This is a genomic window from Arthrobacter sp. 05T444 (assembly GCF_056395905.1).
This window is the reverse complement of record NZ_JBFTKK010000007.1, coordinates 1-56,129: the sequence shown is the minus strand read 5'-3', so window position 1 is coordinate 56,129 and position 56,129 is coordinate 1. Positions and strand designations below refer to the sequence as shown.

General features: G+C 64.5%; 53 protein-coding genes, 1 tRNA gene, 2 pseudogenes and 1 riboswitch (1 of these 57 running past the window's edge). Of the genes and pseudogenes, 28 read left to right on the top strand and 28 right to left on the bottom strand.

Features of this window, described 5'->3' with window-relative positions; all coding sequences use genetic code 11:
* Positions 1-185, bottom strand: the 5' portion of a protein-coding gene (locus tag AC1DD3_RS08830; RefSeq protein ID WP_476881459.1) for a HesB/IscA family protein. 199 nt of this gene lie to the left of the window's left edge; the window shows 185 of its 384 coding nt (coding positions 1-185); its start codon is at positions 183-185; the stop codon falls past the left edge of the window.
* A 1,074-nt stretch (positions 186-1,259) separates the two neighbouring features.
* Between AC1DD3_RS08830 and AC1DD3_RS08825 the strand changes: the two genes are divergently transcribed.
* Together AC1DD3_RS08825 and AC1DD3_RS08820 are read left to right on the top strand one after the other, a co-directional pair.
* Positions 1,260-1,850 (top strand): HIRAN domain-containing protein, encoded by a 591-nt coding sequence (locus AC1DD3_RS08825; protein WP_476881458.1) that lies wholly within the window; start codon positions 1,260-1,262, stop codon positions 1,848-1,850.
* Positions 1,851-2,026: 176 nt separating this feature from the next.
* Positions 2,027-2,353 carry a histone-like nucleoid-structuring protein Lsr2 gene (locus AC1DD3_RS08820; protein WP_476881457.1) on the top strand — a complete coding sequence of 109 codons (327 nt, stop codon included), beginning with the start codon at positions 2,027-2,029 and terminating at the stop codon, positions 2,351-2,353.
* Positions 2,354-2,456: 103 nt separating this feature from the next.
* Here AC1DD3_RS08820 and AC1DD3_RS08815 read toward each other — a convergent pair whose 3' ends face one another.
* The 3 genes from AC1DD3_RS08815 to AC1DD3_RS08805 form a co-directional block, all read right to left on the bottom strand.
* Entirely contained in the window at positions 2,457-3,059 is a 603-nt protein-coding gene (locus tag AC1DD3_RS08815; RefSeq protein ID WP_476881456.1) for a recombinase family protein, read from the bottom strand.
* 167 nt (positions 3,060-3,226) lie between these two features.
* Positions 3,227-4,150: a hypothetical protein gene (locus tag AC1DD3_RS08810; RefSeq protein WP_476881455.1), complete on the bottom strand. Its 924-nt coding sequence runs from the start codon at positions 4,148-4,150 to the stop codon at positions 3,227-3,229.
* A gap of 25 nt (positions 4,151-4,175) precedes the next feature.
* Positions 4,176-4,691, bottom strand: coding sequence for a hypothetical protein (locus tag AC1DD3_RS08805; protein ID WP_476881454.1), 516 nt, complete (start codon positions 4,689-4,691; stop codon positions 4,176-4,178).
* 607 nt (positions 4,692-5,298) lie between these two features.
* On the opposite strand from AC1DD3_RS08805, the gene AC1DD3_RS08800 reads away from it, so the two are divergent.
* Positions 5,299-5,823 (top strand): hypothetical protein, encoded by a 525-nt coding sequence (locus AC1DD3_RS08800; RefSeq protein WP_476881453.1) that lies wholly within the window; start codon positions 5,299-5,301, stop codon positions 5,821-5,823.
* 100 nt (positions 5,824-5,923) lie between these two features.
* On the opposite strand, the gene AC1DD3_RS08795 is transcribed toward AC1DD3_RS08800, so the two are convergent.
* Positions 5,924-7,039 carry a tyrosine-type recombinase/integrase gene (locus AC1DD3_RS08795; RefSeq protein ID WP_476881452.1) on the bottom strand — a complete coding sequence of 372 codons (1,116 nt, stop codon included), beginning with the start codon at positions 7,037-7,039 and terminating at the stop codon, positions 5,924-5,926.
* Positions 7,040-7,795: 756 nt separating this feature from the next.
* Between AC1DD3_RS08795 and AC1DD3_RS08790 the strand changes: the two genes are divergently transcribed.
* The 9 genes and pseudogenes from AC1DD3_RS08790 to AC1DD3_RS08750 all read left to right on the top strand — a co-directional run bounded on the left by AC1DD3_RS08790 (position 7,796) and on the right by AC1DD3_RS08750 (position 14,265).
* The gene (locus AC1DD3_RS08790; RefSeq protein WP_476881451.1) at positions 7,796-8,092 is read left to right on the top strand and encodes a helix-turn-helix transcriptional regulator; all 297 of its coding nucleotides are present in this window, start codon (positions 7,796-7,798) and stop codon (positions 8,090-8,092) included.
* Complete coding sequence (locus AC1DD3_RS08785; protein WP_476881450.1) at positions 8,092-8,955, top strand: Rep family protein; 864 nt, start codon at positions 8,092-8,094, stop codon at positions 8,953-8,955. Before AC1DD3_RS08790 ends, AC1DD3_RS08785 begins: the two co-directional genes overlap by 1 nt.
* Positions 8,956-9,011: 56 nt before the next feature.
* Entirely contained in the window at positions 9,012-9,317 is a 306-nt protein-coding gene (locus AC1DD3_RS08780) for a hypothetical protein (RefSeq protein ID WP_476881449.1), read from the top strand.
* A gap of 217 nt (positions 9,318-9,534) precedes the next feature.
* Entirely contained in the window at positions 9,535-9,942 is a 408-nt protein-coding gene (locus AC1DD3_RS08775; RefSeq protein ID WP_476881448.1) for a hypothetical protein, read from the top strand.
* Positions 9,943-10,100: 158 nt separating this feature from the next.
* A pseudogene (locus AC1DD3_RS08770) lies at positions 10,101-10,406 on the top strand (relaxase/mobilization nuclease domain-containing protein); the annotation flags it as partial.
* A 406-nt stretch (positions 10,407-10,812) separates the two neighbouring features.
* Positions 10,813-11,748, top strand: a complete 936-nt coding sequence (locus AC1DD3_RS08765; protein WP_476881501.1) for a hypothetical protein — start codon at positions 10,813-10,815, stop codon at positions 11,746-11,748.
* Between the two features lie 354 nt (positions 11,749-12,102).
* Positions 12,103-12,984: a zinc finger domain-containing protein gene (locus tag AC1DD3_RS08760; protein WP_476881447.1), complete on the top strand. Its 882-nt coding sequence runs from the start codon at positions 12,103-12,105 to the stop codon at positions 12,982-12,984.
* Between the two features lie 129 nt (positions 12,985-13,113).
* A complete protein-coding gene (locus AC1DD3_RS08755) occupies positions 13,114-13,464 on the top strand; it encodes a hypothetical protein (protein WP_476881446.1) in 351 nt (116 codons plus the stop codon).
* Positions 13,465-13,506: 42 nt separating this feature from the next.
* Positions 13,507-14,265 (top strand): hypothetical protein, encoded by a 759-nt coding sequence (locus AC1DD3_RS08750; protein ID WP_476881445.1) that lies wholly within the window; start codon positions 13,507-13,509, stop codon positions 14,263-14,265.
* A 158-nt stretch (positions 14,266-14,423) separates the two neighbouring features.
* Here the strand turns inward: AC1DD3_RS08750 and AC1DD3_RS08745 are convergent, their stop codons facing one another.
* From AC1DD3_RS08745 to AC1DD3_RS08715, 7 genes are all read right to left on the bottom strand, one after another.
* On the bottom strand, positions 14,424-15,050 hold the full coding sequence (locus tag AC1DD3_RS08745; protein ID WP_476881444.1) for a DUF6308 family protein: 627 nt from the start codon (positions 15,048-15,050) through the stop codon (positions 14,424-14,426).
* A complete protein-coding gene (locus AC1DD3_RS08740) occupies positions 15,047-15,202 on the bottom strand; it encodes a hypothetical protein (RefSeq protein ID WP_476881443.1) in 156 nt (51 codons plus the stop codon). The genes AC1DD3_RS08745 and AC1DD3_RS08740 overlap by 4 nt, the downstream gene beginning before the upstream one ends.
* 761 nt (positions 15,203-15,963) lie before the next feature.
* Positions 15,964-19,188 carry a type I restriction endonuclease subunit R gene (locus tag AC1DD3_RS08735; protein WP_476881442.1) on the bottom strand — a complete coding sequence of 1,075 codons (3,225 nt, stop codon included), beginning with the start codon at positions 19,186-19,188 and terminating at the stop codon, positions 15,964-15,966.
* Positions 19,185-20,291 (bottom strand): PDDEXK nuclease domain-containing protein, encoded by a 1,107-nt coding sequence (locus AC1DD3_RS08730; RefSeq protein WP_476881441.1) that lies wholly within the window; start codon positions 20,289-20,291, stop codon positions 19,185-19,187. Before AC1DD3_RS08730 ends, AC1DD3_RS08735 begins: the two co-directional genes overlap by 4 nt.
* Positions 20,288-21,493 (bottom strand): restriction endonuclease subunit S, encoded by a 1,206-nt coding sequence (locus AC1DD3_RS08725; protein WP_476881440.1) that lies wholly within the window; start codon positions 21,491-21,493, stop codon positions 20,288-20,290. Before AC1DD3_RS08725 ends, AC1DD3_RS08730 begins: the two co-directional genes overlap by 4 nt.
* Positions 21,486-23,117, bottom strand: coding sequence for a class I SAM-dependent DNA methyltransferase (locus AC1DD3_RS08720; protein WP_476881439.1), 1,632 nt, complete (start codon positions 23,115-23,117; stop codon positions 21,486-21,488). The genes AC1DD3_RS08725 and AC1DD3_RS08720 overlap by 8 nt, the downstream gene beginning before the upstream one ends.
* The gene (locus AC1DD3_RS08715) at positions 23,118-25,181 is read right to left on the bottom strand and encodes a hypothetical protein (RefSeq protein WP_476881438.1); all 2,064 of its coding nucleotides are present in this window, start codon (positions 25,179-25,181) and stop codon (positions 23,118-23,120) included.
* 244 nt (positions 25,182-25,425) lie between these two features.
* Between AC1DD3_RS08715 and AC1DD3_RS08710 the strand changes: the two genes are divergently transcribed.
* The 3 genes from AC1DD3_RS08710 to AC1DD3_RS08700 all read left to right on the top strand — a co-directional run bounded on the left by AC1DD3_RS08710 (position 25,426) and on the right by AC1DD3_RS08700 (position 27,222).
* Positions 25,426-26,100, top strand: coding sequence for a hypothetical protein (locus AC1DD3_RS08710; RefSeq protein WP_476881437.1), 675 nt, complete (start codon positions 25,426-25,428; stop codon positions 26,098-26,100).
* Between the two features lie 55 nt (positions 26,101-26,155).
* A complete protein-coding gene (locus AC1DD3_RS08705) occupies positions 26,156-26,836 on the top strand; it encodes a DUF4352 domain-containing protein (RefSeq protein ID WP_476881436.1) in 681 nt (226 codons plus the stop codon).
* Between the two features lie 137 nt (positions 26,837-26,973).
* Positions 26,974-27,222 (top strand): hypothetical protein, encoded by a 249-nt coding sequence (locus AC1DD3_RS08700; protein WP_476881435.1) that lies wholly within the window; start codon positions 26,974-26,976, stop codon positions 27,220-27,222.
* Positions 27,223-27,389: 167 nt separating this feature from the next.
* On the opposite strand, the gene AC1DD3_RS08695 is transcribed toward AC1DD3_RS08700, so the two are convergent.
* The 4 genes from AC1DD3_RS08695 to AC1DD3_RS08680 form a co-directional block, all read right to left on the bottom strand.
* On the bottom strand, positions 27,390-27,641 hold the full coding sequence (locus AC1DD3_RS08695; protein WP_476881434.1) for a hypothetical protein: 252 nt from the start codon (positions 27,639-27,641) through the stop codon (positions 27,390-27,392).
* Between the two features lie 1,060 nt (positions 27,642-28,701).
* Positions 28,702-29,031: a hypothetical protein gene (locus tag AC1DD3_RS08690; RefSeq protein ID WP_476881433.1), complete on the bottom strand. Its 330-nt coding sequence runs from the start codon at positions 29,029-29,031 to the stop codon at positions 28,702-28,704.
* Positions 29,003-29,959, bottom strand: coding sequence for a hypothetical protein (locus AC1DD3_RS08685; RefSeq protein ID WP_476881432.1), 957 nt, complete (start codon positions 29,957-29,959; stop codon positions 29,003-29,005). The genes AC1DD3_RS08690 and AC1DD3_RS08685 overlap by 29 nt, the downstream gene beginning before the upstream one ends.
* Before the next feature lie 445 nt (positions 29,960-30,404).
* Positions 30,405-30,494: transfer RNA gene (locus tag AC1DD3_RS08680), tRNA-Ser, on the bottom strand.
* Between the two features lie 127 nt (positions 30,495-30,621).
* On the opposite strand from AC1DD3_RS08680, the gene AC1DD3_RS08675 reads away from it, so the two are divergent.
* The 4 genes from AC1DD3_RS08675 to AC1DD3_RS08660 are packed head-to-tail and all read left to right on the top strand — an operon-like array spanning position 30,622 to position 34,439.
* On the top strand, positions 30,622-31,641 hold the full coding sequence (locus AC1DD3_RS08675; protein ID WP_230120179.1) for a zinc-dependent alcohol dehydrogenase: 1,020 nt from the start codon (positions 30,622-30,624) through the stop codon (positions 31,639-31,641).
* A gap of 3 nt (positions 31,642-31,644) precedes the next feature.
* A complete protein-coding gene (locus AC1DD3_RS08670; RefSeq protein WP_230120180.1) occupies positions 31,645-32,043 on the top strand; it encodes a 6-pyruvoyl trahydropterin synthase family protein in 399 nt (132 codons plus the stop codon).
* 7 nt (positions 32,044-32,050) lie between these two features.
* Complete coding sequence (locus AC1DD3_RS08665; RefSeq protein ID WP_230120181.1) at positions 32,051-33,184, top strand: glycosyltransferase family 4 protein; 1,134 nt, start codon at positions 32,051-32,053, stop codon at positions 33,182-33,184.
* 4 nt (positions 33,185-33,188) lie between these two features.
* Positions 33,189-34,439: a DNA glycosylase AlkZ-like family protein gene (locus tag AC1DD3_RS08660; protein ID WP_476881431.1), complete on the top strand. Its 1,251-nt coding sequence runs from the start codon at positions 33,189-33,191 to the stop codon at positions 34,437-34,439.
* 3 nt (positions 34,440-34,442) lie between these two features.
* On the opposite strand, the gene AC1DD3_RS08655 is transcribed toward AC1DD3_RS08660, so the two are convergent.
* Positions 34,443-35,012, bottom strand: coding sequence for a nucleoside deaminase (locus AC1DD3_RS08655; protein ID WP_230120183.1), 570 nt, complete (start codon positions 35,010-35,012; stop codon positions 34,443-34,445).
* 59 nt (positions 35,013-35,071) lie between these two features.
* On the opposite strand from AC1DD3_RS08655, the gene AC1DD3_RS08650 reads away from it, so the two are divergent.
* The 4 genes from AC1DD3_RS08650 to AC1DD3_RS08635 are packed head-to-tail and all read left to right on the top strand — an operon-like array spanning position 35,072 to position 37,678.
* Entirely contained in the window at positions 35,072-35,878 is an 807-nt protein-coding gene (locus AC1DD3_RS08650; protein WP_230120184.1) for a phosphatase PAP2 family protein, read from the top strand.
* Between the two features lie 12 nt (positions 35,879-35,890).
* The gene (gene upp / locus AC1DD3_RS08645; RefSeq protein ID WP_476875147.1) at positions 35,891-36,526 is read left to right on the top strand and encodes a uracil phosphoribosyltransferase; all 636 of its coding nucleotides are present in this window, start codon (positions 35,891-35,893) and stop codon (positions 36,524-36,526) included.
* A gap of 58 nt (positions 36,527-36,584) precedes the next feature.
* Entirely contained in the window at positions 36,585-36,980 is a 396-nt protein-coding gene (locus AC1DD3_RS08640; RefSeq protein WP_476875148.1) for a VOC family protein, read from the top strand.
* A gap of 14 nt (positions 36,981-36,994) precedes the next feature.
* Complete coding sequence (locus AC1DD3_RS08635; protein ID WP_476875149.1) at positions 36,995-37,678, top strand: HAD-IA family hydrolase; 684 nt, start codon at positions 36,995-36,997, stop codon at positions 37,676-37,678.
* A gap of 59 nt (positions 37,679-37,737) precedes the next feature.
* Here AC1DD3_RS08635 and AC1DD3_RS08630 read toward each other — a convergent pair whose 3' ends face one another.
* The 6 genes from AC1DD3_RS08630 to AC1DD3_RS08605 form a co-directional block, all read right to left on the bottom strand.
* On the bottom strand, positions 37,738-39,459 hold the full coding sequence (locus AC1DD3_RS08630; RefSeq protein ID WP_476881430.1) for an ArnT family glycosyltransferase: 1,722 nt from the start codon (positions 39,457-39,459) through the stop codon (positions 37,738-37,740).
* 6 nt (positions 39,460-39,465) lie between these two features.
* Positions 39,466-41,493: a glycosyltransferase family 39 protein gene (locus AC1DD3_RS08625; RefSeq protein WP_230120189.1), complete on the bottom strand. Its 2,028-nt coding sequence runs from the start codon at positions 41,491-41,493 to the stop codon at positions 39,466-39,468.
* Entirely contained in the window at positions 41,490-42,896 is a 1,407-nt protein-coding gene (locus AC1DD3_RS08620) for a bifunctional glycosyltransferase family 2/GtrA family protein (RefSeq protein ID WP_476881429.1), read from the bottom strand. Before AC1DD3_RS08620 ends, AC1DD3_RS08625 begins: the two co-directional genes overlap by 4 nt.
* Positions 42,897-43,121: 225 nt before the next feature.
* Entirely contained in the window at positions 43,122-43,940 is an 819-nt protein-coding gene (locus AC1DD3_RS08615) for an aggregation-promoting factor C-terminal-like domain-containing protein (RefSeq protein ID WP_476875153.1), read from the bottom strand.
* Between the two features lie 5 nt (positions 43,941-43,945).
* Positions 43,946-44,109: riboswitch (cyclic di-AMP (ydaO/yuaA leader) on the bottom strand.
* Positions 44,110-44,203: 94 nt separating this feature from the next.
* Positions 44,204-45,751 (bottom strand): HAMP domain-containing sensor histidine kinase, encoded by a 1,548-nt coding sequence (locus AC1DD3_RS08610; RefSeq protein ID WP_476881428.1) that lies wholly within the window; start codon positions 45,749-45,751, stop codon positions 44,204-44,206.
* 3 nt (positions 45,752-45,754) lie between these two features.
* Positions 45,755-46,495 carry a response regulator transcription factor gene (locus AC1DD3_RS08605; protein WP_056630944.1) on the bottom strand — a complete coding sequence of 247 codons (741 nt, stop codon included), beginning with the start codon at positions 46,493-46,495 and terminating at the stop codon, positions 45,755-45,757.
* Positions 46,496-46,691: 196 nt separating this feature from the next.
* Between AC1DD3_RS08605 and AC1DD3_RS08600 the strand changes: the two genes are divergently transcribed.
* From AC1DD3_RS08600 to AC1DD3_RS08580, 5 genes are all read left to right on the top strand, one after another.
* A complete protein-coding gene (locus tag AC1DD3_RS08600) occupies positions 46,692-47,642 on the top strand; it encodes a hypothetical protein (RefSeq protein ID WP_476881427.1) in 951 nt (316 codons plus the stop codon).
* 607 nt (positions 47,643-48,249) lie between these two features.
* Positions 48,250-49,122: a winged helix-turn-helix domain-containing protein gene (locus tag AC1DD3_RS08595; RefSeq protein ID WP_230120198.1), complete on the top strand. Its 873-nt coding sequence runs from the start codon at positions 48,250-48,252 to the stop codon at positions 49,120-49,122.
* A gap of 330 nt (positions 49,123-49,452) precedes the next feature.
* A complete protein-coding gene (locus tag AC1DD3_RS08590; protein WP_230120199.1) occupies positions 49,453-49,656 on the top strand; it encodes a dodecin family protein in 204 nt (67 codons plus the stop codon).
* A 45-nt stretch (positions 49,657-49,701) separates the two neighbouring features.
* Entirely contained in the window at positions 49,702-50,229 is a 528-nt protein-coding gene (locus AC1DD3_RS08585) for a SixA phosphatase family protein (protein WP_230120200.1), read from the top strand.
* Between the two features lie 168 nt (positions 50,230-50,397).
* Positions 50,398-51,825: a D-alanyl-D-alanine carboxypeptidase family protein gene (locus tag AC1DD3_RS08580; protein WP_476881426.1), complete on the top strand. Its 1,428-nt coding sequence runs from the start codon at positions 50,398-50,400 to the stop codon at positions 51,823-51,825.
* Here AC1DD3_RS08580 and AC1DD3_RS08575 read toward each other — a convergent pair.
* From AC1DD3_RS08575 to AC1DD3_RS08555, 5 genes and pseudogenes are all read right to left on the bottom strand, one after another.
* Entirely contained in the window at positions 51,809-52,414 is a 606-nt protein-coding gene (locus AC1DD3_RS08575) for a hypothetical protein (protein ID WP_476881425.1), read from the bottom strand. The two genes, AC1DD3_RS08580 and AC1DD3_RS08575, sit on opposite strands and share 17 nt — an antisense overlap.
* Before the next feature lie 8 nt (positions 52,415-52,422).
* Positions 52,423-53,106, bottom strand: coding sequence for a TetR/AcrR family transcriptional regulator (locus AC1DD3_RS08570; protein WP_230121483.1), 684 nt, complete (start codon positions 53,104-53,106; stop codon positions 52,423-52,425).
* Complete coding sequence (locus AC1DD3_RS08565; RefSeq protein WP_476881424.1) at positions 53,103-55,139, bottom strand: YhgE/Pip family protein; 2,037 nt, start codon at positions 55,137-55,139, stop codon at positions 53,103-53,105. Before AC1DD3_RS08565 ends, AC1DD3_RS08570 begins: the two co-directional genes overlap by 4 nt.
* On the bottom strand, positions 55,136-55,855 hold the full coding sequence (locus AC1DD3_RS08560; RefSeq protein ID WP_230121485.1) for an ABC transporter ATP-binding protein: 720 nt from the start codon (positions 55,853-55,855) through the stop codon (positions 55,136-55,138). Before AC1DD3_RS08560 ends, AC1DD3_RS08565 begins: the two co-directional genes overlap by 4 nt.
* A 159-nt stretch (positions 55,856-56,014) precedes the next feature.
* Positions 56,015-56,129, bottom strand: a pseudogene (locus tag AC1DD3_RS08555) (IS30 family transposase); the annotation flags it as partial.

Sequence of the window (56,129 nt, the reverse complement as noted above, 5' to 3'; positions counted from 1 at the left end):
AACAGTTCCGCACCGGGACATCCGTATTTGGTATCCGAGTCATTGCCTGGGCCCTGGGTGAACACATATGTGTTCCCACAGCAGCCTCCGTTTTGGATGTCCACCCGCGCATGCCCTCCAATCAATTCCAGCTGACGAATGGCTGCGGCGGTGACGATGAATGGTGGAAACACGATCTCTGCCATGGCGGACACTCTAATCGAGGCCGAAGCGGGGATTGGTGACATTCGATGTATTCAGTGCCGCTAGATCGGCGCCACTAGGCGGTCGTCAAAACGACCCTTATTGCCGCGCCCAAGAAGGCATCCTTGAGTGTGGCGGTTTGTCGGTCAGCGACTGCGATGAAACACTCTCGCCATGAGTCCTTGGTTCGAACGCCGGTCGGGCATGCAGCCAGTGGCTGAAGCTTCCGTGCATTACGTATCTGCTTCCGCCACCATCTACGCCTCACCACGGCAGGTGTGGGACTTCATCCAACCACCGGAGAACAGCGTGCTCTTATTCCCGGACGTGGTTCGAGGATTCCGAGCTCCGCCGGTGGAGGGAGCCGGGGAAATCCAGGTATTTATCTCGGTCCGAGATGGTGTGGAGCAAGTTTCGGCACTCGAGGTCCTGGAAGAGATTCCGCAGCAACTGGCTATCACCAGGAGCTTGGGAGCAGAAGACGCTGCGGCGCGTACGCGGACTTTCCTACGCCCGGGGGAGGGCGGAGCCACGGTCCTCGAAGTCGGGCAGTACTTCAGCCTGCCGGCCGAGGCGGGAGGCTATGTTTTCCAACATGAACAGCACTACAGGCTCTACTTTCGAGAGTATGTCGAACGCGTTAAGGCATTCCTCGAGCAACCCTCCGTGGCTGCCCCAGGATACCGGGAGCAGAGTCCTCCGGGTCGCTAGTAGTTTCCTCAAGTCTGCGAGTGGTTGAGCGGACGCAACTGCAGGACGGGAGTGGTAGTGCGCGGTTGGTCAGAACTCACGACCGATACCAAAGTAGGTCAATAGCTCTCTTGGGCCGTTTTTGATTGAACGATTCGGGCACAGCACAATCGGACGTCAGGCAACTGTCCCCGTTCGCGTCAAGCCAGGGTCCTGTACCTCCAGCGATTCACACACCCTTCATCCGCCGCTCTCGATAGAGTCAGCACATGGGGGTTTGGGACAAAGTAAAGGCAATTTTTGGCGGGACCACAGCGGCAGCTCCGGGCGCTCAGGAACCGGCGAGCTTGTCAACGGTGTCCCCTAAACCAGCTCGCCTGCCGCCGGTGACTCCGGTCCCGCTGCGCGGGGACTCCGGGGGATCGCCTCGCCGTTCGCCTGCACGGCGAAACTACGAGGCAGAAAAGGCTAAGGCTGCGGCCGCCGGTCAAAGCGTCAAGAGCTACCGCGCGGGTTATGTTCCGCCGGCAGAAGCCAAGAGCGAACTGGTGGCCGGCCCTGACGGTATGCCGCCACTTCGCCTCGTATCGTCCAGCAACGGCCTGGACTTGGCCCTCCACAACGGGCAGTTGGTCGATTACAAAATCCTTGCGTTGCGACATTTTCAGATTTTCGCGTTCCGCGTCGTTGGCATGGGCTTCTATGAGGATCCGAACAAACCGTTCAAGTTCCGGAACGGCCAACGCGTTCAGGCTGTCCGCGAACCCAACAACGAACACGACGCTAACGCTGTCGCGATCACGACGGGCCGCCCAGCGAAGAAGTTCGGCTACGTGAACAAACAGCGAGCCACGTGGGTCGCCAAGCTCTTGGACGCCGGTCAGGAATTGGATGGCATCGTAATTCAGAGCAAGGCGGCTTCGCCCCGTGTCCTCCTGACCACCCCGGAGATGCTTGCCTACCTTCAGAGGGACTGAAAGAGGGACGACGACCGGCTTTGCCGATTCGAAATCCGGGCGGTGCTGTCATCTGATACGCAGCGATATCCGGCGGCCATTTCACGGTGGTAGATGGCGGGCTTGGGTAGTGTTGAGCTCAAAGATAGGCGTTGGCATGGGGGAGCTGCACCGTTAATCCGAGCAAAGGAACCCCATTGGCCCGCAAAGTTCATGTTCAGCTGATTGATGACATTTCAGGCGAGGAAGCCCAAGAATCGGTCAGGTTTGCCCTCGATGGTGTCGAGTACGAAATCGACCTGGCAGAAGAGAATGCAGCCGGGCTGCGCAAGGCGCTGGGACCCTATATTGCTCGTGGTCGGCGTGTTCGTGGATCCTCAACCGGCCAGAGAGGCAGGGCCACGACGTCGAACCGGGAACAGACTCAGCGAATCAGGGAATGGGCCGAGGCCAACGGGTACAGCCCCAGCTCCCGGGGCCGGATCAGTCGAGACATCATGAAAGCGTATGAGGAGGCCCACTGAAAAGGCCGGCCTGGCTAAGACTTGGCTGAGCTGCAGCCGACGGGGCTAAAGCCCCAGGGCCGGATCGAGTCGCTGGAGGTAGGGGAGCGGCGGCTGTGGTTCTCTAGGGCGCCAGGGCCTGGGAGCGTCGATAGAACGTTGCGCGAGACATTCCGAGGTCGCGGGCAACCTGGGCAGCAGGTGCGCCTCCTTCGACCAGACGCACGGCGTTGCGGACCTGACTGTCCGTGATACGTCGGGGCCGGCCGCCCAGGTCCAGCCCGGCTTGCCGCCGTTTGCTGATGGAGTCGGCGACGCGTTCGCGTTTGATTTCATGTTCCATTTGGGCGAGGGCGGCCATGACGGTACACAGCATCGAGCCAATCGGTGTCGAGGTATCAACGTCGCCCCCGCCCGGGTTCAGGACTCTGAGGCCGGCGCCGCGGGTCTGGAGAGCGTCGGCGAAGGCGAGCATGTTCTGCGTGGATCGCCCGAGCCGGTCCAGGGTGGTGATGACGAGAGTGTCGCCCTCGACCAGTGCGTCCAGTGCTCGGTCGAACTGAGGTCGCGAGGACCTGGCCCCGGAGACGCCGCGGTCGATGTAGAAGTCATCCCGTCGGACGCCGGCGGCCAGAAGGTCTGCCTGCTGCCGGTCAGTGGACTGCTGCCGCGTCGAAACCCGTGCGTAGCCGATCAGTTTCGCCGTGCCTGCTCCAGGGTGTTTCATAACTAATGGTGAATACACCGATTCAACCAGAGGGTTTCGAGACGTAGTTATGAGAATCGCGGGCGCCGCGAAGTCTCCCGAGAATTGGCGGAATCTTGGCCGCCGCCATCGCGGACTTGGCGTGGTCCCGGCGAGACGTCTCGTATCCCATGGGTTATGAGATGGGTCTAGGATCCGAGGTTGTCGATCTCGTAATCGTCATCGCCGTTCTCGGGCACACTTGTCCCGCCTTCGTCCCAAGTCCTCATGTCGTTGAAGCCCTTGCACGGGCCGAGACACCCGTCGCAGTTTAGGTTTCTGTGCTTCGCTGCGTGGCGAACTCGTGGGTTGTCGCCCATCGCTCCCAAGTCGATAGACTCCTCCGTCATCCGTGCCTGCGGGTAGCGCGGACGCGCGACCATCGATACTTCCTCGGCCCTCATATTGCGGGCGTTCGCGTAGGCCTCGGTCGGGTAAGCCTTCCCGATCTCGTGGTCGCACCGCGTTGCCCGGCAGATGGAACAATTTCCGTCGTCGTCTCGGAAGGCGGTCTTATCGTAAAACTCGGCCATGGTGTGGTCGCAGTCCTCGACCAGTCGCCCGCAGATCGAGCATTCGAAGTCGCTGATGAGCCCGGCGGACATTCCAACGCGCAGGTGGGAAATGTTGACGGAGCAGTTCGTCCAGAACTCATCGTCGTCTCGCAAAACGATGGGACAGCCAAACAGACCCCGGCGTATGAAAGCCGCCCGGTGGATCGCCGTGTGAGCTACCTCCGCCAATTCGTGATCCTCGAGGTAATTTAGTGCGGCTACGGCTGCGGCCTCGGAGCCTCGGATCATCGGCTCGACTGTGGCGAGCGTTTCCTTGTCAATCATCGCCGAGCAGGCGAGCCACTCGGAGCGCTTCTGCCGCTGGATTTCTCGACGAAGCGCATCGTCATCTGTTACTAACGGCGTGTGCATCGACGGAACATCTTTAGCGTGCTCGCCGAGAGCCGCCAGCGCTGCAGCGTAGGACTCGTCGGCAGTTCGTAGTGACTCCCTGCCGTTTACGTCGAGATAGCGTTCGCGGTGCGGTCCACCCGATGGCGGTATAGGTCCCCACTGCATAATCACCGTTGTGAAACGACGGCCCCTAGGTCCTGTCACTTTGGCCACCGCCAGGCTGGTCGAGGGACTGCTGCTTGATTACTCGCAGAGCTTCGAGGACCTCGGCACCGCTGCCCTCGATCTCGACGTTCCGTGACGTGCTGGTTTCGGCGATGGAGACCTTTAGGGGCAGCTCCCGTACGCTCTCGTCGGTCCACCCCTGGGACTTTGCGCGATGGGTGAGGAACTGCTCGACCGTGAAAATGAGCCAATCACTGGTCATGTTCACGAGAGCAATGCCAAGCGCCCACATCTCGGGGTCAATACTGAACTCCTGAAGGTACTTTCGCGTACCCTCTGGAGTCGAAAACTCCACCGGGATACCAGCGGCGCGTGCGGCCTTTGGCAGGTATCGAACGTTGTCCGTGTAGCGCGGCATAGTGTCACCGTCGTCGTCCACCGGCTTCCTGGTGGGAATGATGTAGACCTTGTTCGGCTGCATGCTATCGGGGATTGCGCCGGGTAAAGGGCTCCATTCCCCCTCGGTAATTTTTGCTGTCATGCCACGGACGATACCGGTGGAAATGCAGTGAGGCGAACTAGTTGGGTACGCGTTCGAGGAACCAACCCCATGCTTCGTCGAGCGGCGTCCATAAGAGACGACCCTGGACGCGTTTCCCGTACCAAGCTGCACGTGTTGCATATCGGAAGTCCGTTGAGGTGTGTTCCTTCCAAATCCACCCGGGACCGTAAGGCCCCATGCCATGGGGCTTGTCTGGAAATCCCCCTGGCCTAGGGAAGGTGACCAACTGATGTGTCAGTGCCCCGCGTGCCAGTACGAGCGCCCCGACCACTTGGCCGTTCTCCTGTGAGTAGACCGCGTCTTGGTCCCTGCCGGATTTCATCCCACGAGGGACAAAGTACGCTTCATGAAGGTCGTATACGGCATGAAGAGCGAAATGTGCTTCGATTGCCGCAGCGTCGACGTCGTTACCTTTACATGCCTCTTTTACTCGCGCGGAGGCCAGCTCGAGACCTCGGAGGCTCAACAGGTATGAGTTGCGGGTTTCTGGCACCTTCACAACATTACGGCGGCCGAATCCCGAAATTATGACAAGGAAGGCCCCTGTAGCCGGCAAGTCCACCAACGCTGACTACGATTGGTGTCCATGGACCCAGAAGCTACCGAGGATGCAGCACTGCCCGATTACCGCACGTACACCTCGATGTCGTTGGAGGGCGAAGCTGCTGTAGGACGGATCGCAATCTGGGCCGCATGGCTGGAACAGACACTTGCCCACTTTTGCTCGGCGCTCATAAATGGGCGGAGCGGGGTGGGAGCGACCCTGACGGAGGGCCTGCCGGCCTCGCAGTTGATCCAAACGTCGAGGAGGCTCGCGCTTTCGGTTTATTCACCATTGTCCCAGGAGCTACAGGACCGGGTAGTGGGAGTTCTAGCCAATGCTCAACAGGCCCTGCAGCAAAGAAATAAGATCCTCCATGGATCCGTAGGAGGATCGTTGACTCCAGGCACAACAGCGTTCTTCAGTCGCCGTCTAAACGCAAAGGGGCTAATGGAGGCGACTGTTCACAGCCCTGAAGAGCTGGACGAAATGGGCGCTAGGTTGCATTCCGTAATGGAAGAGGTGTGGGAGTGCATGGAGGAAATCGAACATGCGCTCGGCCGCTACTAAACCCCCGGCCATGACATGGAAGCCGCCAGTCTAAGCAGGTCGTTGTGCCTGCCTGTTGCCGAGGCCACCGTGGATTCCGGGAGGCCGAACATCCTGCAGTTCAGGTCTCAGGCGCCGTGGCGTCCCGGTGCCAGAGCTGATCCTGGCGGGCCGTGTGGAGCGCGCCGGCGACAGTGTCCAAGTCATCCTCGAACAAGTCGGCGTAGCGGTCCAAGGTCATCGCGGCCGATGCGTGTCCAAGCATCCGCTGGAGCACCTTGATGTTCGCGCCGGCACTGATGGCTAGCGACGCCGCCGTATGTCTGAGGTCGTGGGGTGTGATGGTGGGGAACGTCGGGTCGTTCACTTGCGCGCGTTTCCGGGCCGCGGCGAACCACCCACTCTCCATGTTTCCCGGGCGAAGGTAGTTCACACCGTCGCCCCAAAGGAGGGCATGACTTTCCCTACCGGCGCAGGCAGACTCAATGGCAGGTGCCAGAAACGCTGGATAGACGATGGAACGACTTTCGTGCATTTTCGGTGTGCCGGTGACCATCTTGCCGTTGACGTTGACGGCGTTTTCTACGATGAGTACGCGCCGTGCAGGCTGGTCCACGTGGCCGACCCGCAGGCCGGTGGCCTCACCCCATCGGAGACCGGTATAGGCCAGGAACCGCACAAAGTCGGGGTACTTGGATTCCAAGGCAAGGGCTTCAGCCTGGCTGTGCGTCAGGTACCCACGGGGACGGCTTGTCCGGCGGGCGATTTTGACGCCCTCTGCCGGGTTCGAGGAGATGCGTTTGTCTTCCGCGGCGTCGTGAAGAATCCCTGAGAGTACGCCGAGGCAACGTGACACCGTTGTGGGACTGCGATGCTCGGAGAGGGAGGCCACCCACGCTTTGATCTCCGAGCGCAGCAGTGAAGAGACATAACGGTCCCCCCATTTGGGGTGGACGTGGTTTCGCCAGGCGCTTTCGATGCTGTGGAATGTTGAAGGTTTGACCGTGTGCTTGTGGGCTGCCAGCCACTCTGCGCCGAGGGTTTCGATAGTGATGTGCCCGTCCCTCGGTGCGATGAACTGGCCGCTCCGCTTGGAGACCTCCACGCCGTCCAGGAAGGCCTGAGCATCACGCTTGAGTTTAAATCCGCGCTTCTGGCCCTGGGTGTTATTCGGCTTTTTATAGAGCACGCGGTACCACTTGCCGCTCTTATTTTCGTAGGCGTGGATACTCCCCATGCTCTACCTTCCCTGTAGATGCCGTGGTGCGGATGAAGTGTCAGTAAATGTTAGTTTGGGCATTCCGTCAAACGTCTAAAATGCATTGGGAGTGCCGGAATCTGTGACTTCGCAGGACCGTGTAGCGTTTTTGAAACAAAAGATGGCACAGCTCCTGAGAGGGCTTTTTGTTGGTTTATCAGGGGATTCCGCTGCTTTAAGGCGCGTGCCGCATGTACCGCCGATTTGCGACTTTATTCCGACACCAAAAACTCTGAAAATTGGCGTGCTCAACTGTGCTCGAAAAGCCTGCGGCAGGGGGCACTGGGCCGAAACTGGTGCCATTGTTGGGCTCTACGCCCGCGCGCCCAGAGGCAGTTTCTCTTGAGTGAGGCTGAAGCCGAGCTGTGCCGAACTGTGCGCGACAGTCCGAGGGTCGATGGGTGATTCTGCGTCGATATCAGCGCCATCATTGACCTGGTTGGGCGTATCGAGGCCAAGCGAACAGTCGCGATGTGTCCATAACCCCGAAGTGTGCCAATCTGTGCTCGCCCAAAATAGCGGGTTATGTAGAGAAATGTGGAAGTTCGTGGGACCACTCACGCATGTGTGTATACTGTGTGACACACGAGATCAAAGCTCCGAAAACAATCACAAGGAGTAGTGGAGAGTAATCTCCCCGAGTGGATACGCACCACAAGGTGCACGGCCGACATAGCGATCTGAAATGGTTCGTCGGGTGATCCTCTTGCCGCTGAAAAGCCGCAAGGGATACCTATGTCTACAACCGTTTCAATCAGCCGACCCACCCTCAGCTCCATTGCCGAGCGCCTGACCGCCATAGAACGCGACATCTCGAGTACTCGCGTCCCGGTGCTGGACAGCCTTCTCACTCCGCCGGCCCTCGCCGGACAACTGGACGTCACCGAGCGCACTCTCAGCGAGTGGCGCATCACGGGCCGCGGTCCCGCCTTCATCAGACTGGGCAAAACTGTCCGCTACCGGTCCGCGGCCGTCGAAGCCTGGCTGCTTTCCCAGGAGCACCACAGCACCTCCGAGGAGGTGCGTTACTAATGCCGGCAGCAAAAAACCGTTCCGTCGCGAACGACACTTCGAGAGCGGTCAGTCCCCGCAACCCTGGACGACCCTCTGTCCGGTCCAAGTCCAAGGACAAGAAGTCCGCACCGCGTCGCTATAGCTCATTCAAGATCACGCAGTACCTGCATCATCCGGAGACGGGCGAGGCACTCATGACCCCGAGGCAACTCCAGAGGGGCCTCGCCCACCGTTCGATCACCAAGTGGGCATGGACCGAGCACGACAAGGACCGTCGTAGTGATGGAAGTCGGGTTCCTCCCCACATCCATATCGCGTTGCAGTGCAGGGATGCCCGGACCCGTGAGCAAATCGCCGAGTGGTTCGGTGTGCCGCTGGAGTTAGTCCAAGTCTTGGGCGGCAGGGGCGGCTTTGCGAGCTACCTCCGCTACCTGACCCACGAAGATCCAACGCAACAGGCTCTAGGTAAGCACCGCTACCCGGACACCAATGTCGTCGCCAACTTTGATTGGCGAGGCGAAATAGAAGCCCACTTCGCAAGACCCCTGAAGCTCCCGACACGCTTGGACGAGGTCAAAGTCGGAGTGCTGTCCGGGAACCTGTCGATATGGGAAGTCCGTGAGACCGACCCGCTCATGTACGCGAAACACTTCTCTACGCTGAAACGCCTGGCCGAGGAATGCAGGATGGCCCACGTCGAAGCGGGCACCCTGACGCCCGACCACCAAGACATGAGACTCCGGGTGCGCACTGGAGTGACCCTGACAGAGACCTTGAGCTGGATCGCCGATCGGCTCGGCTTCGAGGGAGATAGCTATGACCGCCTCTTGCGGGCCAGCAACGTCGTTATGGGCAAGGACAGCATCGTAAACGCGGCGTAACTCGTAACTTCCAGTTCACCACCCGTGGCTGGAGAACCTACCTAAGGAAAAACACTATGTCTATTGAAGATGAGGTTGCAGCCGTCAAATCAGCGGCAGCGAAGAAGCTCCGGCTCCTGCGGGATCGTGAGCGCAAGCAGCAGCAGGCCGTGGACACGAGGATGCTCATGTTGATGCGCGACAAGCACCCTGGGCCGGCAGCTCAGCTCGAGGGTGAAGCGCGTGCGCAGCTTGCCGCCGAGTCGGCCCAGCGGTCCACGCGGGCCAAGACATCGAGGGCGGTGCCGCCGCCGGCGGGCCAAGGCAACGGCGGGAATGGCGTTACTCCGCACGACGGACGCAGCACGGAGGATGCGCCGTGACCGGCGGGCAGCCTGTCGTCGACGGCCAGTATCCGGGCGCCGAAGCACGCGGGTGCAGTGCCCTGGTTCGGGTTTGGGGGTCGAGGGGGAAGGGCGGAGCCCAGCCCCTCGCAAGCGGCGCACTGGACGACGAGCGAAGCGGTGTCGGACAGAGTGCCTGCTTGCGTTCGTTTTCCACCGCAGTTTTCTTGCCTCATGGCCGGTTGGAGGCGGGTATATGAGCGGCACTTCAAAACAGCTTGCTCCCCAGCGGAGGAGCCGCCGGATCGACACGCGGTTCAGCGGAGCTGAACTCGCGTTGGTCGAGAAGGTGGCGATGTGGCGGGGGTTGCCGCCGTCGGCCTTCGTCAGGGGCGCGGCTCTTGCCGCGGCGAAGCAGGCTGAGGGGCAGGGCGGCGGCGCCGGGGCGGCAGAGCCGCCTCCGGCTGCGCTCACCGAGCGTCAGCTCAGGGTTCTGGATGCTGCCCGGGTCGGCGTGAAGCGCGTCGGGGTGAATCTCAACCAGTTGAGTCGCCTGGGGCATCGGGGAGTGCTGGACTTGGGAGCCCTCGCTCCGGTGGTCGACGCGTTGACGGAGCACTATGAACGCATGGTCAACGCTCTCAGTGGGAAGGAGTGCCCGTGAGCATCACGACGGTGTCTCCGGTATACGCACTGGGGACCCGCGCGGACTATCTGGAGTTTGGTGTCGGGGCGAAGAAGAGGGGCCATAAAGCGGCAGGGACCGACCGGCTGGCTCCGGGGTTCTACTGCGATGCACCGAGCATCGACGGGTTCATTAAGATGGGCAACCGGCTGGCCGAGCAGAACGGCCGCAGGGTGAAGGCCCATTCCTACGTGCTGTCCTTCCATCCCGACGAACTGGATGTCAACGATCCCCGCGACTTGAGGCGGGCGGGTGACCTGGCGTTCCTGCTGGCGAAGACGATGCGGCCCAACAGTCCGGCGATGGTCGTGGTTCACGACGACGGCAGGGGCGGCTGCGTCCACGCTCACATCACGATCCTGAACCACGACGCCGTGACAGGTAAGGCACCACGGGATTTCCGCGTGCACTGGCAGGTGAAGCGGGCCAACGACGCCCTCATGCAGGAGGAAGGGATGCAGGTGACCGCGCCGGCACCGGCGTCCATACGAGGTTCCTACTGGGCCAATAAGCGTGATGACGTGGCGGCCTTCGACCGGCAGCTCGGCGATGCGATCGAGCAGGCGGGTCTCGACCCCTCCGCGGTGGACATAGCGACGTTCACGGCGGCGTGCAATGCCCGCGGCGTCGAGGTCATCACAGCGGAACACAAAGTTGTCAGCGACGGGTACCGAAGCAAGACCGCCGGGGAGACCGCCACCGGCATCACCTACAAGATGCGCGACGGGTCCGCGCCCGGAAAGAATCCCCGGGTGCGGCGGCGCAAGGCCTCGTCGCTGTCACCGGAGTTCACAGCAGAAGGCCTGGAGAAGGTATTTACAAAAAAGCAGGAAATGAAGGAGCAAAGGCATGGGAATCATGGAGGCACTCAACCAGCAGCACCACGACCAGAACCACGAGCAGCAACCGACTTCGGAGACGTTATGTTCGTTGCTCGACCGACTCGACGAGATCGAAGAGAACCAGCAGCAGCTCGTGAGGTCATTCAACTCGATGGCACACGGCTTCATCAGCACATGTCAGGGAGTGGAGCAGACGCAGCAGTTGATGCAGCAGCTGAGCAACTCCAACGCCTCCGCGAACGACTCACACGGGAAGATGCTGACAACACTTGCCACGACGCAGTGCGAGATGCTGGAACTGCTGGCCAGCTCCAAGGCCGTCAAGCTCCCCGACGGGACGACGGTGCGGGCCGCGGACGTGTCCGCCCACGCTTTGATGCAGAAAGTGTCGGCGCAGATCAAGGCGCTCGGAACGACGAACTTGAAGTTGGCTGATGCCGTGCATCGCCAACGCGCCGTCAACATCGACCACGAGAAACTGGCCGGTTATCTGGTTCCCCAACTCGGTGAGCAGCTCCTGGTCCATGAGCACGCCATGCAGACTGCTTTCGCTGATGCGAGCCGTCCGATGCTGGCCCAGTTGGAAGAGAGTCGCGCCGCGCTCAACGAAGCCGGGACGCAGGTCAGTGACCAGGTCCGCCGGGCGGGGGAACAAGTCGCGCAGCTCCGAGGAACGGTGACCTGGCGCACAGTGGGCCAGGTCAGTGCTGCGCTCCTGCCGCTGGCGATAGCCGTCTGGGTGGTGTTCGGAACGGCCCAGACTGTTTGGACGGCATTCGGGTTCCAGCCGATTCTTCAGACACTCTGGGGATGGTTCCTGAGCGCCCAGGAGTGGTACTGGAAGCTCGGCATCGCCGGCGCTGCCTTCGTCGTGCTGGCCGGCTTCGGCTGGCTCACCTGGAAGCTCGGGAAGAAGCTGCACGAGGCCTTTAGACGCTTCTGAGAAAGGCGACCGCCTGGTTCCGAGAACAGGGGCCATTCGGTCGTTCGGAGGAGGCAGCCAGCCCGGATCGACCCGGTGCTGGCCCTCCGTCTTCTTCCGGTCTTCGTCCCATCCGAACCACCATGACGACCGACTCAATTAGGGGGCGCGCGTCCGTGACACCACAGAAGCTGCGCACCGGACACGTGAACTTAATCACATAGCTCCACTTCGACGAGCCGTGTTGGGTCTTTACAAAAGATTGCTTCCTGCTCGTCTACGAGCACACCTTGGAAGCTGCGAATTTCCGAGCTCGTACGCCCACCCGGAGAGCGTGGCGATCAGCGGGTTTGAGCATGGCTAGGCTCAACTTCCATGAACACGAAGCCGGGCACGCACACCCCCCTCAATCATCTGGAGCGGCCACTAGAGGCCTACAAGAACGGCAGGCTATCCAGAAGAGGATTTCTCGAAATCCTCAAGTGGGAGATGGCCGTGGCCGGGCACGATACAGTCTCCACCTTCCTCGACGAGGTTCGCGGAAACCAGAGTCTGACTGACGACCTCATCGACGAAATTACTAGCGTCTACACAGAAAACGTCCAACACTGGGCCTTCCCAGAGGAACGGGGCCTTGCCAAGGCCCTTCCCGAAGCGGTCGAGTGTACCTTCCCGGAGCTGATCCAGTCCCTTAAAAGTGCCCGGAGTGCACTGAGCCATGTCCTTGACAAGCTCGTAGGCGTCAACGTGCGCATCAACCTGCGTTCCTCCTATGGCGCCGTTATGGATGCGCGGCGCATCGTGACAGGCGAAATCGCCCTTCTGGAGCGGGCCTGCGAACACGTGGGCGCCGGAACTCTTCTTGCGCCCGAGTTTCCTGGGGAGGACGACTTGGGGCAGCCCTCGTGGTCCTCACCCGGCGGTGCGCCACTCTCCCCAAAACAAATCGTGTGGCTGGCTGACCTTGGGCAGAAGCGGCCGGAGCTCACGGTTAATTACGCGGAGGGGATCAGCGCGCATTCCAGCCCCCCACAGCTGGTTACAGAGCGAATCGAGGCCAGGGAGTGGGAGCGAATCCGGGCGGAGGAAAATCGCAAGCTTGAAGAAAGAATGAGAAAGGGCATGGCACGGTCGTGCCCGCGATGTGAAAGTGCACCAGGCGCGGCCTGCCGCAGCAGGGCAGGAACCGAGACAACTATGCACAAAGGAAGATACACAATCCTGGCGCGAACAAGCCAAAGCATTCGCCGCGGATAGATGGCACCGTTCAATCGTTTCGGATAGCAGTGACCTGGAGTTGAACACATGAACGATTTTGATCTGATCCGTGAGCATGGTCCTCGTTGGCGACGACCTGAGACGCTTGCCCGGAAAGTCGACCTACTCGTGGACACCATCCCAGCTGAGAACGGAAAACCCTCCGACTACCCGGCAGTCCGCGACGCAGCCCAAGCGCACGGTTTCTACGTCTCCAGGGAGCAGTGGGACTCGCTGAAAGCCGGCAAGGAGCAGACCCTCCCTGAGGAGCTCCTGCGGGCCTTGGCAGGGGTGTTCGGCGTTAGCCATGAATACTTGTTGGAGGAGGACGGCCCCCTCTCCGAACGCGTCGAGGCGGAACTTATTCTGCTCCGCAGCATGCGCCGCGCCGGCGTGCGCAATTTTCATGCCTGTCAGAGCGGTCAGATTGATGCAGTGACGCTTCAGGAAATAGCCCGAATTTTGGATGAACTTGACTGAGCTTCCATTGGAGCGGCGTCGACTAAAGAGAACGGCAACGCCATGACTGCTGGCAAACCGCTGCGGGTGCTCGTAGCTGCACCCCATGAGGCCCCAGTGCCGGAAGGTCCGGGGTGGTGGACGCAGATTTCCCCTCTCTCATCCATCGCCCTCTCGGCGGTCATCATCGGGGCGGCCGTTCTCCTCTTGCTGAAACTGCGACGTCAGAAGAGGGCTCTCCTTGGCAACGCCGCAACCCATACCGACAGCCTGGGGCGGAGGCGTGAGGCGGACGCCAGGGCCGAATGGATTCGGCGCACCCAGTGGGCCCTCGGGGCTGCTGCCTCCAACAACGACACGAGGCACTTCTACGGCACCACGATCCTTGAGGCACTGGCCCGTAGCGATCTGACCGGGCCTGAGGACAAATCGATCCTCGATACCGTCTGGGCAGAGTCGTACACGAGGATGCACGACGACGAGATCCGGCATCTTATTGCGGAATGCAGGGCTGCAATCGAGCAGGACAGAGATGAGTCGACCCCTCAGAACCGTGTCCAACTCGCAGCGGACCGCCAAGACGAAAGGCAAGATCCTCCGGCATCCGGAGAAAACGAAGCGACGCGACGAAGCCTTGCATGCAACGCCTCAAGAGCCGATCCGACCAACAAGGAGCAGGTGTTCGCCACGCTGCGTCGCGAGATCCTCGCCGCGCGGCTGAAAGTCACCCTGGACGAGCAACTGGGCCGAGCGACTTCGCCGACGGTGACACGTCTATCCAAGATGAAGCTGCCGCCGATCGCCAGGACGCGCGGGCGTTGAAGCCCGGGGCTGACCGGTTCCTCGGAATAGACGTAGGCCGTCTCGATGGACGCCGCCACCGTCAGCGCAGAGTGCCACGCTGCTCAGCGCCGGCTCGTCCCCAGACGGATAGCCTGTAGAGCCACGCAGTCCAAGCCGAGACGTGTCCCATTACGGTTCTAAGGCTTATCCTCGTCGGTTCCGACGTCGCGGACGGAATCCAGCGCGACCATGAGGCGGCGCGTGTTCGCGGGTGAGCTTAGAAGGTAACTGGTCTCCACCAGTGCGCCGTACTTGCGTTGGTCCTTGCCGTAGCGCCACAGGATGGCGTCCATGATGCGCAGTTCGGAAATCGGTGTCTGGACCGTCGAGAGTTCCTGGATGCGCGCCAGCCGACCCGCAAGGTCAGGGTCTTCCATAAAGAGGTTGTGCCAGTTCAGCCATTGGTCCGCCGCGGAGTCTTTGCCCACGACTGACCCGATTACTTTGTCCCAGATGGGAATGAGATGCGGCCGCTTCCTCGCAAGGATCTTGCTGGCGATGGTGGCCCCGACATCCCAGCGCGTCTTCGGTGTGCGCCGCAGCTCCTTCCAGAGCAGCCATGCCGGACTGCCCTCCCCAAGCCTTTCTTGAGCTTGCTGGACCGTGAGTTCGCTCATCTTCACATCAGTGGGGATATCGGCCAGGAGTTTCTCTATATGGGCTGCCAAGGGTTGCTCTTGCAGTCCGATGATGGCCCGGGCCGGTACCTTGACGCTGAGCATGGACACGGCGACAGCGTCGCTGTCGGTGATCCTGTCCTTCACGTCCGGGTTGTCACCGCGGCCCCCCCCCACTCGTCAAAGTAGCTGCCCGTGCTGAGCATTCCCGTCTTGGTGGATCGTTCGAGGTAGTAGCGCCTGAGCAGTTCAGCCGCGGCCCCGACGTTCTCTTCTCTCAGGATGGCTGGAAGTTCCATGAAGTTCCCCTATGGCTGTTGCGCGGACCACGTCCGTCATTGTCCGTGCTGCGACGGTCGTTTGCGAAAGAAGTATCAAAGAGTCGCAGGGTCGAAGTCTAAGCACAGGTCAGGTCGATATCACCCACCGCCGTCGCGTCGTCCTCGGCCATCTCTTGTTGGTGCCTGAATCTGTCAGCTTGTCCTGATGGGGAAAGGCGTTCCGGCTCATTCCACGGCCGTCTGCGTGACATTTCACTGGAGAGCTATTGTCGTTTGCCCTGCCCCGGCAGTCCGCCACTAAGACCCCGCATGCGGCGGCCTGGGCGTTCAGTCACTGGGCGTGCTTCCCGGATTTCGACGGCCAAGACCCGAGCCCTGTACTTCTCCATAGCCGTGGTTTCCGGGAAGGCGTCGACCGCCGGCTTGAGGAACTCTATGACCCTGTCCAGCTGCCTGAGTAGCCCATCTTTTCCTGCCTGATCGCGTGGATGGCTGCGAGTCAGGTATTCCTCTGCCCGCTTACGCACAGACGCCAGGGTCCTTGCTTGCTCCCGGGTAAGTTCAGGAGGCACTCTTCGCAGTATTTGCCTCGTGTCCAAAGAGAGCTGGGGATCGACATGTTTGAGTTCCTGCCGGTGACGGTGCAGTTCCGACACGAGATGGGCCCGCTGCCGGAGAAAATTGAGTCTGAGTCAGCTCACCCGTGTCACTGAGCACTCGAAGCACTTCTGCCGCATCCGCGAGCGACTCGATCTCGCTCCTGCGGTTGGAAGGGCCCATCATCCACGTGCCTCCGCGAACCGGGGCGCCATCGACTCCATCTGCTCCATGACCAACTTGATCGCCTCGGGCTGCTTGTCCGGCGGATAGCCGAAGCGGACAAGGAGCCGCTTGATTGAGGACCGCAACTTGGCCCTAACGTCATCGCGTACCGTCCAGTCCGTCCGGATATCCCGGCGCATCACGGACACCAGTTCCCGGGCAATGTCCGCAAGTATGCCGTCGCCCTGGACCTCCACGGCTGACTCGTTGGAGGCCACGGCATCGTAGAACGCAAGCTCGTCCGAGTCTAGAGGGGGAGTGAAGTGCGATCCGCGGTTGCCTTCAGCTGCGACCTCGCGCGCCAACTCCACCAGCTCGGCAATGACCTCCGCCGACGTCAGCTGCTGGTTGGTGTACTTCCTCATCAGCTCGGTGATGCGCTCGGAGAACGCACGCTGGCGGATCACGTTGTTTCGTGTTGCCACAGCCGACTCATCGGCGATGAGCTTCCGCAGCGCCTCAATGGCCAGCTGTGGGTTACGGGCCTTCTGGGTCTTGGCGATGAACTCCGGTGTTAGGTCGTCCAGTGAGGGTTTTGGCATGCCGGCCGCCTCGTAGATGTCCAGTACCTCGCCCGACGACGTTGCCGATGCGATCAGGTTACCGAGCAGCCGCTGAATCTCCTCAGGAACGGGCTCACCGCTGGCCTGGCGGTCTGCGGCGTCGAACTTGGCCATGTACACGCGGGTCTCCTCGTAGACCTGGATCTCCGGCCGCAGCTCGGCCAGGGTGTCTGAGCCCGAGCAGAGCGCCCACGCCCGGGACAGCTGGCCCGAGTGCCGACGGTATTTGGAGGCCAAGGTCTCCTCGCCCTCAGCCGGGCGGTTCCCCGGAGTCTCAGGGCTCCGCAGGTAGTTGGCTGCGCCTGTAGCAGCGCTGACGAAGGCTTTGGGGCCGCCCCGCATCAGTACAGATTTCCAGTCATACCCCGCGAGCAGCCCACGGAGCGTTTCCACCAGCGAAACCGTCAGCCCAATGGCCTCATCCACGTTCCGGCCGACCGGCTTGTTGGCCTGGTCATCCTTTGTGTACTCGCCCAAGGCCTTCGCCAGATTCTCGGCCAGCGGGGCATAGGCCACCAGCAGCCCGTCCTTCTTGCCGCGGAAAGTCCGGTTCACCCGGGCCAAGGTCTGCATCAGCAGCGCGCCCTTCAGCGGCCGGTCCAGGTACAGCGTGTGCAGCGGCGGGGAGTCGTAGCCGGTGAGCATCATGTCTTTGACGATCACGAGCTCCAGCTCATCGTCGACGTCCTTGAGCCGTTCCTTGATGGTCGCGTTGGCGGAGTCGCGGCGCACATGGTCGGACACCGGCGGCACATCGGTGGCGTCACCGGAGTAGACGACTTTGATTTTGCCTTTGGCCAGGTCATTGGAATGCCAGCCGGGGCGCAGTTCCACGATCGCCGTGTACAGCTTTGCGCAGATCTCCCGCGTCCCGCCCACGATCATCGCCTTGCCCGGCGATTCGATGAACTTGCCCATCTGGGCCCGCCGGCTCTCCCAGTGCTCGACCAGGTCTTCGGCCAGCGCTGCGATACGCTGCGGGGCACCGTAGACGGCATTCACCACCGCGACGCTCGCCTCGAGCCGGGCCCGCTCCGTGTCGTCCAGGCCCAGCGTGGCCTCGTCGGCCGCCTGGTCCAGGATCTCCTCGGTGACCTCGGACGCCAGGCCCACCTTGATCAGCCGGGGCTCGAAGTACACCGGCACTGTGGCGCCGTCTGTGACGGCTCGGGAAAGATCGTAGACGTCAATGTACTCGCCGAACACGTCTTGCGTGTTCCGGTCGTCGAAGGAGATGGGCGTGCCGGTGAACGCGATCAGGGTCGCGTGCGGCAGGGCGTCCCGCAGGTGCCGGGCGTAACCGTCCAGGTCGTCGTAGTGCGAGCGGTGTGCCTCATCCACCACCACGATGATGTTGCGCCGGTCGGACAGCAGCGGGTGCTCGGTGCCGGCGTCTTTCTCGGCCTTGCTGCGTCCGAACTTCTGCAGGGTGGTGAAGTAGATGCCGCCGGTCGTGCGGTTGCTCAGTTCTTCCCGCAGCTCGGAGCGCTTCCGGATCTGCCTGGGCGATTCGGCCAGCAGCAGACTCCGGTCAAAGCCCTCGAACAGCTGGCCGTCGAGTTCATTGCGGTCCGTGATGACGACGACTGTCGGGTTCTTTAGCTTGGGGTGCCGGGCCACCAGGTTGGCGTAGAGCTCCATCTCCATAGATTTGCCGGAGCCCTGGGTGTGCCAGACGACGCCGGCCTTGCCGTTGCTTTCCACCGCCTGGACGGTGCTGCCCACGGCCTTGGTCACGGCGAAGTACTGGTGCGGCTTGGCGATGCGCTTCACGAGCCCGTCGGAGCCCTCGTCGAACGCCGTGAAGCTGCGGGTCAGCTGAAGGAAGCGCTCCTGGTTGTACAGGCCGTTGAGGGCTGTCTCCAGCGCCGTGACGGCAACCCCGTCCTCCATGTAGCCGGGAGCGACGGGCAGACCATCGTCGTCCACGTTCCAGGGCGAGAAGTGGTTGAGGGGAGTGAACGGCGTGCCGTATTTGGCCTGGATCCCGTCGGAGGCGAGCGTGAACACACAGAATCTGAATGCCATGGGGAACTCGCGCAGGTACGTCTGCAGCTGGGCGTGCGCTGAGGCCACGTCAGCGGTGGCGCTGCCGGCCTTCTTCAGCTCCATGACGCTCACCGGCATGCCGTTGCAGTACAGGACGACGTCGAAGCGGCGGTTGTAGTCGCCGTGGACCAGGGTGACCTGGTTGACGGCGAGCCAGTCGTTCTGGTCGGGGTCCTGGCTCAGCAGGTGGATAGTGGGGTTGGCTTCGTTGCCGTCGGAGTCGATGTAGCTGAGCCGGTAGCCGTCCACCAGGTAGTTGTGGATGCGGTGGTTCTCGGTGATGGCGTCGTTGGATTTGGGCGCGGCAATCTCAGCAAGGGCCTGCTGCAGGTACTCGGCGGGAACCTCCGGGTTGAATTTCTGCAGCGCGGCGAGCAACCGGGGACGGATCAGCAGCTCGTCCCAAGTGTTCCGCTCGCCGGTGCCGGGGGCGATGGCCTGCCCGGACATAGGCCGCCAGCCGAGCGGCTCGGCCAGGAGCTCAAGGGCCATGCCCTCCCATTCGGCTTCGGAAAAGGCTATGGCTGGTGCTGTTGTCACGGTGGATCCTCCTGTTGGAGCGGATGTCATTCTGGAATGTCTAGCGAAAGCTCGGCTTCGAGTTCGCGGATGCTGGGCAGGCTGGCGTTGAATTCTTCGGGCAGCGACTTGACCACGGTGTCTGTCCATTCGGCGACACCGATCGGTGCTTTGTATCCCCGGAGCGCATACTCGGACACCACGTTGTTCTTCTCCTTGCACAGAAGGAGGCCGATGGTGGGCTTGTAGTCGGCGTGGGCCAGCAGGTCGTCAACGGCTGCCATGTACATGCCCAGCTGCCCGAGGAAACCGGGTTCAAATTTGGTGGTCTTGAGCTCGATGACCACGTAGCAGCGCAGCTTGGGGTGGTAGAACAGCAGGTCAGCGAAGAACTCGTCGCCGTTGATCTCCAGCCGGACCTGCTCGCCGACGAACGCGGAGCCCTGCCCCAGTTCCAGCAGGAACTTCTCCACGTGCTGGATCAACTGGTGCTCGAGTTTCCCCTCGTTGCGGCGGTCGGTCAACGCCAGGACGTCAAAGACGTACGGATCCTTAAGGGACCGCCGGGCAAGGTCAGTGTCCGACGCCGGCAGGGTCGCAGAGAAGTTGGTGATTGCCTGCCCGGAACGCTCGTGTAGCCTCGACTCGATCTGGTGGACCAGGACATTGCGCGACCAGCCGTGCTCAACGGCGGCCGTCGCGTACCAGAGGCGGGTCTCGGCGTTGTTGAGCTTCTGGATCAGTGTCAGATGGTGGTACCAGGGCAATTGTGCAAGCGGCGCTTGCACAATTGCCCCGGCCGGCCACGTTTCGCTGAATGCCCGCATGTGCTTAAGGTTTCGCGGCGAAAACCCGGAGGCACCCGGGAACTGGTCCTTCAGATCCGCGGAGAGCCTGTCTATGATCCTGGCGCCCCAGCCTTCAAGGGTCTGCCGGTCCGGGATGTCCTGCCCGATGGCGAAATAGCTGGCCAGCAGCTGCTGGTCGGCAGCGCTAATTGCTGTGGACCGACCGGTGCTGACCTGGCGGGTGACGGAGGCAAGCAGCTCGGGATACGACTCCGGCATGGCACTGACCGCCGGCGTGGCTGGAAACGACGCATCCGTGGAGTATTGCCGGGCTCCCGGCTGGATCTCACCTCCGCCCCGGCTCATACGCCTGCGTCCTCCAGGATCTTTTCGGCGTCCTTGACCCGCAGCTTGCCTGACATGAGCTGGGGGAGAAGGGCGTCACGGGTTGCGGCAAGGGTGCGGTTCTGGACAACGGCCGCAGTAATGGATTCCATCAACGGGCCCAAGATGGCTTCCGTCGTTGCCAATTCCGTGGAATTGAAGTCCGGGACGGACAAATGATCGAAAGTCTTCATCGTGATGGTGTCGAAAACCGAGCCGTGGGCAATTTCTTTTGCTCGCTCAGTGGCGCGTAGAACCCCAAAGTAGAGGACCGCAGCTGGAACAAGTCCTGGCACAAAGCCATAGCAAGACTGGTTGAAAGACGCGGGAACGGCAAGACGGCCTACGGCGCCGACGGTACCGCGCGCGGTAAGGATGACGCTCCCACTGGGAAGTGCTTTGACTTTTGTTGTATCCACAGCACGATCCGTGATCTTCTCGGCTGTGTCTGTCACAACGCCAAAGTCGGCTCCTGTGATGTCCTTGGCCGACGCCCAGAGTCGGGCCCCGCCCCAAAACTCCTCGCCCTTCGACCGTGCGGGTGTTCCACCCAGAATCGGCCTAAGGACCTTACTCATTGGCTGACTCTCTACGCGGGCAGCTTCCCGGTCGTATAGGAGACCAGCTAGATCACTGGAAATAGCCGAAATTTTGGTGTTGGCGGCGATCTTGTCGTCGAGCGCACCCAGCACTTCTGCAATGGATCGTTGGGCGTTAAGGGAAGGGAGACATGTCTCGAATGCACCGATGCGTGACGGACTCGTATGGCGAACCGTGCTCCCGGACGCCGTGGCCAAAATATGAGCTCGATAAGAGTCCGTGCGAAGGAAGTAGCTCAAGAAACGCGAGTCAACGTTCGGATCGATAATCTCGACCAGTCCAATTCGTTGGTTGTGGAGGAAATTTCCTTCCGGAACAATGGCCGGCAGGCCGAGCGTGTCGCCCTCTTTGCTGAGATCGGTCATGGAGACCATCAGATCGCCGGGCGACAGCTTGTATTCAGGCGGGTACTCCCCGGAGTACGTCTTTGTCTTCGTACCCTTGAATCCGCCGCCAATGGCGAAATTCCCCGGAGTCACGAGTGTTGGAAACGACGGATCATCACTAAATCCAGTTCCTGGAAAGGCGAAGCCGTGCTTGATCCTGATATAGGAGGAAAGAGGACGGGTTCGCCGCTCAGACATCTACTCGTCCCAACTGCTCACGCACCAGACGTGCCCGACGCTCGGACTCCTCGAACTGAGCAAACAGCTCCTTTGACAGCCGCGCAATTTTCTCCTCAATGGGCTCGCCGTCGTCCTCGACATCGACAGCCCCAACGTAGCGACCCGGCGTTAGCGCGTAGTCTGCTGCCTTAATCTCCGCGAGGCTGGCGGAGTAGCAGAAGCCGGCCTCGTCTTCGTACGTCAGCCCTGCTTCAACAGCCGAAGCAGTCCCGCGCCAGGCGTGATAGGTATTGGCGATCTTGGCGATGTCCTCGTCGGACAGCGCGCGCTCGGCCCGATCCACCATGTAGCCCAGGTTTCGTGCGTCGATGAACAGCACCTGTCCGGTGCGGTCGATTGATCCCTTCTTGCCGGCGGTCTTGTCCTTGGCGAAGAACCACGTGCAGACGGGGATGCCCGTGCTACGGAAAAGCTGCGTTGGCAGCGCCACCATGCAGGAGACAAGGTCGGCCTCGACGAGCTGGGCCCGGATCTCGCCCTCGCCGCCGGAGTTGGAGGACATTGACCCGTTGGCCATGACCACGCCGGCACTGCCGCCCGGCGCGAGCTTGGAGATGATGTGCTGGATCCAGGCGTAGTTGGCGTTGCCGGCCGGAGGAACGCCGTACTTCCAGCGCGGATCCGATTCCGAGCGGGACCAGACCTTGATGTTGAAGGGCGGGTTGGCCATGATGAAGTCTGCGCCGTTGTTCCCGGTCAGCTCCGGGTGCTGGTCGCGGGCGAAGGTGTCGCCCCAGCGGGAAGCAAGGTTGGCGTTCAGCCCGTGGATGGCGAGGTTCATCTTCGCCATCCGCCAGGTCCGCTCGTTGAGCTCCTGGCCGTAGACGGAGATGTCCGAGCCCTCCATGTTGTGGGCCTCCAGGAACTTCTCAGCCTGGACGAACATACCGCCGGATCCGCAGCAGGGATCGTAGACGCGGCCGCGGAGCGGCTCCAGGACTTCGACGAGGACGCGGACCACGCCGGCGGGGGTGTAGAACTCGCCGCCGCGCTTGCCTTCGGCTTTGGCGAACTTTTCCAGGAAGTATTCGTAGACCTCCCCGAGCAGGTCGCGGGCCTTGCTGGCGCCCTGCCCGGTGAAGCGTGCCGAGTTGAACAGGTCCAGGAGTTCGCCGAGGCGGCGCTGGTCCACGTTGTCGCGGTTGTAGATTCGGGGGAGCGTGGCAGCCAAGGATTTGTTGTCGGTCATGATGAGGTCCATGGCGTCGTCGATGAGCAGCCCGATCGACTTGGGGGCGGCGCCGTCCATCGCGGGCAGGCCCTTGGCGTTCTCCGCCAGGTAGCTCCAGCGCGCCCGCCCGGAGACCCAGAACACGCCGCGGCTGGTGTATTCATCGACGTCGTCGATCAGCTGGGCGATCTGCTCCTCGTTGAGCCCGTCGGCCTCCAACTCGGCCTGGATCTGATTACGGCGTTCGTCGAACGCGTCCGAGACGTACTTCAGGAACACCAGCCCGAGGATAACGTCCTTGTACTGTGAGGCATCCATGGAGCCGCGCAGTTTGTCCGCGGCCTTCCAGAGCGTGTCCTTGAGTTCCTTCATGGTGGACGGGGCGAGGTCCACCTTTATTTTCTGGGGCATTTATTCAGTTCCTTCTATTGGTGCGGCGTTTGGAGATGGGTGTGTCAGGGTGAGGCTTCCGCCCGCTACGCCGTCCGTAACCAGGGTGGCGAGTTCTTCCAGCCGTTCGAGGCGCCGGCGGCCCTCCTGCTGTTCGTGTTGAAGCACGGCAAGAACCTGCATGAGCGGCTGCCGTCCGGCGTCCGGCGTGCGGCGCAGGCGCCAGTTGCGCCAGACTTTGGCGGCTTCCGGGAGACTGTTGATGTCTGCGGCCACCACGTCGGGCATCAGACCACCGGGATCACCGTCATCGATCCTCAGGATCCGGGCAGGGAAGACGACGACGTTGCCGCCCTCATGGTCGACCTTTGCGGCGGGCCGCGGGCTGGTGCAGAAGACGACGTCACCGGGCTCGGTCGGGCGTCCGTTGGGGCATGCGGCGGTGAAGTCCAGGAGGCTGATGAACCGGGGTCTCGCGCTATGGGGATTCCGGAGCTCCTGGCCGCCGAGGACCCTGCGGCCTTCCCTGGGGTTGAAACGGCTCTCGTCCAGCCGGTTGCCGTTGAGGTAGCGGAGGTTTCCGGCAGTAATCAGATCCTGTACAGGAGCCGCGCCTGGCTGGTTGCCGTGTGCGGCGGGCTGAACCTCGGGAATCGCAGGCAGCCCTGGCTGCTCGTGCAACAGGAAGCGGATGAGTTCCTCGATTCGAAGCGCTGCCTCGGCTCCGTTGGCCGACGTTGCGCGCCTCTTGACCGGCGGTGCCTCGACGAGCGAGCCCTTGCGGGCGAGAAGGACGCGGGTCTGCGGCAGCTTGGCAAACCTGAAGGAGTGCGCACGGATGGTGGCGCGGGTGCCCATCGAGGCAACGATGTCGCTGATCAGGTCCTGCCGGACATCCGGGGTGAGGGGCGTTGTGCTGAGGTCGGCGACCATGGTCCAACGTTCGGCGATGGGCACCTCCTCGTAGCACGGTCCCAGCACCCACAGGGCCTGGGGCTCCCGCGGCTTCGCGGGCAGGAGGCCGGCCTGGAGCCTGATCACGGCACGGATCCTGCCGGAGCGCAGGAGGTCCGAGCGGAGCCGGCCCGCCTCGCCGCTGAGTGGGTCGCACAGCAGCCGGGCCGGGGCGATCACCACGGCGCGCTGGCGGTCATCCATCTGGAGCACGGTGTTCTCGATGGCTTCAAGGATTTCCGTGGTGCCAAGTCCTGGTTCGCCGGGGGCCGGATACTGCGCCACATGGACGGCGGGTCCGTTGACCGAGAAGGCGCCCTGGGCGTCGATTTCAACGTGTTCGCTGTCGGCCCCGTGCACCATCAGGCGTCGCCGGGCAAGGCGTGCCGGGCCGCCGTTGTGGTCTCCGATGAGCAGTGTCAGCGGCCGGGTCTCGCCGAACTGCTGGACGATGCGGAGCATTACGTCACTGCCGCCTGGCGTCGCATCGACAAACGGTGGCGCATCCAGCTTTTGCGCCAGTTCCATGGCAGCCGATGCCACAAGGTCCAGTGCCGGGTCCGTCAGGGCTGTGTCGGATTGTTCGCGCAGTCCTTCCCGGAACCGCCGGGCCAGCAGCTTCTCGAAAGCAGCCGGTGCGCTGAAGGCACTGTCCGCTAGCCTGTCGGTGAAGCCGGCCAGTGCGGAAAGCTCAGGGCCCAGGGCTTCAAGCTCTGCGTAAAGGAAGAGGTCATCCGGGTCCGCTTCATCGGCGGCGTCAAGCAGTTCGTCCGTGGTGCTTCGGCTGAGTTCCTGACCGGTGATGACCTTCAGGGCTAGCAGTGAGGTCAGGCCGTTAAACATCCGGCGGCCGTCTTGTCCCTCCGCGTTGGCTGGAGCCATCATCCTGGCGAAGGCCGCGATGTCGTTCCGGGCCTCGGGGTTATTGCCGCGGCCCGTTGCCTCAAGCCAGGCAGCGATGTCGCCGGCGTCGAACAGCTCCATGCCGTTGATCTGGCAGGATGCTTCCGGAAACGGAAACTGGCTGCCGCTGCTCCGCTTGCGCCACATGGAGACCACGGGCCGCTGGACCTTCGCCAGGGCAGCAACATCGGGGAGCGTCATGTGCAAGGATCCGGTGGATGTGTCCATGGCTGCCCCCAATCTGTCGTGGTCGTTCGCCCAGCTTAGTCGCATGGTCCCACAAGGCAATTAATGACCTGATAAGGGGGGTTATCAGCAGTCTCAGGGTAGTGAGCGGCCGCTGCCCCCTAGGTTCATTTCTGCAGCGCAGGAAGGAAATCTTTCGGAGCTGTAGCGGCGGCGGGGAACCACGCATTGGGGGCTGGGTATCCCGCCGCCGGTCCTTCTTCGATTGAGACCTTGGGGAGAAACCATGAAGACCGAAAACACCACGCCGGCGCCCGGCACCGAGCACGCAGGAACCGCCTTGGAGCCGGAGGCTGAGTCGGCTGGGACAGGCAAATCACCGCGCCGGACTGGCCGCAAAAAGCAGGTTCTTGGTGTGCTCTTGACCGGCGTCCTGGTGGCTGGCGGAACTACATTTGGCACGACGCTGCCTGATCCCAAAGCCAGCGAGGCGTACCGGAGCATGGCCGACGAAAAGGCGGGTGCCGAGTCCGAGCGGGACTCCCTCCGGTCCGATTACGACTCGCTCAAATCCGACTACGCGGTGCTTCAGAGTGGCATTGCCGACAAGGAGGCGAAGGTCCATGCACGGGAGACCGAAGTCGGCAAGGCCGAGGCTGCCGTGAAGACCGCCGAGGCAGCTGTCAAAAAACGCGAAGAAGCCGTAACTGCCGCCGAAAAAGAAAAAGCCGCCAACACGGTGTCCGACGGGACCTGGACGGTCGGCAAGGACATCGCCGCCGGAACCTACCGGGCCACTGCCGATGTCGGATCCAGCTGCTACTGGGGCATCTACGAGACCGGCAGCAACGGCAGCAACATCATCGAAAACGACATCCCCGGCGGCGGCCGTCCCGCCGTGGCACTCTCCGCCGGCCAGGACTTCAAGTCCAGCCGCTGTGGCACCTGGACGAGGCAGTAACCGGCGCTGCCCGGCCTCACCAACCACTTGATTCATCACTTATGAAAGGCATCCCATGACCCACCAGAGCTTCGAACCCATCCCGCCGACTGCGGCAGCACCCCCTGCGGCCAAGCGCCCCTTCTACAAGAAGAAGCGCTTCGTGATTCCGGCAGGGCTTGTCCTGCTGAGCATCGTTCTTGGATCCTGCGGCGGTGGAGTCAAATCAGCCAGCGACGCTTCGGCGTCGGCACCTGCTGCCGCAAGCTCAACGACGTCTCCGGTCGCCGTAACCCCAGAATCCGCCAGTGCTCAGCCCGCACAGGCAGCAGTTGCCAGCCCCGCGCCCGAGGCACCAAAGGCGCCCGCCGCTCCCACCGTGGGCAAGCCCTTCACCATGGATCTCGGTAACGGCGACGTCGCCAGGATCACTATCCTCTCGGCCGTCCGCAAGACATCTGTGAACACGCAGTTCTCGTCGCCGGCGAAGAACGGCTCGTACCTGCTCCTAGACATACTCTGGGAGACGATGTCGGGGGAGACCAGCTCGAATCCGTTCTATTTCTCGGCCAAGGATGCCAATGGCCGCAAGGCCGACCAGAACTTGTTCGTGGACGACCAGCTCGGGTCCGGCAAGATCCTGCCCGGCGACAAGTCCCGCGGCTTCATCGCCTTCGACGTGGCACCCGGACCGGTGACGGTCATGATCTCCGACCCGCTGATGCAGGAAGCCGCGCGCATCCAGATCGCCCCGTGACATGATCATAGAAATCCGGCCAGATCCGGTGGATCCGGGACGCCCCTGACCCAGCAGCTGTCCTGGCTTGACCCGCAGGACCGCTACACCAGCCCTCTGGCCAGCAGGCCGACTAGCGTTTACAAGGAGTTCTCGTAATGCCCAACATCAACATCAAAGCTATACTCCGCGAACTCGGCTTGTTCGCCATTGCCGTAGGATACGGCGTGGCAAATAAGCACCTCGCCGACCCGGAGCGGGCGGACTGCCAGTGCCAAGTTCACCAGGAGGCAGCCAAGATCGACGCAGCCACCGCCACCCCTCCCCTGAACTCGCGGAATTCCCGTGGTACTAGCACCTCGTCTCCGAAGTCCAAGAAGGCACCGTCCCTGGCCAAGGGCGAATAGGGCACACCATCAAGTCGGCTGGCCCTCGTCAGGGTCGGCTTCTTCTCGGTCGCGAATGGCACTTTGATTCAGGACCGGTGTGACGGTTGGAACGACCGATGTCACCCCTTCGTCCAGACCAAGACCAGGGAACGCGACATTAGTTCCGAAGGTCACCTCCTGTCGGGCTACTGTAGATCGTCCGGGACGCCGAACCGCCTTCCAATGAGTACGCGAATGGCCGCGAGTAGAGGCTGATCTTCCAGCGCAACGCCCTCGCCCCCGTAGTGCACGCCCGTTTCGTCACCCACTGCTTCTATGTCAAAAAGGTTGAGGACCTCGGCCACGCGAACCTGATACTCGGTGGCGGTCATTTGGCGAGACACACGAACTGGAAGTGTGCTGAGTTTGCGCGCGACCTTAGCAGCGGGTTCATTCATGGGCGCACTCTTACATGGCGTTCCGCCATTGCACAAGGGGGGGCGCTTCGGACCTAGTCCGGGAGTATGAGGCGACGTCGGCTTAGCGGGAGCTAAGCCGATCCTCCCGAGGCACCCGCGGCAAAACCCTGCCGGCGCAGGTTCCGATACCGGCGGATCGTCGCGCAAACACCAATCAGGGTGCTGGTCGCTCTTCGGTCGTGAGTGCGCAGATAATCCACAACATAATGACCGTTATGTTGTGGGCGGTGATATCAAGAGCGCTCGACGCACGAGCAAGCGGTCGGCCAGACTTCAGAACACGCCCCGAGTCAGTGCTGATGCATGCGCGCATCAACCAAATCCCGAGCGACTTTCAGCCATTTGAACTGAGCACCGCTTCCGGTAGCGTTTTTGCGGCTGCGGCTGACCACCCGTCGAGATCACCGACCGCGACGGAGAGTCCCTTGTGCTGATTTCCGAAAGCGGTGACCGGGCGGGGGCCGCTCTGTCGGAACTGTGGCACACCTTGCCACCGGCGCAGCAAGAAGGATGGAACGCTTGCCGCTCGCACGAGTGACCGCCTTCCGTGGATGCTGGCTCTGAGCCCGTCTGACCAGGATGCCCGCGCGACCGCTGTCTTGGTGTCCGCGCGGCGTCTTTCGCCACCAACCAGTCCCGAACGGCCATTGCGGGAACTCGCCGCTCATAGGGTTGGTTCAGTGGGCGAGCTCCGCTCTATGCCCCTGTTTGGTGCCGTCAACGGCAATGTTCTCGGTTCGAGGTCGAGACCGGAAGCGTTCCAGCCTGAGTACGTCGGCAAGCAAGCCTGGAGGAGATCGGCGGCTTAGGCGGGTTTAGTTCATTCCACGGTGTCGGTAGTTAGCTCTCTATACGCAGCCTGGGTGCGCTGTATGACGACGTACAGCAACCCTATGAGGTGTGCCCCTAGCGCCACCACGACCATCGACGGCCATAGGTCGAGGCGGATGGGGCCAACGGCTGGAACGGGAGCCGTGACGGTGGAGACGACGACGGCCAGGGTGAAAGCGAGGGAGACGAGCGCCGAGTACAGGACGTTTTAAAATAACTCGTCGACAAGGCGGGGCAGGTTAAGGCGTTCCTGGACCCGGGGGTCGTGGGTAATTTGCAGCCGAAGCTGGAAAACGAAGATCATCAGGGCAAAAAGGAAGCCGGCAAGCACAGCCGTGCCCGCGATGAGTTCGGCGACACCAGAGAGTCGCCAGTCGAATATGAATGCCAGAACCGCCGCCGCGATCGGGGGTAGGTATGCCGGTAGCACCAGCCCCCACACGAGGACACCTGTCCGGTGATGCCGGAACGTGTGGAAGTGGTTCAAGTGCTGCCCGTCCTGCTCGAGGTTAGGCGTGTGGATGATCCCATTTGCCATCTGCGTCGACCCCCAGCCAGTTAGTTTGCTCCCATGAAGGCTGCCACGTGAACCCATTCGCAGTGTAGTAGGTCTCGGCTTCGCGGAACACCCGGTAACGAAACGTCGATTCGTCCAGCGATGGCTGCCCGTCATCGCTCAACATAATCCGTACGCTAGGAGTCTTCTCCTTACCTACGACAAACTTCTTGGTCTGCTCGCCCTTCTGCAGTTCGATAACGACTTCCACGTCGTCATCGTCGGCAAAACCCAAATATTCGGTCATTTTGAGGCTGCGGTTCATAACCGCGTCCCTCAGCCAGCGGGGGAAATACTTGACACCGGATTCTGGAACCAGTTCCTGCCGCAGGGTACCTAGTGGAACCGTGTGCGTTGTGGTTGACCCAGCAGCAATGTTCGATCGCCATTTCCGGGCCGTTGTCTTGATCTGACTCAGTTCAGCATCCTTGCGCCACGCATCAGCTTCTACGACTGTTTCGGTGGGGAAGTGGTGAAGGTCGCCGAAGTCGGCGATAAGAGCGTCCTTAAAGCGTTCAACTACGCGGGCCCCTCCACCGCTTATCCCCTCCCGCTCGATGCAGAAGATGCCTGTCTTGGCCTTCGGTGGGACAACGAAGGCCAAGCGAGTCATGATGGTGGCGGAGTGGTCATCAGACCGTTCATGCTCCACGCTGTGGTCGGTAATGTTGAACGTTTTACCTACACTGCCGTAGTGGCCAAACTCGATGTCTACGAAAACTGCACACCCCTGAGCATGGATGTTAGTGATGAGGGTGTACCGCTTCTTCACGGTGTCGAGAAGCTTGTCGGGATCCACTGAGGTGACGTACTCGTGAAACATCGTCAGTAGTCCGAACGGCGAAAAGTCGTCCAGCGGCGCCGTCGCCCGCTTCTTCTGTCGTTTGAACTGCAGCGTGGTCAGTCCCAATGTCCTCTTCGGCACGGTCAGGTCCCCAATCTTTGTTTCCGTTTTTAGGCGCAGGCATTCTGCTAGGAGCGGCTCTTGGTTGTTGGAGAAGGATGTTTTCTCGCCGTATGGACCTAGCCAACTGACTGAGCCTACTCTGGCGCTTTAGCAGGTGGCTGTCAGTCTCCGCCGTCGATGAGTTGTCTTCTCTGTCAAATCTGCCATAGCGAACACCGGATCCCAAGCAGAGAATCGTGTGGGGATGTGACGCAACCAGGGTTCCGACCTACCTGCTCAACTGTGAACAAGAACCGGTGAGCCGGGGCCATAGGTGGGACGAACATTCAGCCGCTGGTCTGGCGCTCTGTGTGGAAGTTTTGCCAATTCTTTGCCAATGTGTCCACCGTGGGCAAAGCAAAGGCCCCTGCTTCCTTTGTAAATAAAGGGAAGCAGGGGCCTTGCTACGTGGCGGTGACGGTGGGATTTGAACCCACGTTGGCTTTGACACCAAACAACATTTCGAGTGTTGCACCTTCGGCCGCTCGGACACGTCACCAACCTGTATAGGGTACCGGAGCAAGGCCTCCATCCCCAAAACGGCACTCTGCAGCGGTCCGCCAGGTGGGCCACGCCGGGCCTCCTCTTCCCCGGAAACGCGGCCGGGCACTAGATTCATAAGCAAGATGACTACTTCCCAGCAGACCGCACAAGCGACCTCATATTGGACCACCGGCCCGGACCAGGGTGAGCTCCGCACCGAGGAGCTTCGCCGTCCTGGCCCCGATGAGGCTATGGTCCGAACCCTGTATTCGGGCATCAGCAAGGGCACCGAACTCGTGGTGCACCGTGCCGCTGTTCCGCCCTGTGTGGCGGAGCAGATGCGCGCCCCGTACCAGGAGGGTTCCTTCCCCTCGCCGGTGAAGTTCGGATACCTCTCCGTGGGAGTCGTGGAGGAGGGCCCGGAGAGCTGGGTCGGGCAGGCGGTGTTCTGCCTCCACCCGCACCAGGACCGGTACGTTGTTCCGGTTTCCGCGCTGACCCGTGTTCCCGACGCCGTCCCTCCCCGCCGGGCGGTGCTCACCGGCACCGTGGAAACCGCCGTCAACGCGCTGTGGGAGGCCGGGCCGAGGCTGGGCGACCGCATCGCGGTGATCGGCGCGGGACTGGTGGGGGGCATGGTGGCCACGCTGCTCCGCACGTTCCCCTTGGCGAGGCTCCAGCTTGTGGACCTGGACCCGGCGCGCAAGGAGCTCGCCGATGCCCTGGGCGTGGACTTTGCCCACCCCGACGACGCCCTGCCGGACTGCGACATCGTCTTCCACTGCTCGGCCTCGGAGGGCGGCCTGGAACGCAGCCTCAAGCTCGTGGGCGACGAAGGCGAGATCATCGAGATGTCCTGGTACGCGGACCGCAAAGTCACCCTCCCACTGGGGGAGGACTTCCACGCCCGCCGGCTGTCCATCCGTGCGAGCCAGGTGGGAGCCGTTGCGCGGGCCCGCCGCCACCGCCGCACCACCGCCGACCGGCTGGACCTTGCCGTGTCGCTGCTGGAGGACCCTGTCTTTGATGCCTTCCTGACCGGCGCCTCAGCATTCAGGGAGCTGCCCGAGGTCGTCCAGCGGCTCTCGGACGGCAGCCTGGATGCGCTGTGCCACGTCATTGACTACTCACGCAAGTACCCGTCAACCGAAACGAAGAGGTAACCAGTGTTCAGCCTGACCGTCCGACGCCATTTCATGATCGCCCACAGCCTTCCCCGGGAGGCGTTCGGGCCCGCCCAGGCCCTGCACGGGGCAACCTTCGTGGCGGAGGTGACCTTCCGTCGTCGTTCGCTCAACGACGACGCCATCGTCCTGGACATCGGCGCCGCGGGCGGGATCATCGAAGAGGTCCTCGCGGGACTCAACTACCGCAACCTGGACGACCACCCGGACTTCGCCGGCAAACTGAGCACCACGGAGGCACTGGCCCAGTACATCGCCGAGGCCGTGGCGGATCAGCTGCGGGACGACACCGACGGCCGCGAGCTGTCCGGCCTGGACGTCACGCTGCGGGAAAACCCGGACGCCTGGGCCTCCTTCGCCCTCGACCTGTCCCGCGGCTAGCTGCACCATGCAACCCCGTCCGGCCGCCGTCCGGCTGCTCGTCCCCGGGAACATCCGCCACAATTCGGGCGGCAACGTCTATAACGCGGCACTGGCGCACGGACTCTCGCAGCTGGGCGTCAGCGTGGACGTGGAACCGGTGGGGGGCACCTGGCCGGTAGGCAGCAGTGAAGAACGACGGCGGCTGGCTGGCCTGCTGCGGTCCGGCACCGGTGACCCGGCCCGGGGATTATCGGCAGGGGGAACCGTGACGATCCTGGACGGGCTCGTCGCCTCCGGCGCCCCTGAAGCGCTGGAAGCGGCCGTCGCCGGCGGGCAACGCCCGTGGATCCTGCTGCACATGCCGCTGATCGACCATCCGGAACTGGAGATCCGCGCCCTCCGCGCTTCCGCCGGCGTGATCTGCACAAGCGGCTCTGCCGCGGCTGAGATCACCCGGCGTCACGGCGCCGCCCGCGTCCACGTGGCGCTGCCCGGAACGGAGAAAGCCGAGCCGGCCGCGGGTTCCGAGCCGCCGCACATTCTCTCCGTGGCCGCCTTGCTGCCGAACAAGGACCAGCTGCTCCTCCTCGGCGCCCTGGCCCAGGTGCAGGACCTGCCGTGGACGGCGGCGCTGGTCGGTTCTGATGAGGCGGACCCGGACTACGCGCGGGAAGTCAGGGCGGCGCTGGGCGGGTACGGGCTGGAGGGCCGCGTGCGGCTTGCCGGCGAACTGACGGGATCCGCGCTGGAAGAGCAGTGGCATGCGGCGGATCTAAGTCTGCTCGTGTCCAGGGTGGAGGCGTTCGGGATGGTGGTTACCGAGTCGCTCGCTCACGGCGTTCCCGTGGTGGTCCGCAGCGGCACGGGCGCCGTCGAAGCACTGAACCTGGGTGCCGTGAACCCGGATGCGCCGGAACGCGGCGGAATGCGGCTGCCGGGGGCCGCCGTCGTCCTCGACACAGACCCGGCACCACTCGAAGCGGTGCTGCGCAGCTGGCTCACCACGCCGGAGCTGCAAGCGCAGTGGCGCCAGGCGGCGCTCGCCGGACGGGACCGGCTTCCCGGCTGGCACGCGACCGCCCGGCACGTCCTGGAAATCATCGGCGGAACGGCTCCGGGGCCCGGCCATTCCTCGGACCGGCTTGCTAGTGGACAATGAGCGCATGACTATCCACGTCTCGCAGTCCGATGGCATCCGCACCGGGGAGGTCCAACCAGAGGCGCTCACTCCCGAACTGCTCCGGGCGTGGGCCTGGCACAAGCAGGGACTGGACGGCACGCTGGCCGGCTTCACCTCGGACGAGGTGTTCGCCCGGGCAGGCTGGGCACGCTCTGTGGGCGGCGCCAATCCCTACCTGACGCTCTTTGCGCGTGCCGGCATTCGCCGCGATCAGGTGGACCAGGACGTCCTGGACCTGCGGATCCACGAGCTGCCCACGGCCCGCGGCTGCACGTACGTCCTGGGCCGGGAGGACTTCGCGTGGGCCTTGAGCCTGGGCAAGAACGCGGAAGAGGCTTTCAGGGTGCTGGGCAGGCTGGGCGTGGACCGCGGCGAAATGACCCTGCTCGAAGAGCAGATCCTGCACGTGCTCTCCGAGGCTGCCGGGGCGATGGACCCCAAACAGCTCAAGGATGAGTTGGGCGAATCGGTCCGGAACCTCGGCGAGGAGGGCAAGAAAAAGGGCGCGGCCACCACCCTGCCCACGGCCTTGGGGCTGTTGCAGGCCGACGGCCGGGTGCGACGGGTCCCCATCAACGGGCGCCTGGACCAGCAGCGCTACGCCTACACTCTTTGGGCCTTGCCGCCCAGCACCCTCGACCCCGAGGGCGCCCGCGCCGAGCTGATCCGCCGCTATCTGGGCTGGACCGGCGGGGCCACCCTCAAACAGTCCCAATGGTTCACCGGCTTCACCGTCGCCCAGAGCAAAGCCGCACTGGCCGCCGTCGGCGCCGTCGAGGTTCCCACCGCCGGCGGTGACGTGCTCTGGATGCTGCCCGACGACGTCGAACGCCTCGCCGGGTTCACGCCGCCGGACGCGGAGCAGATCCAGCTGTTGGCCGGAACCGATTCGCTGGTCCTGCAGCGGCGGAATTCCGGAGACCTGTTTGCCGAGGCGGACAAGGGCAGAAAGGTGCTCAACTCCACTCTGGCGATTCAGGCCGATCTGCCGGACCACCCCATTCTCGACCGCGGCCGGATCATCGGGCTGTGGCAGTACGACCCAGTAAAGGCGCGGATCGCGTTCTGGCTCTTTGACGGCCCCACGCCGGCCGTTGAACGGCGGATTGCCGAGGTGGAAGCCTGGATCCAGGAGGACCTGGGCGATTTCCGGTCCTTCAGCCTCGATTCGCCGGCGTCCCGGCAGGAGCGGATCGACGCCCTGGACGCCGCCAACGGCCGGGGCAAGCCGTAAGGGCTAGGGGCGTTCGATGCCCCGGGGTTCGGCCTTTCCGGGCTCCGTACTGACCCCGCCGTTCAGGGGCCCCGTCCTGCGGTGCGCGGCGAAGAAATCCCGCAGCACGGCGCCGCACTCCTCCTCCTGCACTCCCGCGTAGACCTCCACCCAGTGGTTAAGGCGGCGCTCGCGGAGGATGTCGAACACCGACCCCGCGGCCCCCGCCTTTTCATCCCATGCGCCGAAGACCACACGGTGGATCCGTGCCAGCACTATCGCCCCAGCGCACATGGCGCACGGTTCCAGCGTCACCACCAGGGTGCAGTCCTCGAGCCGCCAGCCGTCCCCGGGACCGCCGTGCTGCGCGGCCCGTTCGCGGAGCCGCGCGGCAGCCTCACGGATGGCCACGACCTCGGCGTGGGCCGTGGGGTCCCCGAGCGCCTCCCGTTCGTTGCGCCCCGAACCCAGCACCGCGCCGTCAGGCCCGATCACGACGGCGCCGATGGGCACATCCTCGGTGGCCAGAGCCCGCCGGGCTTCGTCGAGGGCGAGGCCCATCCATTCGAGGTGTTGCGGATCTGCCGGGGCCATGGGTCAATTATAGTTTCGAAGGGTACTTAGTTTCAGACAGCACCTTGCCGGGAGCGATGATGAAATCCGTGACTGACCGATTCGGGCGGTGGCTTGGCCCCTACGCGGCACTGTGGATCACGCTCATCGTCGGCGGCATCCTGGTGATCACCCTAACGCTGCTCGGAGCCGAGGTGTACGACAGCGTGGTGGACCAGAAGGGTGTGTCCGGCCTGGATGAACCAGCCCTGGAGCTCGCCAAACAGTACCGGACTCCCTGGCTGGACAGCGCCGTCACGGCCTTCACCAACATCGGTGGCGGCATCGGCATGCCCATTTTGGCGAGCATCCTGGTGGCCTGGCTGATCTATGTCAGCCGCAGCTGGCGGCCCCTCATCCTCGTGGGCGGCGCCGCCGCTGTCTCGGTGACGGCAACCACCGTGGGCAAGACGCTCCTGGGCCGCACCCGCCCGGACCACATCGACGCCGTGCCGCCGTTCGAGTTTTCGCCCTCGTTCCCCAGCGGCCACACGCTCAACACCACGGTGGTGATCGGCGTGGTGGTGTACCTCGTGTGCCTGCAGGTCCGCACGAGGCGGCTCAGGGTGGCGGCCATCACCGCGGGGTCCGTGTTCATCATCGCCATGGGTTTCAGCCGGGTGTTCCTCGGCCATCACTGGATGACGGACGTGATGGCCGCATGGCTCCTCGGGCTGGCCTGGGTGGGCATGGTGATCCTGGCCCACCGGCTGTTCCACGTGATCCGCCGCAGGGAGCATGCGGGTCCGGCGCCCACCTTCGAACACCCCGCCCACCTGCCGGACAAGGAGCTTCCCGACGCCGGCGGAGGAGCCGGAAGCCGCGGCGGGAAGGCAGCCTCCGGGTGATAGTTTTGACCCATGCGCACACTCGTCGTGGACCATCCGCTGGTCGCCCACAAGCTCACCGTCCTGCGGGATAAAAACACCCCCTCGCCGGTTTTCCGCCAGCTCACCGAGGAACTCGTCACCCTCCTCGCCTACGAGGCAACCCGCGACGTCCGCACCGAGCCGGTCACGATCGAAACCCCGGTGTCCACGACCGTCGGCACCGCGTTCACCAAGCCGACGCCCCTGGTAGTCCCCATCCTCCGCGCCGGCCTGGGGATGCTTGAGGGCATGACCAAGCTGGTCCCCACGGCCGAGGTCGGTTTCCTGGGCATGGCCCGCGACGAGGAGACCCTTGACATCATCACCTACGCGGAGCGCCTCCCGGAGAACCTCACGGACCGGCAGATCTTTGTCCTGGACCCCATGCTCGCCACCGGCGGCACCCTGCGCGAGGCCATCAAATTCCTCTTCAAGCGCGGCGCCTCCGACGTCACCTGCATCTGCCTGCTGGCCGCGCCTGAGGGCCTGGCCAAACTTGAGGAAGAACTCTCCGACGCCAACGTGACCATCGTGCTGGCCTCGATCGACGAAAAACTGAACGAGAAGTCCTACATCGTGCCTGGGCTCGGCGACGCCGGGGACCGCCTGTACGGCATCGCCGGCTGAGAGGGGCCGGGCTTCCCGGGTCTTCCGGATCCTTTCGTGCCGGGCTAGCCTGTGCACCATGGACTGGAAACTTGAACTTGTGTTCGTCCCCGTGTCCGATGTGGACCGCGCCAAGGACTTCTACGTCAACAAAGTCGGCTTCAATGCAGACTACGACGAGCGTCCCATGGACGGGATCCGCTTCGTCCAGCTGACCCCGCCCGGCTCCGGCTGTTCGATCGCCATCGGGGAGGGACTCAACGATGCGCCGCCGGGCACGGCCCCGAGCCTCCAGCTCGTGGTGAATGACATCCAGGCGGCTCACTCGCAGCTGAAGGCCAACGGCGTGGATGTGAGCGACGTGGACGTCCAGGACTGGGGACATTTCGTGTATTTTTCCGACCCTGACGGCAACAAATGGGCCGTGCAGTTCATCCCCGGCAGGGAAGCCGCCCCCGAGGCCGCCGGACAGTAGGGCAAAATGGGGGCATGACTTCCAGCACAACACCTGCTCCGGCCCGGACCCTCACGGCCCGTGCCGTCCTTTTCGATATGGACGGCACCCTGGTGGATTCCACCGCGGTGGTGGAACAGGTGTGGGGCGAGTTCGCCGCGCGCTATGGCCTGGACATCGCCGAGATCCTGCGGACCTCCCACGGTGTCCAGGCCGGGGACACAGTGCGGCGCTTCGCTCCTGCTGGCGCGGACGTGGTGGCCCTTACCGAGGAACTCGGCGCAATGGAGCGGGTCCGGACCGAGGGCATTGTCGCCCTGCCCGGTGCTGCTGAGCTGCTGCGCACGCTGCCCGGGGACGCTGTGGCCCTCGTGACGTCCGCCGACCGCATCCTGGCGGACGTCCGCATGGGCGCCGCCGGCCTGGCGATGCCTGCCACGGCGGTGACCGCGGACCTGGTCACCCGGGGCAAGCCGCATCCGGAAGGCTACCTGCGGGCCGCCGAACTGCTGGGCGTGGAACCGTCGGAAGCTGTGGTCTTCGAGGACGCCCCTGCCGGCATCGCGGCAGGTGTGGCGGCCGGCATCCGCACGGTGGCGGTCGGCCCGAACACCGGTGTAGTACCCGACGGCGTGCTGCGTATCCCCGACTACTCTGCGGTCACCGCTTCGGTGGGGTCCGGCACGGACGGCCGACCGGTCATCTCCTTCCGGCTCTGACGCACGCCCCTTAGGGCGCCGGCCCCCTCGAGCCCCTGCCCCTCTGGCGCACGCTGCGGTCAGGAAAGGTCGTAGACCGTGGCGCCGCCCACCGTCCTGGCCGTGAAGTTCGCCGCCACCCAGTCGGAGATCCTGGCCGCCGCGTCCGACCCCGTCTCGCCCTGCATCATGCTGCCGCCGATGAAGTAGTGGATTTCACCGGCGGCCACCAGCTTCTGGAACTGTTCGAGGTTCGGCGCGGGATCCGTTCCGTTGAACCCTCCCACCGCCATCACCGGAAGTCCGGACGCCAGCGGCGCCGCGAGGACCGCCGCGAGCGCGACTCCCGCCGTCGTGCGCTGCGATGCCGTCCGGAGCTGCGCCGATGACGTCCGGAGGTCCTGCCCCGCCAGCGCCAGCAGGAGCAGGGCCGCCGCGGCCAGCGACGCGAGCAGCACCGTCCAGCGCAGCCAGGGCAGGTACGCGGGGGAGCGGCCCAGCAGCTGGAAGGCCAGGCTCCCGGCAGCGATCACAGCTGCAGCCAGCGGCAGGGCTGCCGCGGGACGGGCGCGGCGCTGCCACAGAAGGATGCCGCCCAGCCCCGCCAGGCCTGCGATGCCGGGGGCCAGGGCAACCATGTAATACGGATGGATGATGCCGGCCATGAAGCTGAACGTGAGGCCGGTGACCGCCACCCACAAGCCCCAGATGACCACGGAGGCCCGCACCGCATCAGTCCGCGGGGCACGCCGGCCGACCCACAGCAGGGCGCCGGCAAGGATCAGCACCGACGGCAGAAGCCACGCGATCTGGCCGCCGAACTCGCTGTTGAACAACCGCAGAAGCCCGGGCGTTCCCCAGCCGTTCCCGCCGCCCACGCTGCCGGTCTCGTCGCCGTTGAGCCGGCCCAGGCCGTTGTAGCCGAGCGTGAGTTCCAGGATGGAGTTGTTCTGCGAGCCGCCGATATACGGCCGGTTTTCTGCCGGGATGAGTTCGACGGCAGCCAGCCACCACCCGGCGGCGGCCACCATGGCACCGCCCGCGCCAGCGAGCCGCAACAGCCTTTTGCCGAGGCCGCCGGGTGCAGCGAGCAGGTACGCGGCGGCCAGGCCAGGCACCACCAGCAGGACCTGGAACTGCTTGGTCAGGAATCCGAGGCCGAGCAGCACACCGCCCAGCAGGAGCCAGCGGAAGCGGCCATCCTGGATCGAGCGCAGCACTGCGTAGGCAGCCGCGGTCATGACGAGGACCAGCAGGGCATCTGGGTTGTTGAAGCGGAACATCAACGCAGCCGCCGGGGTCAGCGCCATAACGGCGCCCGCCAGCAGGCCGCCGCAGTGGGCGGGCCGGTCATCGCCGGTGGCGGGTGCGGCGGCGCGGCGCACCGCAAGGTACACGAGCCAGACCGTCGCCACCCCCATCAGGGCCTGCGGCACCAGGATGCTCCAGGAGTTCAGTCCGAACAGCCTGACGGACAGGCCCATAATCCAGAGGGCTGCTGGCGGTTTGTCCACCGTGATGGCGTTGGCGGAATCGGAGGAGCCGAAGAACCACGCCGCCCAGTCCTGTGAGCCGGCCTGCGCCGCGGCCGAGTAGAAAGCATTGGCCCAGCCCGAAGCTCCCAGGTTCCACAGGTAGAGGACGGCAGTACCCAGCAGGAGCCCGGCAAGCTCGAGGCGGCTCCGCAGCTGGGCGGGCGGCCCGGTTTCCGCTGGTTGCCCGGCACCTGCGGATTGTCTGGCCACGCCGGGTGCCGTGGAACCGGGGCGCCGGAAGCTAAGGCGGGAAATGGTGTTGGTCATGACGGCCTACTCGCTCAGCTTGTACACGGTGGAAGTGCCCACGGTCTGGGCGTCAAAGTTGGCGGCTACCCAGGTGGCAACCTCGGAGTTCCCCCCGCGCATGCCGCCTCCGCGCATGCCGCCCATGCCTCCGCCGGAGATGAAGTAACCGATCTCGCCCTTGGCCACCATTTCCTGGAACTGCGCCAGGGTGGGGTACGGGTCGCCGCCGTTCCAGCCGCCCAGGGCAATGACGTTGGTGCCCGTCGCCAGCTCCAGGCTCGCGGCCTGACTGGCCCCCGAGACGATTCCTGACCACTTCGCGGTGCTCGACTTGAGAAGCGCGGTGAGCTCGGAGCCGGCCGATCCGGCGCCGTCGGCCACGCCTGCCGGGCCGCCCTGCCCTCCGTTGATGCCCGCACCGCCGGCGATGTCCGCCCTGCCCGTCTGGCCTCCGGGACCGCCCATGGCGGACGCGGTGGGTCCCGACGTCGGAATGGAACCGGAGTGGGGCTGGGCGGCGGTGGCGAAGGTCCAGGCCGTGCTGCCGAGCCCGCCCGCCAGCAGCGAAACGACCACAACACCGGCCGCCGCAGACTTGCGCAGCCGTGCGGAAACGTTCTGGAGCGAGTCGAGCCGCAGCGCCAGCGCTGCCGCCGCCAGCACGCCGAGGACAACTGCGGCCGGCCTGAGCCAGGGCAGCCAGGACGCGTCGCGGCCCAACAGCACTGCGGACCAAACGGAGGCCGTCAGGACTGTTGCGGCCAGAACGGTCCTGGCTGGCCAGTAGGACCGCCCGCGCCACAGTTCAACGGAACCGATTCCCACCAGCGCCGCGATGGACGGTGCCAGCGCCACAACGTAGTAGGGATGGACCGTTCCTCCCATGAAGCTCAGGATTCCAGCCGTCACCAGCAGCCAGCCGCCCCACAGCATCAGGGCCGCCCGGGTCCGGGAGGTGCGGGTCTCGCGGCGTGTGAACCAGAGGCCCGCAACGAGCAGGATCAGCGCAGCCGGAAGCAGCCAGGACACCTCGCCCCCGAAGCTGCCACCAAACATCCGTGTAATGCCGGCCGCTCCGCCGAAGCCCACGTTGCCGGACATGCCGCCGCCGGCGCCTGGGGCGGTTCCGCCGCCGGGCGTGCCCCCTCCCGAACCGGTGATGCGGCCCAAACCGTTGTAGCCGAACGTGAGTTCCAGGAAGCTGTTGTTTTCCGAGCCCGCCATGTAAGGACGTGCTGAGGCGGGCGTGAGCTGGAACAGCGCGATGTAGCTGCCCGCGACGAGGACGATACCGCCGGCAGCCGCCAGCAGATGCAGCACCCGCCGGCCCAGGGTGGTGGGCGCGGCCCAGACGTAAGCCAGCGCGAGGCAGGGCACAATCAGGAAGCCCTGCAGCATCTTGGTCAGGAACGCGAGTCCGATCACGGCACCGGCCACGGCCAGCCACTTCCAGCCGGCCTTTTCGATGGCGCGGGTGGTGAAATATGCTGCCAGCACCAGGCACAGCGTTAGCAGGGCGTCCGGGTTGTTGAACCTGAACATCAGCGCGGCCACGGGGGTCAGGGCCAGTGCACCGCCGGCCAGCAGCCCGGCGGCCGGACCGGACACACGCTTCACGGTCAGGTAGAGAAGCCCGACGGCGGCCACACCCATGAGTGCCTGCGGCACCAGCATGCTAAGCGGCGAGAAGCCGAAGATCCGCCCGGCCAGGGCAGGAATCCAGAGTGCCGCCGGCGGCTTGTCCACGGTGATCGCGTTCCCGGCATCGAGGGAGCCGAACACTAAGGCGGTCCAGTCCTTGGTGCCGGCCTGGATGGCCGCGGCATAGAACGAGTTGGCGTATCCGGTGGCTTCGAGGTTCCAGAGATACAGGACCGCCGAGAAGGCCAGCAGCAGCGCGGCTGACGGTCGGACCCAGCGGGACTGGTTTCCCGTCAGCAGGGAATGAAGGCGTGAACGCGACACCGGCGTCTGCCCGGAGACGCCCCGTTCCTGTTCTGCGCCGGATTCGGCCTCCGTGCGGTGCTCTGCACGGCTCACTGTGGTGGTCATTTGCTTGCCTCTTCTTCAGCGGTCTTGGAGTCTGTGGCGGCGGAAGCCTGGTGCACCGGCGGCGACTGCCGCCGTCGGAACACCCATAGCCTGAACAGCAGGAACTTCACCGCCGTGGCGGCGAGGTTGGCCGCGGTGACGGTGACCAGCTCAAGCCAGCGGTCCGGCGTCGTGCTTCCATGGACGAGGACGAGCGCCCCGGAGGTGAGGGCCCAACCGATCCCGAAGACCAGAAGACCCTCAAAGTGATGGCGCGCAACGTCGCTGCCGCCGGCGATGCCGAAGGTGAAGCGCCGGTTGGCCGCGGTGTTGGCCACGGCCGTGGTGAGCAGGGCCAGGAAATTGGCGAGCTGCGGATCCATGAAATTGCGGCACAGGAAGAAGAGCAGCAGGTAGGCCAGGGTGGACGCTGCGCCGATGGTACCGAAGCGGACCAGCTGGCCGAACAGGCTGCCGCTGGGGCTCTGTTCCTGGCTGCGGGAGGCCGCGGGAAGGGGGCCGCGGGCCAGCGCACCGCGAAGCTCGGCGACGGGAATGCGCCCGGACACCATGTCCCTGCTGAGCCGGGCCATGCCGCGGACATCCGCGAGGGCGGTCTGGACGATGTCCACACTGGAATGCGGATCGTCCGTCCAGTCCACCGGAACTTCGTGGACGCGGAGCCCGCACTTTTCGGCCAGGACCAGGAGCTCGGTGTCGAAGAACCAGGCGTTGTCCACGGTGTGCGGCAGGATCTGTTGGGCGATGTCCGCCCGGATCGCTTTGAAACCGCACTGCGCATCGCTGAAGTGCGCCCCCATCACGGACTGGAGCAGGAAGTTGTAGCTGCGGGAGATGAACTCGCGCTTGGGCCCGCGGACCACCCTGGAATTGCGTGTCAGCCGCGTGCCGATGGCGAGGTCTGAGTGCCCGGAAATCAGCGGTGCCAGGAGGGGACCCAGAGCCGCGAGGTCGGTAGAGAGGTCCACATCCATATACGCCAGGACGGGTGACGGCGAGGCCAGCCACACTTTGCGGAGGGCGTTGCCGCGGCCCTTCTCCTCGAGGTGCACCACTGACACTTCTCGCAGCTCCCTGGCCACCCGCTCGGCGGTCTTGAGGGTGCCGTCCGTGCTCGCGTTGTCCGCCACGGTGATGCGGAACGGGTGCGGGAAGCTGCCCCGGAGATGCGCATGCAGCCGGCGCAGGCACTCCTCCAGGTCGCGTTCCTCGTTGTAGACGGGGATGGTCACGTCCAGCACGGGAACCGCGGCGGCGGTGTCGATGGGTGAGCGCCGCAGATGCCGTGCGCGGGCAACGGCCGGGCTGTGCCCGTCAGACGGCGCGGAGTGGACCCGCGCGGGCGGCTGGGGGTGCAGTGGAGGGTGCGGCTGGGTTCCTGAGGCCTGGTCTGTGAGGGTCATGCTTCAACAGTGGCGGGGCCTCATATGAGGGTTTTAGGGCGAAGCTGTGCGGGGGCTGTGGAAGTTTTGGCCCCTTGGAAGGGCGGCCGCCGCATTTCTGCACCGCTTCCCGGCCGCGCCCACGTGCAGGGACGCCGACGGCCCCCGGATCACGTGGATCCGGGGGCCGTCGAAAAACTCAAAGGGGTGCAGAAACGCGCGCTCCGCTTCCCACCGACTGGCGGCTTAGTACCAGTTGTTGGCGAGGTGGAAGTTCAGGGCGCTGCAGGGGGAGCCGTAGCGTTCCTTGACGTAGTCCAGGCCCCAGTTGATCTGCGTGCGGTAGTTGGTGCGGTAGTCCGGTCCGGCGCTCGCCATTTTCTCGGCAGGCAGGGACTGCACCACGCCGTAGGCGCCGCTGCTCGCGTTGGTGGCGGTGGTGCGCCATTCGGACTCCTTGGTCCAGAGCCTCTGCAGGCACTGCATCTGGTCCGCGGCCCAGCCGAAGGAGGACAGCTTGCTGGCTGCATAAGCCTGAGCGCCGGCGGGGTCATCCACCGCGGCAGGAGCAGCGGGCTTAGCCACCGGAGCGGCAGCCCGGACCGGGGCCACCTTGGCAGCCGGCACGGCAGCAGCCTTCGCCGGAGCAGCGGCGGGCTTGGCTGCCGTTGCCTTCGGGGCGGCCTTGGCAGCGGGAGCCTTCGCGGCGGCGGCCGGCTTGGCGGCGGACTGCGGGGCCAAAGCGGCTGATGTCGGCGCCGGCAGGGCGGAGATCAGCGTCTTGTCGAAGTTGAGCGTTGACGCCGCGTCGGCCGTGGCGGAGGCCGCTGCGGGGCTGGCTACCGGGGCAGCCTGCTCGGCGGCCTGGCTGGCCGCACCGACACCGATGAGCACGGCACACGCCGTGGTCACCACGGCCGCGCGGCGGCCGAATGACGGGATGTCAGCAGTGAGCCGGCCCCAGGCCGACATGGGCCGGACAGGTTCGGCGCGGTGGCGTGAAAGCTTCTGCCGGGACTGCGTGGAAGCGCGATCAGGGCGCGTTTGTACCTTGAATTCAGACATGGTGGATTGCCTCTCAACACCTGCGGAGTTAGCTGTCGGGTTCGGATGAGGTCATCCGGCCGCACGGCGATTCACGTGTCGGCTTCACCCCAAGGGCTTGATGCGGATTGCCCGGGACTCTGGTTCCCCCGCCTCTGCCTGGTCAAGCGGAATCCGGGAAGCGGCAGAGCTGGGCGTCCATCCGGATACGCGGCCCTGGTGGTGGCCGCACTCTATCGACCGTACAGGAGGCTCACGCTTAAGTCACATTTAGGTAACAGAGATCACGACGACGGCGCGTCGCCTTGTGCAGGCAGTCGGACCGCGAATTCGGTGCGGCCGGGCCGTGAGGAGACCTCCACCGTGCCGCCGTGGGCTTCCACGATCGACTGCACAATGGAAAGCCCCAGCCCGCTGGTTCCTTCGGCGGAAGCCTGCCCGGACGGGGCCGCCGTCTGGGCGCCCGGCGCCGCCGGCACGGGGGTCGCCCGGGCCGCGTCTGCGCGGGCAAAACGCGCGAAGACCCGGTCCACGAACTCCGCGGGGATGCCCGCGCCGTCGTCCGTCACGGTGATCACTGCACTGCCGTCGGCGGACCTCATGACTCCGGTGACCACCGTGGTGCCCGGCCCGGTGTGCTTGCGCGCGTTGGAGAGCAGGTTGACCAGCACCTGGTGAAGCTGTGAGGCGTCGCCGCGCACCACTACCGGCTCTTCGGGAAGTTCGAGGTGCCAGTTGCGGTCGGGCGCCATGACCTTTTCATCGCTAACTGTCTCGATCACCAGCTGCGTGAGGTCCACGTCGCTGAGCTTTAGCGGTTGCCCCTCGTCAAGCCGCGCGAGCAGCAGGAGGTCCTCCACCAGCGTGGTCATCCGCACGGACTGGCTCTGGACGCGGGCGAGGGAGCGCTGGCCGTCGGGCGTGAACTTCTCGGTCATGCGCATCAGCTCGGTGTAGCCGCGGATGGCCGTGAGCGGCGTGCGGAGCTCGTGCGACGCGTCGGCCACGAACTGGCGGACCTTCATTTCGCTCTCCTGCCGCGCCTCGAGGGCATTGGACACGTTGTCCAGCATGAGGTTGAGGGCATGGCCTACGCTGCCCACTTCCGTTCCGCGGTGGGCGTTCGACGGCGGGACGCGGACGGCGAGTGCCACCTCACCGGCGTCGAGGGGCAGGCGGGAAACCTGCGTGGCCACCTCCGAGAGCTGTTCGAGCGGCTTCATGGTGCGGCGGATGAGCACGGTTCCGGCGAGGCCGATGAGGACGAGGCCACCCAGCGACACCAAGGTGATGGTCACAACAAGGGACGTCAGGGTGTTCTGCTTTTCGGTGAGGGGAAGCCCGGTCACCATGACGTCGCCATAGGGCGACTGGGCGGCAACCAGCCGGTAGGCCCCCGTGGACAGGGTGCGGTCAACGGGGACGCCGTCGCGGCGCAGGCCCAAAAGAACCTGGTCGTCTGCCGCCGACAGTGTCTTGCGGGTGAGATCGGCGGCCAGGAAACCAGCACTGCTGACCTCGCCGTCCTGGATCCTGGCTGCTATGGTGCCGACGCGTTGGCCCCTGCCTTCGAGGGGATCGGGCTTATTGCCCGATCCGCCGAGCGGGGGACGGCCAAAGTCCCGGGCCCTGTCAGCTGCGCCGGTGAGTTGATCGTCGAGCTGGCGGGTGAGGAACGAGTCCATGCTGGCGTAGCTGAACAGGCCCACCGCGGCGCAGATGGCCACGAGCAGCGCCATGGCAACGAGGACCAGCCGGGTGCGGAGATGCCAGGTGCCGGGCTTCAGCACGCTGCGGCGCGGCGTTCGGGTGGCTCCGGAAAGGCTTGTCACGGCCTAGTCTGCCGGTTTGATGACGTAGCCCGCTCCGCGGACCGTGTGGATCATCGGCGGGTGCACGGCATCCACCTTTTTGCGCAGGTACGAGATGTAGAGCTCGACGATGTTGGCCTGGCCCCCGAAGTCGTAGTTCCAGACACGGTCCAGGATCTGGGCCTTGCTCACCACCCGCTTGGGGTTTTCCATGAGGTAGCGCAGCAGCTCGAACTGGGTGGCCGTGAGCTGGAGTTCGTCACCGGCGCGGGTGACTTCACGGGTGTCCAGGTTCAGGACCAGGTCTCCCACCACGAGTTCCGCAGAGTCCATCGCCGCCACGCCGGAGCGCTGCACGAGGCGGTGAAGGCGCAGCAGGACTTCCTCCATGCTGAAGGGCTTGGTGACGTAGTCGTCGCCGCCGGCAGCGAGGCCCACGATGCGGTCCTGTACTGCGTCCTTGGCGGTCAGGAACAGCGCCGGCACTTCCGGTGCGAAGGCACGGATCCTGCCGAGCAGCTCAACGCCGTCGAAGCCGGGAAGCATCACATCCAACACGAGGACGTCCGGGCGGAACTCCTTGGCGAGCTTGACCGCCTCAGGGCCGTCGGCCGCAACGGCAACGGACCAGCCCGCCATGCGCAGTCCCATGCTCATGAGCTCGGACAGGCTGGGTTCGTCGTCGACCACCAGGGCACGGATGGGGGAGCCGTCCGGATGGGTGAGCTGGGGAAGGTTGTTGGTCATGGAGTGCGAAGTGGCCATGGGACAACTCTCCGTTCTGCGGTTTAGCCGGCGCTTTGGGGTTCCTGTGCGCCGGCTGTGAATCCCAGCGTAGCGAGCTGGACAGGGGAGCGGGGCTTTTCGAGATCACAGGCATGGCTCTTGCCCTGCACAGGCCAGTCACAGGAAGGCTTCCCAATCTGGAAGGGACATAATCAGCACCCCAAAGGAGATAGCTATGAGCGGACACCAGCAACCACCTGTTCCCGAGGCCCGCCCCGTACCCCAGTCTCATCCCGCCACCGAACCGGTGTCCCTGGCCCAGCCGGCGGCGGCCACTGAACCCGTGCCTGCCACAACCCCCGTTCCGGAGCCGTCGCCGGGCTGGGGCGCCGGATGGGGAGCGCCGCCGTCGGCGTCCTCAGGCACCGCCGCTTCGGCCGAGCCGACTGGCAACGGCGCAGGCTGGGGCACCGGATGGGGAGCGCCGCCGTCGGCCGGTACTGCCGGTGCGGCGTCTTCCGCCGGCAAGCCGTGGACGCTGAAGCGGGGGCTGCTTGTGGCCGGTGCGGCCGCCGTTCTGGCGGCCGGTGCCGGAGTGGGCGTCTACAGCCTGGGCAATAATGCTGCCGCTGCCAACGGCGCCGCGGGCGCCGGCGGCCTCGGCCAGGGCGTACTGCCGCAAGGAGGGGTGCCCCAAGGCGGTACCGCTCCGGATGGCACCGTCCCGGGCGGGACGGCTCCCGACGGAAGCGGGACGCTTGGCGGGCGGGGCGGCGGTGTTGACGGCGGAGCGGTGCCGGGCCAGGGCGCCCCCGGCGATTTCACTGCCGGCGGGCTCGGCGGCATGGCCAGCGGCGTCTCGTCTGCCGTTCACTCGGAGTACGTGGTCCAGGAGAGCGGCCAGTACGTCACCAAGGTGGCGCAGCTGGGTACGGTCTCCAGCGTCGCCTCGGACTCAGTGACCGTCAAGAGCGCGGATGGCTTCACCAGCACCTACACGCTCGACGACGCCACAGTCGTGGGCAATCAGCAACAACGTCGCCAGCAGACCGGAACCGGCGGGCTGACCGTCGCCGATATCGTCTCCGGGGCTGCCGTCAAGATCGTGGCGGCCAAGGAAGGATCGACGCTGACGGCGGAAAGTGTCCTGGTGACCGCCGCCACGCAGGCCGGGCAGACCAGCTGAGACCAGCGCAGCAGTTCGGCTGCCGGTTTGCCGGGTCCGGGGAACGGAGGATTCCGGCAAACCCGCGGGCGCTTGACCGTGGCGACCGGGAGTGCTCCGGCAAAAATTTCCAGTCCGGATCGCGTCGTAGCTGGACAACCGCCGATTGGCGGTTGCCGAATTCCGGCCGCTCGGATCTGACTGAATATTCACCGGAAAAAGAGGAGTTTCACGCATAAAATTCGACAAAAGTCGCTTTCTGAACGTTCGTTCTGGAAAAAGACCGCCGAAAATTGAGGCGTTCAGAATTGTGATTTGACCCACAAAGGGGGCTTTCGTCTCACGATGCGGACGTGAGCGTCCATTGTTACTTGCAAGTTTTCATTGTTACGTTGCACACTTCAAATGTGAACAAGAACTCAACAGCACCTGCAACCGCAGAATATTGGCCCAGCACACCCGCTGCTGCCGACATGCGCTGTTGTCGAATGCACGCCTGACTTTCTACCCCACGAAGTTTTTAGGCATTCGCCCCCCAGCCCAGCGTCGGGCGCCCTCCCCAGAACTCATTGCGGGGAACCAAGCATTCGAGCCGCGATGACGGCCATTCACATTGAGGTAAGCATTCATGTCAGTTGCATCTGGATACGTCCACATCTCCGTCCGTAACGCCAACAAGGCCGGACAGGCCTCCGGCCTCCGCCAGGGGTTCGGCGCCCGCCCGGCGTTTCCCCCGGCCGGCCAGGGAAACAACTTTCCGGCCCCGGGCTACGCGCCCCAGGGATACAACCCCAATTCTTACGGCCAGTTGCGCGCTGTTCCGGCTGAGGAAGCCGCCCCGTTGACCGCCCCGACGCCCCTGCTGGCTCCCGCTCCCGGGACGTCCGTCCGCCCGGTGCCGAACGACAACGTGGCCCGCGGATTTGTCCTTTACATGGGGATTGACGAGGAAACCGCGGCTGCTGCCGGCACCTCCATAGCCAAGCTTGCCCAGGAGATCCGGGCCTACGCCCAGTCGCTCGTTTCCGGCGCTGAGAGCTACGCCGCCGTCGCAGTGGCGCCGGCCAGCGCCCAGGGTTCCGCGCTCGACGTCGTCCGCTCCACGTTCGGTGACCCCACCGTCAACACCCGGCAGCGCACTGAAACCGCGCGTCTCCAGCCGGCCCAGGATCCCCGTCCTTCCGGTGTCCTGATCGACCTCGCCCGCCGCGAAGTCCACCTCGACGGCGAATCCCTGAACCTGACGTTCAAGGAATTCGAGCTCCTCAACTACCTCGTGGAGAACGGAACCCGCACCGTGGGCCGCGACGAACTGCTCGAGGGCCTGTGGCGCAACGCCGAGGAAGTGCCGAACGAGCGCACCATCGACGTCCACATCCGCCGCCTCCGCTCCAAGCTGGGCCGCCTCGCCAACACCGTGCGTACCGTCCGCGGCCAGGGTTACCGGTTCTACGAGCACCCCGAAGTTGTTGTCTGGGCCGCTCCGGAATACTCGATCTAGCCTTAACTTCGTGCAAAAGCGTCCGTCCCCCTCAGCGGGAGCGGGCGCTTTCGCTTTCGCGCCACGATCCCTCGGCGCCTGCGCTCGCTTCCCCCCGCCGTCCCCCTCACCTCGCAAGCTCGGTCAGGGAACCCCGACGGCGGTGTTCGCGCAACAACGGCGCTTTCGGGATGTACCGCTGCGTTGCAGCGCCCTCTCCCACCCGAACTGCCGCTTTTGCGCGTCCGGCGCCAACGAGCATGTGCCTCCGCGGCTGGTCTTTTTGAACTCTATTGCCTTCTCTTCCTCCGGCGTAGGCTCGGATCGTTGATCCGACTATGAGGAGGAACCATGTCCGTCGCACGCATCACCACCTTGAGCGCCAACTCCAAAACCTCTTTTGACGACGCCATCAAGGAAGGCATTTCACGCGCCAGCAAGACACTGCGCGGTGTGTCCGGCGCCTGGGTCAAGGAGCAGAAAGTCGAAATCTCCGACGGCAACGTGGTGGCCTGGCACGTCGTGCTGGAAGTGACCTTCGTCCTCGAAGACTGAGTCGGCGCGCCCGGCTGCCGGTTGGTTGGGTAGTAGGGTGAGTCCATGAGCGGGCACCACAAGAAACGGCTGGTCATCATGCGCCACGCCAAGGCCGACTGGCCGGGCGGAGTGGCGGACCACGACCGGCCGTTGGAGGAGCGCGGGCACCGCGAGGCTCCGCTGGCCGGCAAGTGGCTGCTCAAGCACCACATCGTCCCCGACTTCATCCTGTGCTCAAGTGCGCTGCGTACCCGCCAGACCTGCACCTGGGTATGCAGCGAGCTGGGCGACAAAGCACCGACGCCGAAACTTGAGGACGGACTCTACGGCGCTTCGGGGCTGAGCATGCTTTCGGTGATCAACCACGTTCCGGACACCGTCACCACGCTGATGGTGATCTCCCACATGCCGGGCGTGCAGGACCTGGCCATGCACCTGGCGTCCCGGGATTCGAATCACGATGCCTACATGGACGCGGCAACGCGTTTTCCTACCAGCGGACTGACCGTCCTCGAGACGGAAAAATCCTGGGCGGAGCTGGACGGACAGGATGCGCGCATCACCCACTTCAAGGTCCCCCGCGCCCACTAAGCTCGGGCGGGGCGGTGGTGGGGCGGTGGCAGGGCGGTGGCAGGGCGGCACGGCAGGCAGCACGGCAGACTGGGCGCCTCACGTTCGGACCTGTCGCGGCGGCAGAAGTGAATGTCGGGCACCCGAGTAGTCTGTACCTGAGCGTCGTCTAGTGGGGAAGGGCCCGCCATGCTGATTTCTGGATTGACCCGGTGGCGGGACTACGTCCGGCGGTGCGCCGCCGTCGTCGTAGTCCTATCGCTTTTCCTTGCCGGTGCGCCACCGGCCCAGGCAGCGCCCTCAGGCGAACAGCTGTCCACGCGAGTGGTGACCGACCCGAACAATTCCTGGGTCCTGGTCAACAAGTCACGCCCCCTGAGCCCTGCCCAGTTCGTGCCGCCGGACCTGGTCCGCTGGAATGGGACGGGCCATCTGTTGCGCAGCCAGACCGCGGGCGCCATCAACCAGCTCTTCGCCGGGGCACGTGCCGCAGGGCACTCCCTGGAGGTCGTCAGCGCGTACCGGTCCTATGCCACGCAAAGCAGCCTCTACAGCTCCTACGTGCAGATGTACGGCCAGGCGTACGCTGACCAGATCTCGGCGCGGCCCGGCTACAGCGAACACCAGACGGGCCTGGCCGCCGACGTCGGCAATGTGGGCGGCGGCTGCGGGCTCACTGCCTGCTTCGGAACCACTCCCGGCGGGCGTTGGGTTGCTGCGAACGCCCACCGCTACGGATTCATAGTCAGATACCCATCGGGCTACACCAACATCACGGGCTACGCCTATGAGCCCTGGCACCTGCGCTACGTCGGCGTGCAGCTGGCCACGGCCATGAAGAGTCGGGGCATTCCCACCCTGGAGCAGTACTTCTCCGCGCGTCCGACCATCAAGAGCGGCGCTGACGTGCTTGCCGCCGACAGCAGCGGCGTCCTGTGGCAGTATCCGGCCAACGGACGCGGCGGCTTCGGGACCCGGGTGAAGATCGGACCGGGCTGGGCGGGCCTGAAATCCGGCTTCGTGGCCGACTGGAATTCCGACGGCGTCAACGACATCGTTGCCCAGTGGAACAACGGGACTCTCACCGTGTACCGGGGCAAGCTCACGGGCGGCTTCCTCAGTGCCATCAGGGTGGGCACCGCCGGCTGGCAGTCCATGAACATCACGGTGGGCAAGTGGCACAACGGCCACCGGTTCCCGGGCGTGGTGGGAACCGCTGCCGACGGCGCCATGTATTACTACCCGAACGCTGCCGGCGGAGCCCTCGGCACCCGGCTTCGGATCGGCCAGGGGTTCCAAGGACTCAAGCTGGTCATGGCCGACTTCGACAACGACCGCCGTCAGGACCTGCTGGTCACCAAATCAGGCGGCGACCTGGTGCTCTTCAGGTCCGACGGCGCGGGCAAGTTCGTGCCCGAAACCCGCCGGAAGGTGGGGAGCGGCTGGAATGCCGTTGCCCAGTCGCACGCCTCCTTTGGATTCCAGGGCCCGGGAACACGCGGCCTCACGGCCAAGGCCGCCGACGGCCGCCTGCTGTACTTCAGCCTCGGCAGCGGTCTGTTTACCGGCACCCGAACCGTGGGTCCGGGCTGGCAGACATTCAGCGTCTTCCGGTAACCCGGGGTTCGCGTGTGGCCAGTGGCCGGGCTGCCGGCTGGCGTGCGGCCGGCTGGCGAGCCGCCGGTTGCCGCGGGGCTGCCTGTCTGGGCCCCGGCTGGCGCGGGGGGACGGGGCGCCTGGTGGCCGGTCTGCCTCCGGAAGTTCCGGCGGGCGAGGACCGCCGCCTCTGAGCCGACGCGGACCGTCTCCGCTGCCGCCGGCCGGCCGGCCAGACGGCAGCGGCGAACAGCACCAGCAGCGTGACCGATCCGGAGGCGGCGGCAAGGTAAAAGTAGATGTCCGAATCCTTGGCGGTCACGGCTGGACCGAGCGCCGACGGATCCTGGTTGAAGGCAAGCCCCCACATACGCAGGAATGCGATGGAACACCCGATAGACAGGCTCGTTCCCGCGCCACCTGCCAGCAGGGCCAAGTAGCGGCGGCGGGCAAATGCTTCCGCCACCGATGCCATGTACCCCACCGCCACTAGTCCGAGGAACGTGACAAGTACGGCTTCTTCAAGGGTGATGGACGTTAGTACCAGCATGCCGAGGGCAGCGAAAAACGCTCCGATAGCGATCTTCCCGCTGTTACCCATGTGACTCATGGGACTAATCATCCATGAGGATCATGCTGCTGCAGGACGTAGCCGCGCATGATCGCCATGATGGCCGCAACACTTTGGTCACGGGTCCGCTCCGGGTTGTACGTCTGGCGGTCCAGGCCCACCACGAAGCACGCCCCGAAGATCGCCGTTTCCAGGCTTCCCCTGGAGATGGACGCATCCACCGGGTACTTCGCGGCCACGTCTTCAATGGCCGCGCCGATCACCGCCAGCAGACGTGCACGGAGTTCGGCGAACGTGTCCTGCCACTCGCTGGGCGTGCGCCAGTTCTCGCTCACCCAGAGCCGCGCGAAGGACGGGTACTCCGCCATGAAGTCCATGGCCTGGCCGATCATGGCGTCCATGCCGTCCAGGGGATCCGCCTTCTCACCCTTCACGCTGAGGAGCCTGGCCTCAAGGATGTCCACCCCGTGCCGCAGCAGTTGGGCGATCAGATCCGACTTGCTGCCGAAGTTGTAGTAGACCGTGCCCTTGGACACCCCGGCGGCGGCCGCGATCTCGTCCACGGTCACATTGGCTGCGCCGCGTTCGCCGATCAGCTCCATGGAGGCCTCGAAGAGCTTCTGTTTCGTGGCGTTGGTCCGTGCCGGACGCAGTTTTTTGGACCCAACGTCCGTAGTGGACCCAACGGCCGCGTCTTTCGAACCGGCGGGGTCTGCCTCGGATGTGGTCATACTGCGATCTCCGGTTTCAGGGTCTTAAGGGTCCAGAACTTGTGCTTGCGGACGGCCAGCGTTGAGAGCGCCAGTCCCAGCAAAGTGTAGCCAACCAGCCCCGCCACGGTGGCCGGGATCATGGACAGGTCGGCACCGTAGACGAGGTGCCGCATTGCGGTGACAACGTAGCCCATGGGCAGGATCTGGTGGGCCACGTGCAGCGGCTGCGGCGTGGTCTGCCACGGAAAGGTGCCGCCGGAGGAGACGAGCTGCAGGACCAGGAGAATGAGGACCACGAGCTTTCCGGGTGATCCCAGCAGCGCCACCACGCCCTGGATGATGGCGCTGAAGGCCATGGCCGCGGCGAGCATGAGAAGCCACATCAGCACCGGGTGGGCCGGATTCAGTCCCAGCCCGGCGTTAACCACGAGGGTCAGCAGGCTAGCCTGAAGTGCGGACACCGCCAGGAATGGCAGCCAGCCACCAATGGCGATCTTCCACGCCGGAGCGTTTGACGCGAGAGCGCGCTGGGTGACGGGACGCATGGCCTGGATCAGCATGAACACCCCGATCCAGAGCGCAAGGGTCAGGAAGAACGGAGCCAGCCCGGCGCCGTAGGAGCCGGCTTTCGCCTGCGAGACGTTACTGACGGCCACGGGATCGGAGATCACCTCCGAGATATCGCTTTTCTGCGTTGCATCCGGGTTCGGAATTTTGCTGGCGCCCTTCGCGAGCTCGCCTGCCAGCGTCCTGGAACCGTCTGCGGCGGTGCGCGCGCCGGTCTCAAGCTGCGCGGCACCGTCGTCGAGCTTCCGCGCCCCGTCCACGAGGCGTGCCGTACCGTCCACTGCGGACTGCTCTCCGGCGGCAAGAGTGGCTGAGCCTGCGGCGAGCTGGTCCGCCCCGGTGGAAGCCGCGGCGATGGCTTCCGTCAGGGCCGGTGCAGACGCGGCAAGCTTGGCAGCCCCGGCGCTCACAGCCGCGGAACCGTCGGAAAGCTGTTGGATCTGCGCCGAGTCCGTCTGGATCTTCCCCCGGGCCTCAGCGACGGGGCTGGAAGCGGCCGCGGCATCAAAATCGGCCAGCACCCTGGCTGACTGCTCCTGCGTCAGGACGCCGGCCGCGACCAGCCGCGCATTGGACTCCTGGACGCGGGTCCGGAGGCCGTTGTCTGCCGCTTCCAACTGTCCGACGACGTCTTGGACTTTCGTGTTCAGCGCCGCGTTGCCGGCGGCCACCTGCGCCGCGCCGTCGGCGAGTTGCTGCGAATCGGCAGGGAGCGAGGCGGTCTTGTCCCGCAGCTGGGCCAGGCCGCTGTTCAGCCGGCCGGCTCCCGCGGAGAGCTGCGTGGCGCCGTCGCGAAGTTTGACCTGGCCGTTATACAGCTCGGTGGCGCCCGCTTCAAGCTGGGTGGAGCCCTGGTGCAGGGTGGCGCTCCCGTCGCGCAGCCGCGCGACGCCGTCAGCCAGCTCACCTGCTCCGTGCGCCGCCTTGACCATCTGGGCATGGATCGTCCCGTAGCCAGTCAGGAGCTGGTTAGCGGTTTCTTCGCCGACCTCCTTCGCCACGGACGCGTGGACGGCGGTGGTCAGCTTGTCCACGATGGTGCTGAGGAGGTAGTTGTTGGCGTCGTTGGTGGTGACGTTGAGCATGGCCTGGCTTGCCGAATCGAAGCTGCCGGGCGAAGCCAGGTTGGCGGAAAAGTCGCGCGGAATCTTCAGTGCGAAGGCGTACTTTCCTTCGCTGACGCCCTGGTCCGCCTCTGCTGCGGAGTGGACGGACTGCCAGTTGAACACGTGCCCCTCGATGAGGCTGTCGGCGACCTTCTGGCCGGCCTGCAGCCGCGTCCCGTCGCTCGTGGCGGCGCCGGTGTCCTCCACCACCAGCGCAGCGTCGATCTGGTTCAGGTTCCCGTACGGATCCCAGTTCGCATAGAGGTACACGGCGCCATAGAGCAGCGGGACCATGGTCAGGGCAAGGATGGTCAGCTTGGGCAGCACCCCGCCGGTCATGCGCTTGAGTTCGGAACGGGCCAGCCGCAGCACAGTCACTTGGCGTCCTCGGTTTCGGCTTGTTTTTCGGTGGTTTCTTCTTCGTCCGGCCCGGCAGCGTTCGGCGCCGCAGCTTTCGGGACCGCAGTGCCGATCACAGCGTTGCCGATCGTCGCCGTCGGACCCGTCCAGCTGTCCGGGAGGGCAGTAACGGTCGCGATGACCGCGAGTGGCCGGCCGCCGTCGTACGCAAGCGCCTCAAGGCGGGGAAGCCAGTCAGCAGGGTCGGCACCGTGCCGGTCGGGGGAATCCAGGACCAGGAGGTCGGTCCGGGGATTGGCCAGCGCCAGGGCCGTGAGGAGTTCGGTGCGCCGCCGCGGCGGAAGCTGTTCCGCCCACATGTCCGAGATGTCCTCGAAACGGTTGATCTTGAGCCAGGGTTTGCTGAGCAGTGCTCCGCGGTAGCGGCGCGGGATGAGGGACAGATCCTCGGTGACGAGGTCCCGCACGCTCAGGTGCCGTTCGGGCTCGTTGACACCTGGGGAGTCCACCAATGCGCTGGCGAGGCGCAGCGGCTTGATCTTGGGCTGGCTGTCCCAGCTCACGGTTCCGCTGTCCGGTTTCATCCTGCCGCTGAGGGTAAGGGCCAGGGCCGTGCGCTGATCCTGACGGTCGCCGGTGACCAGCAGGAGTCCGCCGCGGATTGCCTGCAAGGACGTGGGCGGGAGCAGATCGTCCCGCCGGCCGTTCACGCGAAGCTGGTGTACGGAGAGCAAGTGGAGCCTTTCGCAGAGGTTGTCTGCATCAAGCCTAACTAAACTGACCAGTCAGTTCAAATAGAACGGAACACCTGTGACCCAAGAGACAGCGCGAACGAACACGTGAGGCCCCTAAATCCATGCTTGGGTTCTAGCGGTCGTTGCAACACCTGTTGGTTAGGTGGTTAGTAGTAAAGCACGTAAACGCTCGGCTGGGGTTTCCCAGCCGAGCGTTTTACGTGGCCGGCCGTTGAGTTTCTGAGCGACGAGTTCGAGGTCTTCGGGACCGTAG

Bases quoted from the DNA above. Each gene is read 5' to 3' on its own strand.
- AC1DD3_RS08665 (WP_230120181.1), top strand. From the start codon at position 32,051: ATGCAACCCCGTCCGGCCGCCGTCCGGCTGCTCGTCCCCGGGAACATC.
- AC1DD3_RS08700 (WP_476881435.1), top strand. From the start codon at position 26,974: ATGCCCAACATCAACATCAAAGCTATACTCCGCGAACTCGGCTTGTTC.
- AC1DD3_RS08725 (WP_476881440.1), bottom strand. From the start codon at position 21,493: ATGTCTGAGCGGCGAACCCGTCCTCTTTCCTCCTATATCAGGATCAAG.
- AC1DD3_RS08735 (WP_476881442.1), bottom strand. From the start codon at position 19,188: ATGACATCCGCTCCAACAGGAGGATCCACCGTGACAACAGCACCAGCC.
- AC1DD3_RS08570 (WP_230121483.1), bottom strand. From the start codon at position 53,106: ATGACCACATCCGAGGCAGACCCCGCCGGTTCGAAAGACGCGGCCGTT.
- AC1DD3_RS08740 (WP_476881443.1), bottom strand. From the start codon at position 15,202: ATGGAACTTCCAGCCATCCTGAGAGAAGAGAACGTCGGGGCCGCGGCT.
- AC1DD3_RS08675 (WP_230120179.1), top strand. From the start codon at position 30,622: ATGACTACTTCCCAGCAGACCGCACAAGCGACCTCATATTGGACCACC.
- AC1DD3_RS08730 (WP_476881441.1), bottom strand. From the start codon at position 20,291: ATGAGCCGGGGCGGAGGTGAGATCCAGCCGGGAGCCCGGCAATACTCC.
- AC1DD3_RS08630 (WP_476881430.1), bottom strand. From the start codon at position 39,459: ATGACCAACACCATTTCCCGCCTTAGCTTCCGGCGCCCCGGTTCCACG.
- AC1DD3_RS08775 (WP_476881448.1), top strand. From the start codon at position 9,535: ATGAGCGGCACTTCAAAACAGCTTGCTCCCCAGCGGAGGAGCCGCCGG.
- AC1DD3_RS08705 (WP_476881436.1), top strand. From the start codon at position 26,156: ATGACCCACCAGAGCTTCGAACCCATCCCGCCGACTGCGGCAGCACCC.
- AC1DD3_RS08590 (WP_230120199.1), top strand. From the start codon at position 49,453: ATGTCCGTCGCACGCATCACCACCTTGAGCGCCAACTCCAAAACCTCT.
- AC1DD3_RS08815 (WP_476881456.1), bottom strand. From the start codon at position 3,059: ATGAAACACCCTGGAGCAGGCACGGCGAAACTGATCGGCTACGCACGG.
- AC1DD3_RS08585 (WP_230120200.1), top strand. From the start codon at position 49,702: ATGAGCGGGCACCACAAGAAACGGCTGGTCATCATGCGCCACGCCAAG.
- AC1DD3_RS08640 (WP_476875148.1), top strand. From the start codon at position 36,585: ATGGACTGGAAACTTGAACTTGTGTTCGTCCCCGTGTCCGATGTGGAC.
- AC1DD3_RS08720 (WP_476881439.1), bottom strand. From the start codon at position 23,117: ATGCCCCAGAAAATAAAGGTGGACCTCGCCCCGTCCACCATGAAGGAA.
- AC1DD3_RS08600 (WP_476881427.1), top strand. From the start codon at position 46,692: ATGAGCGGACACCAGCAACCACCTGTTCCCGAGGCCCGCCCCGTACCC.
- AC1DD3_RS08635 (WP_476875149.1), top strand. From the start codon at position 36,995: ATGACTTCCAGCACAACACCTGCTCCGGCCCGGACCCTCACGGCCCGT.
- AC1DD3_RS08810 (WP_476881455.1), bottom strand. From the start codon at position 4,150: ATGCAGTGGGGACCTATACCGCCATCGGGTGGACCGCACCGCGAACGC.
- AC1DD3_RS08765 (WP_476881501.1), top strand. From the start codon at position 10,813: ATGGGAATCATGGAGGCACTCAACCAGCAGCACCACGACCAGAACCAC.
- AC1DD3_RS08575 (WP_476881425.1), bottom strand. From the start codon at position 52,414: ATGAGTCACATGGGTAACAGCGGGAAGATCGCTATCGGAGCGTTTTTC.
- AC1DD3_RS08580 (WP_476881426.1), top strand. From the start codon at position 50,398: ATGCTGATTTCTGGATTGACCCGGTGGCGGGACTACGTCCGGCGGTGC.
- AC1DD3_RS08780 (WP_476881449.1), top strand. From the start codon at position 9,012: ATGTCTATTGAAGATGAGGTTGCAGCCGTCAAATCAGCGGCAGCGAAG.
- AC1DD3_RS08690 (WP_476881433.1), bottom strand. From the start codon at position 29,031: ATGGCAAATGGGATCATCCACACGCCTAACCTCGAGCAGGACGGGCAG.
- AC1DD3_RS08785 (WP_476881450.1), top strand. From the start codon at position 8,092: ATGCCGGCAGCAAAAAACCGTTCCGTCGCGAACGACACTTCGAGAGCG.
- AC1DD3_RS08605 (WP_056630944.1), bottom strand. From the start codon at position 46,495: ATGGCCACTTCGCACTCCATGACCAACAACCTTCCCCAGCTCACCCAT.
- AC1DD3_RS08795 (WP_476881452.1), bottom strand. From the start codon at position 7,039: ATGGGGAGTATCCACGCCTACGAAAATAAGAGCGGCAAGTGGTACCGC.
- AC1DD3_RS08655 (WP_230120183.1), bottom strand. From the start codon at position 35,012: ATGGCCCCGGCAGATCCGCAACACCTCGAATGGATGGGCCTCGCCCTC.
- AC1DD3_RS08710 (WP_476881437.1), top strand. From the start codon at position 25,426: ATGAAGACCGAAAACACCACGCCGGCGCCCGGCACCGAGCACGCAGGA.
- AC1DD3_RS08805 (WP_476881454.1), bottom strand. From the start codon at position 4,691: ATGACAGCAAAAATTACCGAGGGGGAATGGAGCCCTTTACCCGGCGCA.
- AC1DD3_RS08615 (WP_476875153.1), bottom strand. From the start codon at position 43,940: ATGTCTGAATTCAAGGTACAAACGCGCCCTGATCGCGCTTCCACGCAG.
- AC1DD3_RS08660 (WP_476881431.1), top strand. From the start codon at position 33,189: ATGACTATCCACGTCTCGCAGTCCGATGGCATCCGCACCGGGGAGGTC.
- upp (WP_476875147.1), top strand. From the start codon at position 35,891: ATGCGCACACTCGTCGTGGACCATCCGCTGGTCGCCCACAAGCTCACC.
- AC1DD3_RS08650 (WP_230120184.1), top strand. From the start codon at position 35,072: ATGAAATCCGTGACTGACCGATTCGGGCGGTGGCTTGGCCCCTACGCG.
- AC1DD3_RS08715 (WP_476881438.1), bottom strand. From the start codon at position 25,181: ATGGACACATCCACCGGATCCTTGCACATGACGCTCCCCGATGTTGCT.
- AC1DD3_RS08625 (WP_230120189.1), bottom strand. From the start codon at position 41,493: ATGACCACCACAGTGAGCCGTGCAGAGCACCGCACGGAGGCCGAATCC.
- AC1DD3_RS08595 (WP_230120198.1), top strand. From the start codon at position 48,250: ATGTCAGTTGCATCTGGATACGTCCACATCTCCGTCCGTAACGCCAAC.
- AC1DD3_RS08750 (WP_476881445.1), top strand. From the start codon at position 13,507: ATGACTGCTGGCAAACCGCTGCGGGTGCTCGTAGCTGCACCCCATGAG.
- AC1DD3_RS08620 (WP_476881429.1), bottom strand. From the start codon at position 42,896: ATGACCCTCACAGACCAGGCCTCAGGAACCCAGCCGCACCCTCCACTG.
- AC1DD3_RS08695 (WP_476881434.1), bottom strand. From the start codon at position 27,641: ATGAATGAACCCGCTGCTAAGGTCGCGCGCAAACTCAGCACACTTCCA.
- AC1DD3_RS08760 (WP_476881447.1), top strand. From the start codon at position 12,103: ATGAACACGAAGCCGGGCACGCACACCCCCCTCAATCATCTGGAGCGG.
- AC1DD3_RS08790 (WP_476881451.1), top strand. From the start codon at position 7,796: ATGTCTACAACCGTTTCAATCAGCCGACCCACCCTCAGCTCCATTGCC.
- AC1DD3_RS08800 (WP_476881453.1), top strand. From the start codon at position 5,299: ATGGACCCAGAAGCTACCGAGGATGCAGCACTGCCCGATTACCGCACG.